Raw genomic sequence first — 55,761 nt, 5'->3', positions numbered from 1 at the left:
TGAAGTGCGCGCCCTTGAGCGCCGACTCGCTGAAGAGGATGCCGTTGTTGGCCACGATGCCGACCGGCATCCCCCAGATGCGGGCGAAGCCGCAGACCAGCGTCTCGGCGTAGAGCTTCTTGAACTCGTGGAAGCGGCTGCCGTCGACCACGCGCCGGATCACCTCGCGCACGTCGTACGGCGTGCGGGTGTCGGCGGGCACCACGTCGTAGAGCGTCGCGGGGTCCTCGTGCGGCTCCTCGACGTCGTGCACCGCCAACGACTGGGTGACCGGTCGCTCGAAGGTCTCGACGATGCCGCGGACGATGGCCAGCGCGTGCCGGTCGTCGTCGGCGAGGTGGTCGACGACCCCGGAGGTGCGGGCGTGGACGTCGCCGCCGCCGAGGTCCTCGGCGGAGACGACCTCACCGGTCGCGGCCTTCACCAGCGGCGGGCCGCCGAGGAAGATCGTGCCCTGGTTGCGCACGATCACGGTCTCGTCGGACATGGCCGGGACGTAGGCGCCGCCGGCGGTGCAGGAGCCCATGACGCTGGCGACCTGCGGGATGCCGCGCGCCGACAGGTTGGCCTGGTTGAAGAAGATCCGGCCGAAGTGCTCGCGGTCGGGGAACACGTCGTCCTGCATCGGCAGGAACGCGCCGCCGGAGTCGACGAGGTAGATGCACGGCAGGTGGTTGTCGGAGGCGACGGTCTGCGCGCGCAGGTGCTTCTTGACCGTGATCGGGTAGTAGGTGCCGCCCTTGACCGTCGCGTCGTTGGCCACCACGACGCACTCGCGGCCGCTCACCCGGCCGATGCCGGTGACGACGCCGGCGGAGGGCACGGCGTCGTCGTACATGCCGGTCGCGGCGAGCGGGCTGAGCTCGAGGAAGGGGCTGCCGGGGTCCAGCAGGGCGTCGACGCGGTCGCGGACGAGGAGCTTGCCCCGGTCGGTGTGCTTGGTCCGCGCCGCCTCGCTGCCGCCGAGGCGGGCGGTGGCCAGACGTTGGCGCAGGTCGGCGACGAGTTCCTTCATGTCCTGGGGCACGCCCCCAGGTTAGCGATCGTTAACCTGCGCGTCCATGCTCCGCTCCGCTTGTAACTCACCGTTACTGCATCTAGCTGGCCCGTATACGGGCACGACACAAGAAGTAACGGTGAGTTACATAAGCCCACCCGCGCGGAGCGTTAACGAGCGCTAACCTCCTTCCGTGGCCACCACCCGGGCAGAGGAGACGCCGACGCGCCGTGAGCAGATCCTGGCCACCGCGGCCGACCTCTTCGCCGCGCGCGGCTTCCACGGCGTCTCGGTCGCCGACCTCGGCGCTGCCTGCGGCATCTCCGGGCCGGCGCTCTACAAGCACTTCGCCTCCAAGGACGCCGTCCTGGCCGAGATGCTGGTGACGATCTCGGAGCGCCTGCTCGACGTCGGCCGCACCCGCGTCGCCCGGGCCGACGACGCCGACGCCGCGCTGCGCGGCCTCGTCGACTGGCACGTGGAGTTCGCGCTGCACCACCGCGCGCTGATCATCGTCCAGGACCGCGACTGGGAGTCGCTGCCCGCCGACGCCCGCGAGCGGGTGCGCTCGCTCCAGCGGGAGTACGTCGACCTGTGGGCCGCCCAGCTCCGACTGCTGCACGACGGGCTCGACCTGACCGCCGCCCGCGCCATGGCGCACGCGGCGTTCGGGCTGATCAACTCCACGCCGCGCACCGGCTCACTGCCCGACCCCTCCCTGCACGACCTGCTGATCGAGATGGCGCTGCGCGCGCTGCTGCCCCCTGCCTGAGACCTAGGCTGGAGGGATGCGCGTCGGACGGGGACTGTGGCTGCCGCTGGTGGCGGCGCTCCTCGGCGCCACCGCCGGCGTCACGACCGCCGTCGTCGTCGACGACGAGCCCGGGGGTCCCGCCACCACCCAGGACCCGCTCGACGTGAAGATCCCGTTCGAGAACCTGGACTGCACCGGACAGGCCGTCTACGTGCTCGGCTACGGCGACACGGCGGCGGCGATCCGCTACACCGTGATCAACCATCCCGACGAGGACGTGCGCTACCTGAGCACCGCGTCGTCGTGCGACACCCACTGGGCACGGAAGAACGCCGACGACCCGGCGTACGTCGCCTACAGCGGTCCCTACGACAGCCCGGCCGAGCCGTGCGCCAAGCGGATGACGGCCAAGCTCGACGACGTCGCGCTGCTGATCGAGGGAACCGACTCCTACGTGCAGTGCGTGTGCGAGCTCCCCAACAGCGACCTGCCGGTGCTCGAACCCAGTGACGAGACCACTCCGGAGCTGGCGATCTGGGTGCGGGCGCTGCAGAACGCGCTCATCGACCTCGACACCGCGTCCGGGCGAGAGGGCGGCTTCCGCGCAGGCGACGTCACCGGGATCTTCGACGAGAAGACCGAGCGGCGGGTCCGGGAGTTCCAGGAGGAGGTCGCGGACATCAACCCGAGTACGGGGATCGTGGACTCCAAGACGTGGGCGGCGATCACCGTGCGGCTCTGCGAGAAGCTGTAGGACGAGGTCAGGGGATCGGCCCGACGACCGGAGGCTCGGCGTCGATGAGTGAGGGCGGGCCGGTGGCGGCCCCCTCCTCGGGGTCGGGGGCCGACGCCCGGGCGTCGGCCAGCACGTCGGCAGGGACGTGCTGCTCGATGAAGCGTCGGGCCATCCGGGTCGAGGGGTGGATGCCGATGGTGGCGAGCACGATGATGCCCGCGATGACCAGCCAGCCGGCGGCACCCCAGTTCATCGCGAGGAACGTGTAGAGGGCCGGCGCCCACACGCGGCCGAGCGTGCTGCTGAGCTCGGCGGCCCCCTGGTAGGCGCCGCGTTGGCGCGGGTCCATCAGCTCGGCCTCGAAGGCCCAGCTGGCGGCGGAGAGGTAGAGCTCGGCGCCGGTCACGGTGACGTGGCCCAGCCAGACCAGCGCGATCGTGGTCCAGCCGACCGTGTCGTGGGTCGCGAGCGTGATCAGGCAGGAGACCACGAAGAAGGTGGACGACAGCCGGACCGCCTTGAGCGCGGTCGGGACGTCGTGGACGCCGCGGGACGCGGCCATGGGCAGGAAGATGCACATCACCGTGTTGGTGCCGAACAGGAAGGCCAGCAGCACCCGCGGGGCGTCGGTCTCCTCGATCAGCCACAGCGGGATCACGATGTTGAGCAGCACCTGGTTGGTCCAGAAGACGCCGCCGAAGAACTCCGTGAGCAGCCAGCCCGGGTTGCGCAGCGGGCCGGGCCCGGGGATCTTCACCTTGCGGTCCTCGGCGGTGCGCTCGTCGTGCGGCGCCCGCGGCAGCCGGGTGATCGCGGCGGCGTTGACCAGGAACACCGCCGCGGTGAACCACGGCAGGGCGTGCAGGACGGTGTTGGATTGGAACGCCAGCGCGATGCCGCCGAGCAGGGAGCCGAGCGTGAACCCGACGTTGAGGGCGGAGTACATGTAGGCCCGCGACCGCACCCGCTCGTCGGCGGCCAGCACGTCGATCGTGTAGGCACCGTGCGCGGCGCCGCCGAGGGCGCCGATGACCTCCATGGTCACTGCCATCAGGACGTAGCCCTGGAAGTCGTCGATGAACGGCCACACGGCGAACATCGCGGCCTGCCCGGTGGCGCTGACGGCCCACATCTTCTTCGGTCCGAAGCGGTCGACCAGCTTGCCCATCGGCAGGGCGGCCACGAAGGAGGCGGCGCCGGCGATGGTCAGCCCGAGACCGACCTGCGCGGCGGACAGGCCCACGATCTGGGTGAAGAACACCGCCGACCCGGTCATGAAGGTGCCCTCGCCGAGCGCGAAGAGGAGGGACTGGACCGCCAGCCGGCCCGCCAGGGGTGACGGCGGGCGCGCGTGGCGGAGGAGGGCGGCGATCATCACGGTGATCCTCCCTGGTTCCACCGACAGTGTCGTGCCATTTTCTCCTCAGAAAAGGTGGTCGATCGGGCGGTCCGGGTCGTCGACGAGCTCGAGGATGCGGGCCGCGCGTACGGCGGCGTCGAGCGCGGTGTCGACGTCGTCGGCGCGGGCCGGCGCCGGCTCGTCGGTGGACGACGTGCGGGCGTGGAGGTCGGCGAGCAGCCGCTCGCGCGGCATGCCGCGCAGGTGGAGCAGCACGAACGGGTCGGTCTCGACGAGCCAGGTGAGCTGGTAGAGCACGGCGAGGGCGTGCGGGCAGGGGTCGGCCCAGAAGCCGCACGTGCACGACGCCCCCAGCTCGGCGCCGTACGGCAGCAGCTCGACGCCGGTCTGCTCGGCGTGCTCGACCAGGGAGTGGGGCAGGTCGCCGGCGAGGAGGGCGGCGACCCGGCCGGACTCGGCGGCGACGGTCTCGACCAGGGCGGACAGGCCGGCGTCGTCGAGCACCGGGACCGTGCCCGAGGCGGTCACCAGCCTGCCGTCGTCCTCGACGCTGGCGGCGAAGCTCCCGGTGTCGACGGTGATGCCGCCGACCCGGCCGGCGCGGGCGAGGCCGCGCGCGGTGCGCAGGTCGGTCTCGGTGTAGGCGGACTCCTCGACCGCGCGCACCCAGGCCTTGCCCCACCAGTTGGTCGCGCGGGCGGCGCTGCGTCTGGGGGCCAGTCGGGCATGTACGACGGGCTGGCCCATCACGGCTTCCCGGTCATGGTCGTCTCAGCGTCACCAGGTCGCGCAGCTCGTCGTTGCCGAGCTCGGTCAGCGCGCCCTCGCCGCGGCCGAGCACGGAGTCGGCGAGCGAGCGCTTGCGGGCCAGCAGCTCGGCGATCTTCTCCTCGATCGTGCCCTGGGTGATCAGCCGGTGCACCTGGACCGGCTTGGTCTGCCCGATCCGGTAGGCCCGGTCGGTGGCCTGCTCCTCGACGGCGGGGTTCCACCAGCGGTCGACGTGGATCACGTGGTCGGCGCGGGTGAGGTTGAGCCCGGTGCCGCCCGCCTTGAGCGACAGCAGGAAGACCGGGACCTCGCCGGCCTGGAACCGCTTGACCATCGCCTCGCGCTCGCGGACCGGGGTGCCACCGTGGAGGAACTGGTGGGGCAGCCCGGCCTTGGACAGGTGGGTCTCGAGCAGCCGCGCCATCGCGACGTACTGGGTGAAGACCAGGGCGGCGCCGTCCTCGGCGAGGACGGTGCCGAGCAGCTCGTCGAGGAGGTCGAGCTTCTCGGAGCGGCCCGAGAGGCGACCGGTCGACTGCTTGAGGAAGTGGGCGGGGTGGTTGCAGATCTGCTTGAGGCCGGTGAGCAGGGCGAGCACGAGCCCGCGGCGGGTCTCCTCGTCGGCCCGCTCGATGCGCTCCATGCTGTCGCGCACGAACGCCTCGTAGAGCACGACCTGCTCCTGGGTCAGCCCCAGCGGGTGGTCGGTCTCGGTCTTGGCGGGCAGCTCGGGGGCGATGCCGGGGTCGGACTTGCGGCGGCGCAGCAGGAACGGCTCGATCAGGTCGGCGAACTGGCGGGCCTTGGTGGGCTCGAGCCCGGACTCGATCGGGCCGGCCCAGACCTTGCGGAAGGCGTTGCGGCTGCCGAGCAGGCCCGGCGTGGCCCAGTCGAGGATCGCCCAGAGCTCGGTCAGGTTGTTCTCCACCGGGGTGCCGGTGAGGGCCACCCGGGCTTCGCTGGGGATCGCGCGCAGCGCGCGGGCCGTCGAGGACTGGGGGTTCTTGACGTGCTGCGCCTCGTCGGCGACCACGAGGTCCCAGGCGACGCCTGCCAAGGTGGCGTGGTCGACGCGCATGGTGCCGTAGGTGGTGAGCAGGAAGCCCCCGTCATCGGAGAGGCCGTCGAGGGAGCGCTGCCCGCCGTGGAAGCGGCGTACGGCGACCCCGGGCGCGAAGCGCTGGATCTCGGCCTCCCAGTTGCCGAGGAGGCTGGCCGGGCAGACGACCAGGGTCGGGCCGGTGGCGCCGGCGTCGCGGCGGTGGAGGTGGAGCGCGATCAGGGTGACCGTCTTGCCCAGGCCCATGTCGTCGGCCAGGCAGGCGCCCAGCCCGAGCTCGGTGAGGTCGGCCAGCCAGGTCAGGCCGTGGCGCTGGTAGTCGCGCAGCGTCGCCCTGAGCGTGGGCGAGGGCTCGACGGGGTCGCGGGTCGCGGCGGTGAGTAGCTGCTCGCGCACCTTGAGCAGCGAGGCCCCCACGACCACCTGGGTGTCCTTGGCCTCGCCCCACTCGTCAGCCGCCTCGAGCTGGACGACGCCGGTCAGGGCGGTGGCGATCGCCTGGACCGGCTTGACGGTGCGGACCAGCCGCTTCTTGGCCTTCTTGGCCATCGCGGGGTCGACGACGGTCCAGCTGCCGCGCAGCTTGAGCACCGGGGCGGCGGCGTGGGCGAGCTGGTCCATCTCCGCGTCGCTGAGCGGCTCGCCGTGCAGCGCCAGCTGCCACTTGAAGGCGAACATCGCGTCGGTGGACAGGATCCCCTTCTGGAGCGGCTCCTCGCGCTTGCCCGTCGGCGCGCGGTCGAGCACGGCCGTCGCGGTCAGGTCGCGGCCCAGGCTGCGCGGCCAGAGCACGTCGACGCCGCGCTCCTTGAGCGCACCGACACCGACGTCGAGGAGGCTGACCAGCTCGTCGGTGTCGAGGGTGATCTCGTCGGGGACGCGGAGCTCGAGCAGCCGGTCGAGCGGCGGCCATGCGTCGGCGGCGGCGCGCAGGGCGATGCTGGCGTGGGTGCGGGCCCGCTCGCCGAACCCGTGGCTGGCGCGGAGGCCGGACTCGGTGAACAGCACGGCCGCGTCGCAGATGTGGAGGGGGTTCTGCTCGTCCTGGACCTGGAGCACGACGCGCACCGCGCCCGCCACCAGCTCCTCCTCGTCGGCCTCGACGCGCAGCGAGATCGTCACCAGCTGCGGGAGGTCGTGGTCGGGCGTGCTCAGGTGACGCGCGAGCCGGGCCTGCAGGCGTGCCTCGAACTCCTGGCCGCGCTCGGTGTCGGCCCCGGGACCGCGCGACGTGCCGGCCGCGCTCGGCATGCTCGCGCGCCGGGCGGTCGCCAGCGGCGCCGACCGGGGCATCGCGTCGCTGACGGCATCGAGCATCTGTCGCACGAGCGCCTCGGCCTCGCCGCCGGCCAGACCGTCGTACGACCTCGAGCGGGCGAGCATCTCGACCCGGTCGGCGTCGTCGGCGTCGAGGGGGCCGGCCCGCCAGCTGTGGCCGACCTGGGCCGGCTCGAACTTGCCGGCCGCGACCAGGCGCATGCCGAGCAGGGCGGCGCCGCTGAGCAGCCCGACGCTGGGGTGCACGTCGTCGCGCGCGTGGGCCTTGGTGAGCACCGGGAGCGCGGCGCGGATCGGCAGGGCCACCGTGCGGCGCTCGTCACTGAACTCGACCACGCCCTCGCGCGGCGGGTCGGCCGGGCGGAACGTCGCCGGTCCGGTGACGGGCACGAAGCTCAAGCACACCTCGGTGGCGGTCGGGGCGAGTGGTGACAGGGGAGGACTCTGACCGTAACGCCCGGCACCGACTGTGGGTTCCCGGCGTGCTCCTAGGAGGTGGTTCTAGGCTTCGGGCATGAGCATCCTCGACGCGCCCCTGGCCAAGCTCGACGGCACCCTGGGCACCCTCGCCGACCTGACCGGCGGTCGACCCGCCCTCCTCGTCAACGTCGCCAGCAAGTGCGGCCTGACGCCTCAGTACACCGGCCTGGAGGAGCTCCAGGAGACCTACGCCGGGCGCGGCTTCACCGTCGTGGGCGTGCCGTGCAACCAGTTCGGCGGCCAGGAGCCCGGCAGCGCCGAGGAGATCGCCGAGTTCTGCTCCGCGACGTACGGCGTGAGCTTCCCGATGTCGGAGAAGGTCGAGGTCAACGGCGACGGCCGGCACCCGATCTACCAGCAGCTGGTCGAGACCCCCAACGAGAAGGGGGAGGCCGGCGACGTCCAGTGGAACTTCGAGAAGTTCCTGCTCGCCGCCGACGGCTCGGTCGTCGCCCGCTTCAACCCCGGCGTCGAGCCCCACGACCCGATCCTGGTCTCCGCCATCGAGGCCCAGCTCTCCTGAAATTTCGCCGTCGTCGGGATAGTCCCTAACACCAGAGACCAGTAAGAGCCCTCTCATGGACCCTCAGGTTGGGGACTACCCCGCGAAGCGGCCGGTGATCGGGGGGAGGTCGGCGAGGGTCTTGATGCCGGGGGCGGCGGCGACCACGGCGGGTACGGCGTTGGTGACCGGCATGGCGGTGTAGATCATGCCGAGCCCCATGAAGCCCTCCTCGGTCCAGTCGGCCGGCGGCAGGCAGTGGATGACCGTGCGCATGTTGGGCAAGCCGAAGACCTGGATGACGTGGCCGTGCGCGAGCGGCTTGGGCGGGGTGACGTGCGAGCCCATGGTCCAGTTGAAGCCCACGCTCACGACGTTCTTGTCGCCGACCCAGCCGCGGTGGTAGCCCATGACGCCGCCGACGGTGCCGGCCGGGATGGTCATGAAGCCGAGGTCGGAGTCGCCGGTCGCGGCCGTGAACTCCACGTCGAAGGTCATCCGGTCGAGCGTCACGCCGAGCGCGTCGGCCATCATCGCCGCCGACTCCGCGAACACCTCGCTCTCGCGCCGTACCGACTCCGCCAGGCCCGGGGTGTCCGGTGCCTGCGAGAAGCCCATCGCCGTCTGCGTGCCGGCCGACTCGTACGTCGAGCAGTCGACCGACTCGGTGATCCGGATCTCGTCGACCCGCTCGCACGAGCCACTCAGCGCCATCCCGACCAGGTTGGTCATGCCCGGGTGCGCGCCGCTGCCGAAGATCGTCGACTGCCCCGCCTCACAGGCCGCCCGGATCCGCGCCAGGTCCTCCGGTGACTGCTTGCCCCCGGTGATCCAGGCCGCGCTCGAGCAGACGTTGACGCCGTTCTCCAGCAGCGCGACCAGCTCGTCGATGCTCGGCCACAACGGGTTGTAGCAGCAGGCGTCGGGCTTGAGGGCCAGCAGCGCGTCGACGTCGTCGGTCGCGAGTACGCCGGTCGGCTCGGGCCAGCCGCACAGCTCGGCCGCGTCCTTGCCCACCTTCTCCGCACCGTGGGCGAAGACGCCGACCAGCTCCAGGTCCGGCCGGCTGAGGATCGCGTGCAGCGAGCGCTGCCCGATGTTGCCGGTCGTCCACTGGATCACGCGCAAGGGTACGGTCATGCGCGCCAGACTAGAACGTGTTCTAGTGAGCGTCCAGGTTCAGCTCTGCAGCGCCAGCACCAGCGGGAGTACGTCGGTCGCGCCGGCCTGGCGCAGGGCGTAGGCGGCGCGGGTGAGCGTCCAGCCGGTGACGACGAGGTCATCGACCAGCAGCACCGGCCCGGCGGGGACGTCGCCCTGCAGGGAGTAGCGCCGGCCCACCGCGGAGACCCGCTGCGCGGAGTTCATCGCACCCTGGCCAGGCGCGACGTCGGGGTCGACGATCGCGTAGCGCGCCACCACCGGCACCTTGAGGAAGCGCGACAGCCCGTCGGCCAGGTTTTCGGTGAGCGTCGGGCGGGTCGCGGACTCGACGACCGCGATCGCCTCGACGTGGGGGCGCCAGTCGCCGAGCACCTCGAGCACCGCCTTGACCAACGGCACCGGCACCGGACCGTCAGGGGTGCCGGGCCGGAACAGCTCGCGCAGGGCCTGGCCGTAGCCCAGGTCGGTCAGCCGGGCGACCGCCCGGCCCTCGGACGCGCCGGCCGAGATCTTGCCCTTGAGGTCGATGCCCATGGACGCGAGCCCGGTGGGCCACATCTTGCGCGGCTCGACCACGACGCCCGGCCGCGACAGCCGCGCCTCGGCCTCCTCGACGGCCGCGCTGGAGACGTCGGACGACAGCGCCAGCCCGCCGCAGTTGTCGCAGCGGCCGCAGGGCTCGGCCTGGGGGTCGTCGAGCTGGTCGCGCAGGAACCACATCCGGCACTTGTCGGTGCGGAGGTAGTCGATCATCGCCTGCTGCTCGCGCTCGCGGGCCTCAGCGACCCGGCGGTAGCGCTCCTCGTCGTAGGCCCACGGCTGGCCGGTGGACTCCCAGCCGCCGCGGACCCGGCGTACGGCACCGTCGACGTCGAGCACCTTGAGCATCGTCTCGAGCCGGGTGCGGTTGAGCTCGACCTGCGTCTCGAGCGCCGCGGTGCTCAGCGGACGGCCCTCCTCGGCCAGCACCTCGAGCGTGCGGCGTACCAGCTCCTCGCGCGGGAAGGCGAGCGAGGCGAAGTAGGCCCAGATGTCGCGGTCCTCGATCGCGGGCAGGAGCACCACGGTCGCGCTGTCCTGGTCGCTGGCCAGGCCACGGCCGGCACGGCCGACCTGCTGGTAGTAGGCGACCGGCGACGAGGGAGCCCCGAGGTTGACCACGAAGCCGAGGGTCGCGTCGAAGCCCATGCCCAGCGCGCTGGTCGCGATCAGCGCCTTGACCTTGCCGGCGATCAGGTCGGCCTCGAGCGCGAGCCGCTCGGTCTGCTCGGTCTGGCCGGAGTAGGCGGCGACGTGGTGACCGCGCGAGCGGAGGTAGTCGGCGACCTCCTGGGTGGCGGCCACGGTCAGGCAGTAGACGATGCCGGAGCCGGGCTGCTCGGACAGGTGGTCGGCCAGCCAGGCGAGCCGCTGCTGGGCGGTCTTGAGGTGGACGACGCCGAGCCGCAGCGACTGCCGGTCGAGCGACCCGCGCAGCACGAGCACGCCGTCGCCGAGCTGCTCGCCGACGTCGGAGGTCACCCGCGCGTTGGCGGTCGCGGTCGTGGCGAGCACCGGGATGCCGGTCGGCAGGTCGTCGAGGAGGGTGCGGATGCGGCGGTAGTCGGGCCGGAAGTCGTGGCCCCAGTCGGAGATGCAGTGCGCCTCGTCGACGACCAGCAGCCCGCAGGTCGCGGCCAGCCGGGGCAGCACCTCGTCGCGGAAGCCCGGGTTGTTGAGCCGCTCGGGGCTCACCAGGAGCACGTCGACCTCACCGGCGCGGATCGCGTCGTGGGTGGACTCCCAGTCCTCGAGGTTGGTGGAGTTGATGGTGACCGCGCGGATGCCGGCCCGCTCGGCGGCGGCGATCTGGTTGCGCATCAGCGCGAGCAGCGGCGACACGATGACCGTCGGCCCGGACCCCTGCTCGCGCAGCAGCAGCGTGGCCACGAAGTAGACCGCCGACTTGCCCCAGCCGGTGCGCTGGACGACGAGCGCGCGGCGCTTGTCGACGGCCAGCGCCTCGATCGCGGTCCACTGGTCGTCGCGCAGCGACACGTCGTCGCGACCCACCAGGGCACGTAGGTGCGCCTCGGCCGCCTCGCGGACCGGGCTGCGTACGTCGGTGGGGCTCATGCCCGCATGTCTACCAGCGACTCCGGACAGTCCCGGATTCCCATTCCCGATCGAATCAGTATGGTTACACCAGTTATGTCACGATCTCTCGAGGAGACCTCCATGGCTACCCATCGGCGGGTTGGTCTTCGGTCACTTCGGTGACCGGATCGGCCGCAAGACGATGCTGATCTGGACCCTGGTCATCATGGGCGTCGGCACCGCGGCGATCGGACTGCTGCCGACGTACGACGAGATCGGCGTCTGGGCACCCATCCTGCTCGTCGTCCTGCGGGTGCTCCAGGGCATCGGCGTCGGCGGCGAGTACGGCGGCGCCGTGCTGCTCGCTGTGGAGTTCGCCCCCGCGCAGCGGAGGGGCCTCTTCGGCAGCTTCGCGCACATCGGCGTCCCCGGCGGGCTGTCCCTCGCCTCCGGTGCGTTCGCGATCGCCAGCCAGCTGCCCGACGAGGCCTTCCTGGCCTGGGGCTGGCGCGCCTGCTTCCTGGTCAGCATCGTGCTGCTCGCCATCGGCGCCTGGATCCGGCTGAGCATCATGGAGACCCCGGCGTTCCAGCAGGTGCAGGCTGAGCGACACCTTCGGGCGCAAGCGCGTCTACAACACCGGCGTGGTGGTCGCGATGCTGTTCGCGTTCCCGGCGGCCTGGCTGGTGCAGAGCGGGTCGACCCTCGGCGTCGTCGCCACCTTCGTCGGCGGCCTCGGCGTGATCTACGGGATCGTCTACGGCCCGCTCGCGGCGTTCCTGCCCGAGACCCGCGGGCGCGACCTGCACGAGGACGAGGCGCCCCGGATCCCGGTGGCTCCGGAGACCCGGAGCCGCAGCACGCCCTGCGCTGACGCTGGGGCGGCGCAGTCACTCGAGCCAGGCGTCGACCTTGTCGGGGTTGTCCTCGACCCACTTGGCGGCGGCGTCCTCAGGCTCCATCTTGTCCTCGGAGATGTACTTCGCGACGAGGTTCTGGTCGTCGTTGGTCCACTCGAAGGCCTTGACCAGGTCGTAGGCCGGGCTGCCGGACTCCGCGAAGTCCGTGGCCACGATCTTGTCCAGGACGTACTCCGGGTAGTCGCAGGCGACCTGTTCGGGCACGGCGTCGCAGCCCTCGGTGTACGGCGGCAGCGACACCTTCGCGAGCGGGACCTCGGACAGGAACCACTGCGGGTCGTAGAAGTAGCCGAGCAGCGGGGTGCGGTTCTCCTCCGCCTTGCGGAACTCGGTGATCAGCGCGGCCTCGCTGCCGGCGTAGACGACCTGGTAGTCGAGGTCGAGGTTGGCCACGAGCGCCTCGTCGTTGGTGACGAACGACGGGTCGCCGTCCAGGACCTGCCCCTTGCCGCCGGACTCGGAGGTCTCGAACAGGTCGGCGTAGCCGTTGAGGTTCTCCCAGTCCAGGATGTCGGGGTACTCCTCGACCATCCACGGCGGGACGTACCAGCCGATGATCCCGATGTTGCCGTTGGGACCGGCCTCCTGGGCGGTGCCCTCGCCCTCGATGTACTTGGCCTTCTCGGCCTCGTGACCCCAGTTCTCGATGATCACGTCGATCTCGCCGGTGCTCATCCCCTGCCAGGCGACGCCCTCCTTGACGTCCTTGTACTCGACGTCGCAGCCCAGCCGGCTCGCGGCGACGTAGCCGACGACGTGCGCCGAGGCCTCGTAGCCGACCCACGGGTTGACCGCCATGTCGAGCTTGCCGCAGTCGGCACCGTCGGGGGTGTCGGCGGTCTCGATGTCACCCTCGCCGCATCCCGAGAGAACGGCCAGGCCGATCCCGAGCACGGTGGCAGCGGCTACGGCAGTGGTACGCCGTCCGGTTCGTCGTGCCATGAAGTTCCTCTCGTGGGTCCGGCGCGGAGCCGGACTGGTGGGGTGGCGCGTCATTGTCGTCCATAACGAGCGGCAGCCCGTCGGGTGACCCTGTCGAGCATGATTCCCAGCGCCACGATCGCGATCGCCGCCGCGAGCCCCTTGCCGAACAGCTCCGGCTGCGAGAAGCCGGCGACCACCAGGAACCCGAGGCCGCCACCGCCGACCAGGCCGCCGATGACGACCATCGACAGCACGTAGAGCAGTCCCTGGTTGGCGGCCAGGACGAGACCCTCGCGCGCCATCGGCAGCTGGACCTGCGTGATCACCTGCCAGCGGCTGCTGCCCACCGAGGTCGCCGCCTCGACGGTGGTCGGGCTGACCCGTCGTACGCCGTCGGCCACCAGCTTGGTCGCGACCGGCACCGCGTAGAGCACCGCGGCGAGGATCGCCGTGAGGCGGGTGGCGCCGAACAGCGCCACCGCGGGGACCAGGTAGACGAACGGCGGGATGGTCTGGAAGGCGTCGAGGAGTGGGCGCAGCACGAGGTCGGTCTTCCGGCCGCGGCCCATCGCCACGCCGAGCACGACGGCGGCCGCCATCACCAGCACCGCCGCGACCAGCGTCAGGTTGAGCGTCACCATCGCCTCGTGCCAGAGCCCGGTGCCGAGAATCACCAACAGGCAGAAGGCGGTGGGCAGCGCCGCCCGGAGGCCGCCGAGCAGGAAGCCGACGGCCAGGAGGACGGCGGCCATGAGCCACCAGGGTGAGTCCGCCAGCAGGGACTGGAGGGGGTTGAGCAGCCCGTAGGTGACGGCGTCCTTCACCGCCCCCGTCGCCACGTCGATCCGCCCGACGGTCGACGCGGTGGCCCGGCTGACGTGGTCGGCCAGCCAGCGGCCGGCGTCGAGCCGCTCGGGGAACTCCGCGGCCCACAGGTAGGTGCGCGAGACCTGGACCGCGACCACGACCCCGACCAGACCGGCGGCCAGCACGACCCGGCGGCGGCGCACGGCGGCCGGCGTCTCCCGCGCCCGTACGACGGTCCGGTCACCGGCCGCGGTGGTGGTGCGGTCGAGCACGATCGCCATCAGCACGATCGCCAGCCCCGCCACGAAGGCGGCGCCGACGTCCAGCGACTCCAGGGCCTTCTCGACCGGCCCGCCGAGGCCGGGACCGTTGATCAGCGTCGCGATCGTGGCCATCGACAGCGCCGCCATCGTGCACTGGTTGATGCCCACCACGATCGTGCTGCGTGCCAGGGGCAGCTGCACCTGGCGCAACAGCTGCCGGCGCGAGACGCCCAGCGAGTGCGCCGCCTCGACCGCGGGCGCGGGCACGGTGCGCAGCGCGAGCTCGGTGATCCGGACCAGGGGCGGCAGCGCGTAGACCAGGGTCGTCACCACCGCCGCGGCGGGCCCGATCCCCCAGAACAGGGCCAGCGGGGTGAGGTAGGCGAACGCGGGCATCGTCTGCATGGCGTCGAGCACCGGCGTGACGGCCACCGAGACCGCGCGGCGCCGGGCCATGGCGATCCCCAGCGGGATGCCCACGAGCAGGCAGATCCCGACCGCCATCGCGGTCACGACCAGCAGGTCCATGCTGTCCTGCCACAGCCCCAGGACGCCGAAGCTGCTGGTGCACACGGCCACCAGCAGGGCCGGGCGCCACCCCGCCACGGCGTACGCGACCCAGGTGAACAGCACGAGCACGCCCAGCCAGCCCACCTCGGGCACCGGTCGCGAACCGGCGGGACTGCTGACCAGCTCGGCGAGGAACGTGAAGACCGCGTCGAGCACGTCGCGCGCCCCGCCGACCAGCGTGTCGAGGACGAAGCTGCCGTCACGGGCCGCCTCGATGTCGTCGCGCAGACCGGTGAGCCAGCGGCTGAGGCCGGTCTGCTCGGCGCCGCCGATGACGAGGGTGTCGCGGTCCTCGAGCAGCCGCCAGCCGACGACCCAGGCCACGAGCACGGCGAGCAGCCCGAGAGCGGTACGACGGCGCGGCGGCGCGGTCGCCGTACCCATCAGGGCGGGTCCTCCTCGGCGACGACGACCCGGAGGATGGCGTCGGTGTCGACGATGCCGACCAGGACTCCGTCGTCGACCACCTGCACCGGGTGCCGGGAGGCCAGCGCCGCCTGGGCGGCGCGGCGCACGATCGTGTCGGAGCCCATCACCGGGCCCTCGGTGGAGTCGGTCGCGCGCGGGGCGCGCATCACCCAGCGCAGCGTGAGCACGTGGGAGCGCGGCACCTCGGCGACGAAGTCGCGCACGTAGTCGTCGGCCGGCGCCCCCACGACCTCGTCGGGCGCGCCGACCTGCACCACCTCGCCGTCCCGCATGATCGCGATCCGGTCGCCGAGCCGCAGCGCCTCCTGGAGGTCGTGGGTGACGAAGAGCATCGTCTTCCCGAGCTCGCGGTGCAGCCGGATGACCTCGTCCTGCATGTCGCGGCGGATCAGCGGGTCGAGGGCCGAGAACGGCTCGTCGAGCAGCAGGATCCGCGGGTCACCGGCGAGCGCCCGGGCGAGACCCACGCGCTGCTGCATGCCGCCGGACAGCTGGTCGGGGTAGGAGAGCTCGTAGCCGGTGAGGCCCACCAGGTCGACGATCTCGCCGGCCTTCGCGCGCCGCTCTGCCTTACCCATGCCGCGGACCTCGAGGCCGTAGGCGACGTTGTCGATCACCGGCCGGTGCGGCAGCAGTCCGAAGTGCTGGAAGACCATCGAGACCCGGTGTCGGCGCAAGTCACGCAGCTGGGCGGGCGAGGCGTTCGTGACGTCGACGCCGTCGATCTCGACTGTGCCCGCCGTCGGCTCGACCAGCCGGGTCAGGCAGCGCACCAGCGTCGACTTGCCCGAGCCCGAGAGGCCCATGACCACGAAGACCTCGCCGGGCGCGACCTCGAACGACACGTCCCGGACCGCGGCCACGCAGCCGGTCGTCTGCTTGAGCTCGGCGCGCGACAGGTCCGCCTGGGGCGTGCCCATGATCTTGTCGGCCCGCGGTCCGAAGACCTTCCACAGGGAGCCTACGGTGAGCGCTGCCGTCATCCGCCGTACCTCTCGTCGAGGTCACGGTAGTGGGACAGCAGCCTCACCAGATCCGGACGCGCTGGGCGGGGTCCAGCCAGAGGCCGTCGCCCTCGGCGGTCTCGAACACCTCGTGGAACTCGTCGAGGTTGCGCACGATGTTGGCGCGGAACTCCGGCGGGCTGTGCGGGTCGATGGTGAGGTACTGGCGCTCCTGCTCGGTACGCCGCTTCGTGCGCCACACGTAGGCCCAGTTGAGGAACAGCGAGCGCCGGTCCTCGATGGTCGCCGAGCCGTCCTGCGAGATCACGTAGGCCTTGTGGCCGATCGTGAGCCCGCCGAGGTCGCCGATGTTCTCGCCGACGGTCAGCGAGCCGTTGACCTTCTCCTCCGGCAGCGCCCGCGGCGAGAACGCGTCGTACTGCTCGACGAGCGCCTTCGACTTCACCTCGAAGGCCGCCTTGTCGTCGGCGGTCCACCAGTCGTTGAGGTTGCCGGCGCCGTCGTACTGCGCCCCCTGGTCGTCGAAGCCGTGCCCGATCTCGTGACCGATCACGGCGCCGATGCCGCCGTAGTTCTCGGCCGGGTGGGCGTCGGGGTCGAAGAACGGCTTCTGGAGGATCCCGGCCGGGAAGCAGATCTCGTTGGTGCCGGGGTTGTAGTAGGCGTTGACGGTCTGCGGCAGCATGAACCACTCGTCGGGGTCGACCGGCGAGCCGATCTTGCCCAGGTGGCGGTCGGTCTCGAACGCCGAGGCCGCGGCCACGTTGCCGAGCAGGTCGTGCGGGTCGGCGTGCAGCGCGGAGTAGTCGCGGAACTTCTCGGGGTAGCCGATCTTGGGCCGGAACGTCTCGAGCTTCTCGTAGGCCCGCTGCTTGGTCTCCTCGGTCATCCAGTCCAGCTTGGAGATCGACTCGCGGTAGGCCGCGAGCAGGTTGGCGACCAGGTCGTCCATCAGCTCCTTGGAGCGCGGCGGGAAGTGCCGGGCGACGTACTCCTTGCCGACCGCCTCGCCGAGCGCGCCCTCGACCAGCGCGACCCCGCGCTTCCAGCGGGCGCGCAGCTCGGGGGTGCCGTTGAGGGTCCGGCCGTAGAAGTCGAAGTTGGTCTCGACGAAGTCGTCGGTGAGGTACGGCGCGGCCGAGCGCAGCACGTGCGCGAGCAGCCAGGCCTTCCAGTCGGCGAGCGGCACCGACTCGAGCACCGTCGAGAGGTGCGCGAGGTAGGACGGCTGGCGGACGCACACCTCGGCGATCGTCTGCTCGTTGCCGCCGAGGTTGGTGACGTAGGCGTCCCAGTCGAAGGCCGGGCACAGCTCCTTGAGCTCGGCGGCAGTGAGCAGGTTGTAGGTCTTCTGCACGTCGCGGGTCTCGGCCCGCTCCCAGTGACCGGCTGCCAGCTGGGTGTCGATGGCGAGGATCGTGGTCGCCGCCTCGGGAGCGTTCTCGTGGCGGTCGAGCCCGAGCAGCCGGGTGAGGTAGGCGACGTAGGCGTCGCGCTGCTCGGCGAACTTGTCGTCGCGGTAGTAGGACTCGTCGGGCAGCCCGAGCCCGCCCTGGGTGATGTGGAACAGGTAGCGGTCGGACTGCCGGTCGTCGGTGTCGACGTAGGAGCCGAAGAGGCCGTGGCCGCCGATCCGCTCGAACTCGCCGAGGAAGGCCGCCAGGTCGCGTACGTCGCGCAGCGCGGCGACGGCGTCGACCAGGGGCCGCAGCGGCCGGGTGCCGAGCTTGTCGATGCGCTCGGTGTCCATGAAGGAGGCGAAGAGCGCGCCGATCTTGCGGGCGTCCTCGTCGCGGGGCTCGCCGGCCGCGAGCTCCTCGATGATCACGCGCACGTGCTCCTCGGCCGCGTCGGCCAGCTCGACGAACGGTCCCCAGCTGGAGCGGTCGGAGGGGATCTCGACCTCCTCCAGCCAGCGGCCGTTGACGTGGCCGAACAGGTCGTCCTGCGGGCGGATGTCGGGGTTCATGCCGTCACGGGCGTCGTCCAGGATGCTCACCCTCCGACCCTAACCGGCGACCCCGTGGCCGCGGGTGGGTAGTCAGGCCGCGGGACCCTTGCGCCGTACGTCGTCCACCGACTGCATCGCCTCGCGCAGCTCCGCCAGCCAGTCCTCCTCGTGCTGCCCGACCAGGCGCACGCACCAGGCCAGGGCGTCCGAGCGCGAGCGAGCCACGCCGGCGTCGACGAGGGTGTCGAGGACCAGCCGCTGCGGCTGGCGCAGCCGGGTCATCATCGGCGCCGCAACGTGGGTCCACAGCTCGCCATGGCCCGTGCCCGGGCCGACGTGCACGCCCCACGACACCTTGGCGTCGTAGCGGTGCTGGGCCTCGCGGGCGATCTCCATGCGCCTGGCGCGGGTCTCCTCGCGGAACGCCTTGGCCCGCCCGGCCCGCGCCTCGGCGACGGTGACCTCGGAGGCGTCGTCGCCCAGCTCCACGTCGGGGATGGTCAGCAGGACCGTGATCTCCTCACGGTCGGTCGTGATCTGCGGCGGTGCGGCGGTGCGGCGGCAACTCCGGCTCGCAGGACCGGATCCGGCTCACCCTGGTCTGCGCCGACGCGGCCCAGCCATTGAGCTGAATGCCAGGACCGCGAGTCGGCTGCGGGTCTACGCTCGGCGCAGCCGACTGGGGGGAGACCAGCGTGGTTCGCAGCTTCGTGTCCTGCGTCGTGTCCTGCCTCGTGCTCGTGCTGCTCGCCGGTGGGCTCGCGGGCTGCTCGCTGCCCGAGGAGAAGCCGGACCGCCAGCACCGGATCGACGCCGGGCCGCTGTCGGCGCTGCCGCCCGGGGTGCGGTTCCACCGGGAGACCGGAGGCACCCGGCTGGTCACGTTCGGAGCAGTGACGCTGTGCTCGGCCGAGTCCGGAGCCGACATCCGGCTGGACGGCGTGCGCTACCAGGCGGAGCCGGCGCCGCTGGTCATCAGCCCGTGGCTGCGCGTCGTACCCGCCGCCGTTCACCGCGACGGCGGAGCACCCTTCGACTGGCGACCCCTGCTCGTCGCCACCGGCTACCCCGGACACCTGCGCGGCGGCACCTGGCTCGGCACCTACGAGAAGGACGTGGCCGACTTCCGGGTGGACCAGGTCTGCCTCGGGGCCAGCGACCTCGACTCGCGGAGGATCGAGCTGGTGACCGCCCTCAAGGTCGGCCGGCAGGGCACCGCGGTCAAGAAGATGTTCGTCGACTACCACGTGGGCGAGACGCGGTACACGCTGCTGATCCCCGGCCAGCAGGTCGTCTGCGGCAGCGTGGTCAAGTCCGCCTGCTGACCTCCCGGGCTGCTAGAACTTGCGCATGACTGATGGCCCCAGCAGTGAAGTGCTCCGCGTCGTAGCCACCATCCCGATCACCGCCGAGGGCGTCGCCGCGGCGGGCGCCGCGCTGGCCGCGCTCGCCGCCGCCTCAGAGCGCGACGAGGAGGGCTGCGTGGGCTACGAGGTGTTCGAGTCGACCTCGGCCCCCGGCACCTTCGTCACCATCGAGGCGTGGCGCAGCGTGGACGACATGAACGCGCACATGAGCACCCCTCACGTCGCGGAGGCGTTCGGCGTGCTCGGCCCGCTGCTCGCCGGTGAGCTCGGGCTGCACACCCTCAAGCCGCTGGCCTGAACGCCCCGTCCCCCGCGAGTCGGCGTCTTTCGGGCGTGCACAAGCGCCGACTCGGCCTTGGACCCGGTCAAGCCGCTGGCCTGAACGCCCCGTCCGGGCCCAGCAGCGGTACGACGTCGCTGACGTCGAGCTGGGCGGCGATCCGGACGTCGTCGGCGAAGCCGACCGCGGCGAGCTCCAGTCCTCCGGCGCAGCCGGCCAGCGCCGCGGCGAGTCCCGCCTCGACAGCGCGGAACGCGTCTCGGGCCAGCGCCGCCTCCGGGCTGAGGTCTCCCTGGGTCAGGGCGTCCAGCACCGCGCCCGCGCCCCACAGGTCCTCGGCGGCCGGGCGCAGCGACCCGTCGGGCCACCGCTCTCCCGCCGGTACGACGGCAACGGTCGCCCCCGCGGCGACCCGGGGCGCGAGCCAGGCGGCGACCGCGGCGCGGTTGCGCAGGCAGGCGCCGACCACCTGCGCTCCGGAGCCGGCCAGGGCGGCACAGATGGTGGAGCCGTTGGGCGAGGGCAGCACGATCCGGTCGACGCCCTCGACGCCCTCGACGCCGGCCATCGCGGCCGGCGACAGGCTGACCGCCGACCCACCCGCCTCCCGCTGCTCGAAGCGGCCGACGGCCAGGACCGCGCCGAGCGACGCGGCGTACTCGGCGGCCCGCTCGTCCTGCCAGCGGTAGGGGTGAACGGTGATGCCGCGTTCGACCGCGACGGTGAGCGTGGTGGTGAACGACAGGACGTCGACGACCACGGCCACGTCGGCGCCGGCCGCGACCGCGGCGCTGCCGGTGGGGCCCCACTCGAGCCGGACCCGGTGCCCGGCCTGGGCGTGCGCGGCGATGCGCGGGTCGGGCACTGCGTCAGCCATGGGCCACAGCCGCCGTGATCCGCTGGCGCACGAAGGCGGCGGTGCGGTCGAGGGTGCGGGTGGCCAGGTGGTGGGCGCGGGCCCGCTCGCCGAGCTCCTCCGCCTGGCTCGGGTGCTCGTGCACCCAGCGCAGGTGGGCCGCGGCGGCGTCCAGGTCCGGCTCGCCCCACTGGGCCTGCGGCGGGTAGGGCCGGTGTCCGGGCCCGATCGGCACGCGGCTCGCCGGCACCAGCAGGGCGGTGCTCTCGTCCATGAAGTCAAGGTTGCCGGAGTAGCCCGTCGCCACCACCGGCCGCCCCCGCACCATCGCCTCGGCCAGGGTCAGCCCGTAGCCCTCGGCGCGGTGCAGGGACGCGTAGGACTGGCAGCCGTCCATCAGCGCACCGAGCTCGGCGGCACCGACGTACTGCTCGAGCAGGTGGACGTCGCGGCGACGCGCGGCGGCGGCGCGCAGGAGGTCGCGCTCCTCGGGCTTGAGGTGGCCGTTGATCGCCTTGACCACGAGCGTCGGACCCTCCCCGTCGACGAAGGCCCGGCCGAACGCCTCGACGAGCCCGAGCGGGTTCTTGCGGTCGAAGACGCTGAGGTGGTCGAAGGCGGTGAGCATGTAGGGGCCCTCAGGCAGCCCGAGCGCGGCGAGGTCGAGCGGCGGCGCGGGCTCGGGCACGCGGGTGGGCAGCGGCACGGTGCGCACCGGCTTGTCGGTACGGCGGGCCACGGCCCGGCGGTTGTGCTGCGACAGGGTCCAGACCTCGTCGACCAGCGCGAACGCGTCGGCGTACGCCGGGAAGCGCTCGACCTCCCAGGCCCAGACGCCGATGACGTACCGGTCGCGGTGCAGGTCGGGGGCGTCCTCAACCCACTGCGGGAACTGGTCGGCGTTGACGACCGCGACCGTGACCTGGTGCGGGTCGCCGGTGGTCTCCTCGAACGCCACGTCCTGGCGGCTGCGGGTGCGCCGGTGCACGCGGGTGGTGAACGGGAGGCCGGACCTCTCGGTAGCCTCCACGAGCAGCCGGCCGAGCTCGCCCACCCCGAGCTCGCCGGTGAAGTAGCCGGCGAGGTTGACCCCGAGGGCGGCCCCCTCAACGGGATCGGCCGTGCGCCTGCGTCGCAGGCGTGGGCTCACTGGAGCCTCACGACGGACTTCCCGAGAGTGCGGCGCTCGTCCATGTCGACCAGGGCCTGGCCGAACTCCTCGAGCGGGTAGACCTTGCCGATCGGCGGCTTCACCACACCGCTGTCGATCATCGGCACGAGCGCCTGCCACTGCTCCTGCATGTAGCCGGGCCGCGTCATCGCGTAGGCGCCCCACCCGACCCCGCGCACGTCGACGTTGTTGAGCAGCAGCCGGTTGACCTTGACCTGGGGGATGCCCTGCCCGCCCGCGAAGCCGACCACCAGCAGCCGGCCCTGGGTGGCGAGCACCCGCAGCGAGTCGGTGAAGGCGTCGCCGCCGACCACGTCGAGCACGATGTCGACGCCCTGGCCGCCGGTCAGCTCCATCACGGCGCCCTTGAACCCGTCGAGCAGTACGGCGTCGTCGGCGCCGGCCGCGCGGGCCACCTCGGCCTTCTCCTCCGTGCTGACGACCGCGATCGTGCGGGCGCCGTAGCCCTTCGCGACCTGGAGGGTGGCGGTGCCGACCCCGCCGGCGGCGCCGTGGACGAGCACGGTCTCGCCCGCCTTCAGGTTGCCGCGCTCGGCGAGGGCGAACTGCGCGGTGAGGTAGTTCATCGGCAGCGCCGCGCCCTCGTCGTACGACATCGCGTCGGGCAGCGCGAACGTGAACATCGCCGGGACGATCGTGCGCTCCGCGGCGCCGCCGTAGGCGCCTACCGCGGCGACCCGCTGGCCCGGCTCGAAGCCCGGCCCGCTGATGACGGTGCCCGCGATGTCGACGCCGAGGGTGAACGGCGGCTCCGGCTTGAGCTGGTACTCACCGCGGCTCAGCAGCAGGTCGGGGAACGACGTCCCGACGCTGTGCACCTCGATCAGCACGTCGGCGGGACCCGGCGTCGGCTCGGGGACGTCGCGGATCTCGATGTCGGTGGGGCCGGTGGTGGTCACGACCTGGGCAGCACGCATGCCGGGAGGCTACCGAGGATTCAGCGCGGCTCGACGAGCCGGTTCATCTCGAAGTGCATGGGGTCGGTGTAGCCCCAGTCGCCGCCCCAGGCGAAGCCCCACTTCTTGAAGATGGCCACGACCCCGCGGTCGATCTCGCCGACGGTGCCGCGCAGGTTGCCGGGCACGTTCAGGTCGAGCGCGAGCCCGAAGGAGTGGTTGGACAGCGTCGTGGACCCGGCGATGAAGCGCGGGTAGTAGCAGCCGGCGTACTCGTTGGGGTGGATCTCGGCGCCGAGGCCCGAGGTGACGATCTCCTCCAACGCCGCACGCAGCTGCGGGAAGATGTAGACGTTGCAGGTGACGGTGCCGAGGATCGGCACCTCCTGGGTGTCGACGTGGCTCGCGACCCACGACGCCTCCGGCGCGATCCGGCCGCCGCCGAGCACGGTGTAGTTGAACGTCCCGACGACCTCGGAGACGGTGCCCACCACGACCGCGGTCTGCTGCACGGCCGGGTCGATGCCGTTCTGGCTGGCGACGTCGGTGAGCTGCACCGACGCGCCGGAGCCCAGCGCCTGCTGCACGTCCTTGCGCAGCGTCTTGGGGTCGGTGGGGAGGGTGGAGACGAGCAGCGCGTTGCCAAGCACCATCCCCTGGTCCTCGAGGGCCGCGCCCCACTTCTCGTTGACGACCGCGTCGACCAGCGGGATCTGCGGGGCGTAGGCGCCGACATGGACGAAGGGCGCGTCGTCCTTGACCCCGAGCTTGACGAAGCCGTTGGCGTCGAGCGGGAGCCGCTTCTCCAGCGACTTCACGACCGCCATCTCACCGTCGGCCACCCGGTCCCAGACGGCCTGCGTCTCAGCCGCGTCGTACGGCGTGAAGTTGCGGTAGGTCGCCGGGTCGACGGCCGCGATGTTCATCAGCCGGTTCTCGATCGGCACCTGCGCCTGGGAGAACTGCACGACGCGCCGGACACCCTCGATGCCGCTGACCGCGGCGACGTCCTCCTCCGTGAACGCGGCCGTGCCGATCACGATCATGTCCGAGGCCTCGATCGGGCCGACCCGGGGCCCGGGCGGGTCCATCGCGAACGCCGGGTCCAGCGCCGGCCCCGTGGACTCCGGCGGGGCGGAGGAGCTCGGCGCGGTGCTCGGCTCGCCCACCTTCGGCTCGTCGCTCGCGGATGGGGAGCACGCGGGCGTGACGGCAAGCGCGACCACCAGCCCGGCCGCACCCAGGGCGCGTGTCCCCCTCATGTGTCCTCCCTCACACCGAGGGTAGTTCGGTCCTGGGGATTGCGGATCGTGAACCACGAGAGCGCCCCTCCGACGACGAGCAGCAGCGCGCAGGCCAGCATCGCGCTGCCGTACGCCGCGTCGAAGGCGACCGGGTCGGCGTACTCCTCCCCGCCGAGCCCCACCGCGACCGGCAGCGCGGCCACTGCGAGCAGCGAGCCGGCCCGCGCCACCGCATTGTTGACGCCGCTGGCGATGCCGGCGTGCTCGTCGGGCGCCGCGGCCAGCACGGTCGAGGTCAGCGGCGCCACCATCAGCGCCAGGCCCAGCCCGAAGACGGTGATGCCGGGCAGCACGTCGGTCCAGTAGACGACGTCGGCGTCGACGCCCAAGAGCAGAAGGGTGCCCGCGGCCATCACCACCGGACCGAACGACATCGGGACCCGCGGCCCGATCCGGGCGCCGAGCTCGCCGCCCTTGGCGGCGAGGAACAGCATGCAGACCGTGACCGGCATCGTGGCGAGGCCGGCCGCGAGGGCGCCGTAGTCGCCGACGGTCTGGAGCTGCAGCGTCAGGAAGAACATGATCGCGCCGAGCGCCGCGTAGACCAGCAGGGTCATCGCGTTGGCGGCGCTGAACGTGCGGTCGCGGAAGATCTCGAGCCGCAGCATCGGCTCCCGGGTGCGTCGCTCGACCACGAGGAAGGCCACGCCAGCGAGCAGCGAGACGACCGCGGCGTACGGCGCGAGGCGGCCGCCCCACTCGATCAGCGCGTACGTCGTGCCGCCCAGCGCCGCGACCGCGAGCAGCGCGCCGGCGAGGTCGAAGTGCGTGGAGGCATGGGGGTCGCGGGTCTCGGGCACCCAGCGTTGGGCGATGACGACCGTGACCACCGCCAGCGGCAGGTTGACCAGGAAGATCCAGCGCCAGCTCGCGTAGTCGATCAGCACGCCGCCCACGAACGGGCCGATCGCGGCCGCGATCCCGCCGAGCCCGGACCAGGCGCCGATCGCCTTCGGGCGGTCGTCAGGCACGAACGCGCCCTGGATCATCGCGAGGCTGCCGGGGGTGAGCAGCGCGCCGCCGACGCCCTGGAGCACCCGGGCGGCGATCAGCACCTCGGGGTTGGGCGCGAGGCCGCACAGCAGCGAGGCGATCGCGAACCACCACGTGCCGAGCACGAAGACCCGGCGCCGCCCGAACCGGTCGCCGAGGGAGCCGCCGAGCAGGATCAGGCTGGCCAGCGAGAGCAGGTAGCCGTTGGTCACCCACTGGAGCTGGGCCAGGCTCGCGTCGAGGTCCTCACCGATGGTCTTGAGCGCGACGTTGACGACCGTCCCGTCGAGCAGAGCCATCCCGGAGCCGAGCGTGGCGGCCGCGATGACCGCCCGCCCGGTCGGCGTACCAAGCCGAACGCGCGACGCTTCCGAATCACTCACACGATGAACACTAGGATCCTTCCCGTGACCACGGCTGTGGCGACCGAGCGTCGGCTCGTCGAGCATGTCGACCGGCTGGCGCTCGAGCACCCGCCGATCGACCTCGACAGCGTGGACTTCACCGTGCGCCGGCCGGCCCTGCTGGCCTCGCGCTACGGCCACGTCCTGGACTACATGGCGCGCGTCGAGCTCGAGGTCGACCGCAACGTGCTCGAGCTGACGACGATGCTGCCGGACCCGCCCGAGGTCGACCGCTACTTCTACGCCGACGTCTGGCAGCCGCAGGAGATCCGGCACGGCTTGATCCTCGACCGGCTCCAGGTCGAGCTCGGCCGGCCGGCGACGGTCGCCGACGTCGACACCGTCAGCGCCAAGCTCAAGGTGCTGGGGGCGCTGGCCCACCTCGGCGCGTTCCAGGACGTCGTCCGGATGCTCTACTACCTCACCGGCATGGCCACCGAGCGCTCGGCCGTGCTGGCCTACAACCTGCTCCACGACGGGGTGCTCGAGCTGGGTGAGGACGCCGTCGCCCGCACGGTGATCGCGCCGATCCGTCGTCAGGAGCCCGGCCACTACGCCTTCTACCAGCTGTCGTCGCGTGGCCTCTGGTCCGAGCTCGCGGTCTGGCAGAAGTGGCTCGTGCGCCAGCTGCGGCGGCGCAGCTTCGGCCCGGTCGGCACCAACAACGCCGAGCAGCGCGCGGACTTCGGCGACGTGATGCAGACCCTCGGCATCGCCGACGACTCCGACCGATTCGCGACCCAGATCGCTCGGGTCGAGCAGGAGCTGCTCTGGGCACGCTCCGGCGGGCTCCCGGTGCCGCCGTACATCCTCGCTGCCTTCCGCGACGCTGTTCTCCTCGCCCGTTCACGTTGACCCGCCCGAAACTTTCGGGCGGGTCAACGTGTGGTGCGGTCAGTTTCGGGCGGGTCAACGCAGGACGCGGGCGGCGATCCAGGAGATGTCGTCGGCGGTGTCGGCCGGGGAGGCGCTGGGCTGCATGACGTGGCTGAGCACGACCCGGACGACCATGTCGATGACGGCGTCCAGGCGCTCGGGCGAGAGCGGTACGTCGTAGGGCGCGAGGCGTTCGGCGATCACCGCCTTGGCGACGGTGAGCAGCGACTGGGCGTGGGTGGTGAGCAGCGGCAGCAGCTCGGTGTCGGCGCCGTGGGTGGCGGAGACCACCGCGTGGAGCAGCCGGTTGTCCTGGGCGTGCTCGAGCACCGCGCGGGCGGCGGCACGGACAGCCCCGACGAGGTCGTCGTCGTGGGCGTCGAACGCGACGGTCACGACCGCGAGGAAGCGGTCGAGCTCGCGCAGGATCATCGCCTCGGCCAGGCCCGCCTTGGTGCCCATCTCGTTGTAGACGGTCTGCCGACTGACCCCTACCTCGTCGGCCAGCCTGGCCATCGTCACCTGCGACCAGCCGACCTCGGACGTGAGCCGGACCGCCGCGTCGAGCACGCGCTCACGCGTGGTGGCGTGGGGGGTCTCGAGACGGGGCTGGCTCACGTCCAGCAGCGTAGTCATCAGCCCGTGAGCGTCAGCGCCAGCACCGGGCACGCCTGCACGGCGGCGTGGACCTGCCCGCGGTGCCTCTCGTCCGGCGTCTCGTCCAGGACGTGCATCACCTCGTCGTCGTCCACCTCGAAGAACTCGTGCGCCATCGCCTCGCACATGCCGAGACCCTCACAGCGGTCCCGGTCGACCTCGATCCTCACACCGACTCCGCCGAGGTGAGCGGCACGAAGTCGAGCTTGTCGCGCACCCCGCAGTCGGGGCAGCACCAGTCGTCGGGGATGTCGGCCCACGCCGTACCGGCGGCGAACCCCTCGAGCTCGTTGCCGACCTCGACCTCGTAGGTGTGGCCGCAGCCGGGACACCTCGCGGCGAGGACCTCCTCGACCGGTAGCGCCCGCTCGGCCGCCTCCGCGGCCTCGGCGGCGACCCGCTCCGCCTCGACCACCGTGGCCGGCCGCGGCCACTTCGCGAGCAGCTTGGCCTCCTTGCCCGGCTGGAGGTTGGCGCGGGTGATGTCGCCACCGAAGTGCGCGGCGACGCGCGGGTCCATGACCCGGCGCCAGATCGGCGGGAACGCCGCCAGCACGATCATCCCGGCGTAGCCGGTCGGCAGCACCGGGGACTCCTCGAAGTCGCGCAGCGTCTGGTAGCGCCGGGTCGGGTTGGCGTGGTGGTCGCTGTGGCGCTGCAGGTGGTAGAGCAGCACGTTGGTCGCGATGTTGTTGGAGTTCCAGGAGTGCGAGGGGTCGACCCGCTCGTAGCGCTGGCGGTCGCCGGCGCCGACCTTCTGGCGCAGCATCCCGTAGTGCTCCATGTAGTTGACGACCTCGAGCAGCGAGAAGCCCACGACCGCCTGGATGACGAGGTACGGCGTGATGCCGACGCCGAGCCACGCGATCACGCCGCCGAAGAGCACGGCCGACATCAGCCAGGCGTTGAGCACGTCGTTGCCGATCCGCCACGGGTGCTGCTGGCGGCGCGCGTAGCGGCGCTTCTCCACCCGCCAGGCGCTCGTGAGCGACCCGACGACCGTGCGCGGCCAGAACGCGTAGAACGTCTCGCCCATCCGCGAGGACGCGGGGTCCTCGGGGGTGGCGACGCGCACGTGATGGCCGCGGTTGTGCTCGATGTAGAAGTGACCGTAGAAGCTCTGCGCGAGCGCGATCTTGGACAGCCAGCGCTCGTTGGCCTCGCGCTTGTGGCCGAGCTCGTGGGCGGTGTTGATCCCGATGCCGCCGATGCAGCCGATCGATACCGCCAGGCCCACCTTGTCGAAGAGGTTCAGGTCGCCGCCGATGCCGAGCGGGTCGCCGCGCGCGATGAGGTACATCGCGCCGACGAACCCGGCGTACTGCACCGGCAGGAAGAGGTAGGTGATCCAGCGGTAGTACTTGTCCTTCTCCAGCGCCTCGATCGCGTCGTCGGGCGGGTTGGAGCGGTCGAGGCCGGAGATCAGGTCGATCGCGGGGACGATCACGAGGATCACCACGGGTCCGATCCAGAACCACGCGCCGACGCCGGTGGCGAGCCAGGCGCCGTAGCCGAGGAAGGCCAGCGTGGGCACCACCAGGCCGATCAGCCAGAGGTAGCGCTTGTTGTCCTTCCAGGCCTCGGTCGAGCCGGGGGCAACGGTGCTGTTCGCGATCGTGTCCAAGGGTCAGCCTCTCAACGGGTTTACGGGACCGTAGCCTTTGTAAACCCGCTTGACAAGACCCTAGGGTTTGTAAAGTGCTACCGGCCCTGCGACGGAGTGGCCCTCTCGGCCGCCTCGACCAGCTCGGCCAGCTCGCCGGCTCCCTCGACCCCGGCCGCGTCCAGGGCGACGGCCCGCTCACGCAACGACGCGAGGTCGACCGGCCGGTCGGCGTACGGCGCCGCGCCCTTGAGGACCTGGGCGAAGTCGGCCGCCAGCGCGGCGATCTCGATCGAGGTCGCCGCTGCGGCGGCGGGGTCGGCCGCGACCAGCTCGGCCGCGGCCTCGTGGGTGCGGCCGTCGGCCGGGGAGGTCCAGCGCAGGCCGGCGGTGCCGATCACCTCGCCGAGGTCGGCGAGCTGCTCCATCAGGTGGTCGTTGTAGTTCGTAGTCGTCCGAACACGCCGCGAGCGTGAGCGCGAGCGAGCCCGCGAGCGCCGCGACCGCGAGCCGGGTGGGGTTCAGGACGGTGTGCAGGGTGCGGGTGCGAGGTCCGAGCGCCATGCGTCCTGGGACGGCCACGAAGGGAGAGCGGTTCCGCGTACGGGCCGGGCCGGGTGCTTCGCGGGCGAGTCGGTCACTTAGTGGGTGTTGCAACCCCCGCTAAGTGACGGGTTCCCCGGTCAGCCGGGGATCCCGCCACCCTCAGGCGTCGTCGCGACGGAAGACCGCGGTGCCCCACCAGAGTGCGACGGCGAAGAGGACGGCCGCCCAGGTGGTGCCCCAGAGGACGCCGCTGGTGCCGAGGTCGCCGGTGAATGCGTCGCGGACCCCGTCGACGATCCAGCGGAACGGCATGAAGTCGCTGGTGGTCTGCAGCCAGGCGGGGCCGAGGGTCATCGGCAGCAGGATCCCGCTGAGCAGCAGCACCGGCATCATGATCATGTTGATCAGCGGTGCCATCACGTCCTCGGACTTGGTCGTGAGCGCGAGCGCGTTGGACGCCGCCGCGCAGGCGCCGCCGATCAGGAGAGTCAGCACGATGCCGACCGCGATGCCGCCGGCCGAGCCGCGCATGCCCATGACGTAGCCGAGCGCGACCAGGATCAGGGCCTGCACCAGCAGTTGGGCGAGGTCGCGCAGCAGCCGCCCGCAGAGCAGCGCGGTACGGCTGGCGGGGGTGACCCGCTCGGCCTCGACCACGCCCTCGCGCCACTCGGCGATCAGGCCGAAGCCGGCGAAGAACGCGCCGAACAGGCCGAGCTGCACCAGCAGCCCGGGCACCAGGAACGTGAACTCGTTGCCGTCGAAGCCCGGGAAGGTGCGTACGACGGGCTTGAGCAGCGGGCCGAACAGCAACAGGTAGAGCACCGGCTGCATGACGCCGATCAGCACCCAGGCCGGGTTGCGCAGGTTCATCCGGAGCTGGCGGCGGAAGACGATCAGGGAGTCGCGCACGAAGCTGTTCACTGGGTGGCTCCTTCGAGCTCGGGTTCGTCGCTGACACCGCTGGCACCGCCCGCGTCGCCGGAGTCGGCGGCCGCCTCGGCGTCACGCAGGGACCGACCGGTGAGGGTGAGGAAGACGTCGTCCAGGGTCGGTCGGGCGACCTCGATCGACTCGAGGGCGACGGCGGCGGACTCCAGGTCGCGCAGCAGCGCGGGGATCATCCGCCCCGCCCGCTGGACCCGGCCGCGCACGTGGTGGCCCTCGACCTCCACGTGGGTGGCGATGCTCGCGAGCTTGTCGCGGGCCACGGCCACCTGCTCGTCAGCAGCCACCTCCAGGTCGACCAGGTCACCGGACACCTGCGCCTTGAGGTTGTCGGCGGTGTCGCTGGCCACGATCCGGCCCTGGTCGATGATCACGATCCGGTCGCTGAGGGTGTCGGCCTCGTCGAGGTAGTGGGTGGTCAGGAAGACCGTCGCGCCGCGCTCCGAGCGAAGCTTGGCGATGTGCTCCCACAGGTTGGCCCGCGCCTGCGGGTCCAGCCCCGTGGTCGGCTCGTCGAGGAAAACCAGGGTCGGGTCGTGGATCAGCCCGGCGACGATGTCGAGGCGGCGCTTCTGCCCACCCGACATGTTCTTGGGCATCCGCTCCCAGAGCCCGTCGAGCTGGAGTTGCTCGAAGAGCTCCCGGCCGCGCTTCTCCACGTGGGAGCGCGAGAGGCCGTAGAGAGCATCCCGTGGTCCATCACCTCCTCGCCGGCGCGGGCGCTGCTGAACACGCCGCCGGTCTGGGAGACGTAGCCGATGCTGCGGCGCACCTGCGTCGCCTCGCGTACGACGTCGTACCCCGCGACCCGGGCGGTGCCCGCGGTCGGGCGCAGCAGCGTCACCAGCATCCGCAGGGTCGTCGTCTTGCCGGCGCCGTTGGGGCCGAGGAAGCCGACCACCTCGCCCTCGGCGACGTCGAGGTCGACCCCCGCGACGGCGTGCACCGGACGCTTCTTCTTCCCCTGACCGGTGTGGAAGGTCTGCACGAGTCCCCGTGCCTCGATCATGTGGGCTCCCTTCTGTTCAATCTCGACCAGCAAGTCGTTCAAGATTGAACAGTCACTCGTCAAGCCCGGCCTCCGGGCACAGCGACAGACCCGCCGACCGCGGCATTCTCATCGGTGCCGGGCCGGCGGGCTGCGCCCCCTGCGGAGCGAGGTTCAGACGCGCCGGTGGTGGCGCTTGAGGTCAGCGACCAGCTCGGCGACCTCGGTCGCGAGCGCGGGTGCGCCCAGGCAGCGGATGCGTACGACGTGCCGCGGCGTGCGGAGCCCGACCACCTTGGAGACGCGACCGCCCCCGATCTCGACCTCGGTGATGTCACGAAGGTTGAGGTTGAGCATCGCCATGCCGCGCCCCGCGCGGTTGGGGATGTAGTTGAGGTGGAGCTTGGTGAGGGTCAGCCGACCCGGGACCGAGGCCCCGCCCCACAGCAGCTGGAACCGGTCCAGTGCCGCGTCGGTGTCACTGTCGCCGCCCGCGCCCGTGGTCTCCACCATGAGGTGGCCGGTCTTCGAGACCAGGACTCCATACGACATGTCTTCCATTGTGCGTCGACAAATGCGCATATATCACCGCGGAAGGTGTACGGACTTGGGCGCGCCGACAGATTTTACTTTGGTCAGCGGCCCAGCAAGGCGCGGTACTTCGTGCGGTCGAGCTCCATCTGCCACCCGGGGTCGTCGGGTGGCGGCTCCCAGCCCCAGTCCTCCTGGCGCTCGAACTTCAGGGTCCCGTCCTCGATGTCGCGCAGCGTGCGCTCGAGCCACGCGAGCTCGGCGACCGCCGTGTCGCGCCACAGCTGCGCCGCCCGCAGCGCGTGCGGCGGACCCCACTCGCCCTTCGCGTGCTCTGCCTCGGGGAACCGCGCGATCGTCGCCTCGAGCCCCGCCCGCCGGACGCCGAGGGACGCCAGCACCTCGTCGCGAGCCAGCAACGGCAGCATGCTGAACGCCGCGTGGAAGGCCACCGTGTCGTAGGGGTCGACGGTCTCGAGCGACGCGCGGAGCAGGGTCGCCAGCTCGTCGCGGCCCTGGTCGGTGAGCTCGTAGACCGCCACGTCGCGGGTGCCGTCACGCAGCTCGTGGCGCACCAGATGTCCCTGCTCAGTGAGCCGGGACAGGCCGTGGTAGATCGAGCCCGGGTTGACGTGGGCCCACTTGTCGACCTCCCACGAGACCAGCTCGCGGCGGATCTGGTAGCCGTTGATCGGCTCGAACAGCGCGACCGCGCCCAGCAGCAGCAGCCGGGTCTCGTGGGCGCTCATGACCGTGAGTGTAGGAGCGAACCCTCGCGCCCAGACCCGGCTCCCGCCACAATGGCGCGGGTGCAGTACCGCGCGGCACGGACGGGGGAACGAGATGGCCGAGAGGACCCGGTGGCACACGGGGCGTACGACGCTGGTCGTGCTCGTCCTGCTCGCCGGACTCGTGGCCGCCGGCGCCGTCGGTGCCAGCCTGCTCTTCGCGGAGATCCCGGCCAAGGGCCCGGACCCGGTGTCGGTGAGCTGCTGGGACGGCGAGCAGCGGACAGACCCGGACGCCTGCGGCCAGCCGACCGGCGTACGCGGCCTGCGCTGGGTGTTCCCGTCCTTCCGCCCCAGCGACGAGGGCTGCCGCAACGTGCTGGACGAGCACCCGGAGTTCCAGGGACCGACGATGTGGGCCTGCGACGTCGAGATCGCCGGCTCGCCGGTGCTGATCACCTACAGCGAGCTCACGGAGATCGAGGAGAGTCTCACCTACCTCGAGCGGAGCTACGCCGGCGTCAAGCGCACGACCGTGAAGTCGGACGACGGGAACCCGCTGCGCTACGAGTGGCGCCGGCCCTTCGAGGACGGCTACGTGCTCATCTCGGTCTACGCCGAGCACCCGTACGCCGTGGAGGTGCGCGCCGAGGACGAGGTGCTGCGCGAGGACGCGCTGGCGACCATCGTGAAGTTCCGCGCCCCGTCGGCGCTCAGCTACCGCTGATCGCCGCGGCCACCGCCCGGGGCACGTCGGGATGGAAGACGCTCGGGATGATGAAGCTGGAGTTGAGCTCGTCGTCGCCGACCGCGTGCGCGATCGCGGCCGCCGCGCGCAGCAGCATGTCGACGGTGATCTCGGTCGCGCGGGCGTCGAGCAGCCCCCGGAACACGCCGGGGAACGCCAGCACGTTGTTGATCTGGTTGGGGTAGTCCGAGCGGCCGCTGGCCACGACGGCGGCGTACTTGTCGGCCTCCGCCGGGTCGACCTCGGGCACCGGGTTGGCCAGCGCGAACACCACGGCGTCGGCGGCCATGTCGGTGATCCACTCGGCCTGCATGAGCCCCGGGCCACTGACGCCGATGAACACGTCGGCGCCGACGAGACCCGCGTGCAGGTCGCCGTGGACATCGCGGGGGTTGGTCAGCGCGGCGAGCTCCAGCTTGGGGCCCGCCAGGCCCTCGCGGTCGGAGGTCAGGCAGCCCAGCCGGTCCCAGACGATGACATCGGCGCACCCGGCGGCCAGCAGCAGGGTGACGATCGCGGTGCCGGCGGCGCCCGACCCGGCCACCACGATGCGGGTGTCGGCGAGGTCCTTGCGGACCACGCGCAGCGCGTTGGTGAGCGCGGCGAGCACGACGATCGCCGTACCGTGCTGGTCGTCGTGGAAGACCGGGATGTCCAGGCTCTCGCGCAGCCGCCGCTCGATCTCGAAGCAGCGCGGCGCGGCGATGTCCTCGAGGTTGATGCCCCCGAAGCCCGGCGCGATCATCTCGACCGCGCGCACGATCTCGTCGGTGTCCTGCGTCGCCAGGCAGATCGGCCAGGCGTCGATGTCGGCGAACCGCTTGAACAGCACCGCCTTCCCCTCCATCACGGGTAGCGCCGCGCCCGGGCCGATGTTGCCCAGGCCGAGGACCGCGGAGCCGTCGGTCACCACGGCGACGGTGTTGCCCTTGGAGGTCAGCCGCCAGACGTCCTCGGGGTGCTCGGCGATGGCGGTGCTCACCCGGCCCACGCCCGGTGTGTAGGCCATCGACAGGTCGTCGCGGTTCTTGAGCGGCACCTTGCTGTGCACCTCGATCTTCCCGCCGAGGTGCAGCAGGAAGGTGCGGTCGCTGACCTTGTGGATCTCGACGCCTTCGAGCGCCTCGACCTTCGCGGCCAGCTCCTCGGCGTGCTCGGCGTCGCCCGCCGAGCAGGTGACGTCGACGACCAGCCGGTCGCTGGAGGAGTCGGCGACGTCGATGGCCGTGACGATGCCGCCCGCCTGCGCAATGGAGGTCGCGACGGCGCCGACGACCCCGTGGTCGGGCGCGGTGTAGAGGCGCATAGTGATCGAGTACGACGAGGAGGTGGCTGCGTGGCGGGACACCTCGCCACCCTGAACCCGCACGTCGCTCGCAGGCAAGTCCCCTCGCCGCCGGCTCTCGGGCACTCCCCGAGAGCAGCGTGACGGGCGACACATTTATGCACTTTGCTGAGATAAGTGCAAGAATGCACTCCATGACCGAAAGTGCAACGACCCGTGAGCGGCGCCGGCAGGAGACCGAGCACCGGATCACCGTCTGCGCGCAGCGGCTCACCGACGAGCGCGGTCTCGACGGCTTCACCATGGACGAGCTCGCCGAGGCCGCTGACGTCTCCCGGCGGACGCTGTTCAACTACTTCCCGAGCAAGGTCGACGCCGTGCTCGGGAACCCGCCCGACCTGCCCCCGTCCGTGCTCGCCACGTTCCACGCCGGAGGGCCGCACGGCCACCTGGTCGACGACCTCGGCGAGCTGGCCGCGGTACTGCTGAGCTCCAAGACGCTCACGCACGAGGAGATGGCGCTCGGCCACCGGGTGGTCACCACGACCCCCCGGCTGATCATGGCCGCGCACCAGCGGTTCCAGGAGCTCACCAGCGAGTTCGTCGACGTGATCCTCGCTCGCGAGGGCGCGGAGTTCGGCGAGGCCCGCGCCCGGCTGCTGATCCGTCTCCTCGTCGCGATCTTCGACGGCTGCATCCCCGTGAACGGCGAGGAGCCCGACCGGCCCCTGGCCGACATCTTCACCGACAGCCTGCGCACCGCGCGCGAGCTGCTCGCCTGACTCCTGCTCCTCCCCGCTCCCTCCCACGCGATTCCCCACCCGACCTGGAGACCCTCATGGCCACCCTGCTCTACCGCCTCGGCAAGACCGCCTTCCGGCGCTGGCCGCTGTTCATCGCCGCGTGGATCCTCGCGATGGTCGCCGTCGGCGCCCTCGCCGCCACGATGAGCAAGCCGATGACCGACTCGTTCTCGATCCCCGGCATCCCGTCCGAGAAGGCCGCCGACCTCCAGGCCGAGCTCTTCCCCGACGCCGTCGACGCCTTCGACCAGGCCTCGGTCAAGGTCGTCGTGGCCGCGCCTGAGGGCAGCCGACTCGACGACCCGGCGTACGCCGGGCAGGTCGACGCGCTGATCGAGGAGCTCTCCGCCCTGCCCCAGATGCCGGAGACGCCGCTGGCCGACCCGGTCACCGCCGCCGCGGAGCAGCGTGACGCGCTGGTGCAGGCCTCCACCGACGCCGGTACGCCGCGCGCCGACGCGCTGGCCAACGCGGCTGCACTGTCGCCGCTCAGCGAGGACGGCCGGGTCGGCACCATCACGTGGGACTTCGACGTCGAGACCGTCGCCGACGTCGAGCCCGCCACCATCGAGTCCCTCGGCGAGGTCATGGCCGACGCCCGCGGCGACGGCCTCGAGGTCGAGGCCAACGGCTCCGGCTCGGTCGGGATGTCGGAGCTCAACGGCACCTCCGAGCTGATCGGCATCGCAGTCGCGCTGCTCGTCCTCGTGCTCACCTTCGGCTCGCTGGTCGCCGCCGGTCTGCCGATCATCAGCGCGATGCTCGGCGTCGCCCTCGGCATCACGGGGGTCACCGCGATGACCGCCTTCACCGACATCGGCTCCACGACCCCGATGCTGGCCACGATGATCGGGCTCGCCGTCGGCATCGACTACGCGCTGTTCATCCTGGCGCGCTACCGCAGCGAGCTCGAGCACACCGACGACCGCGAGGAGGCCACCGGCATCGCCGTCGGCACTGCCGGCTCGGCGGTCGTCTTCGCCGGCCTGACCGTGCTGATCGCCCTGTCGGCGCTGCTGGTCGTGCGGATCCCGTTCCTCGGCACCATGGGTCTGGCCGCCGCCGCCACCGTCTTCATCGCGGTCCTGGTGGCGCTGACCCTGCTGCCCGCCATCCTCGGCATGACCAAGTCGAAGGCGTTCGGCGCGCAGGTCCGCAAGTACCGCCCGACCCGCGAGGCCGACAACCGGATCCTCAACAACGGCGTCCGCTGGGCCCGGCTGATCGCCCGCGCCCCGCTGGCCGTCGTACTGCTGGCCGTGATCGCCCTCGGCGCCATCGCCGTACCTCTCGGCAGCCTGCACCTCGCGTTCCCGACCGACAGCACCGCGTCGCCGGACACCACCCAGCGCAAGGCCTCCGACCTGATCGCCGAGTCGTTCGGCCCCGGCCGCGACGCCCCGATGCTGCTGGTGGTCGACGGTCGCAACCTCGCCGAGGACGAGCGCGGCGCGGCGTACGACCAGGTGACCGCGTGGGCCGAGGGCCAGGACGGCGTCGCCAACGCCCAGGTCATCGTCCGCAACGAGGAGGGCACCGGCGCGCAGATCATGGTCACCCCCACGACCGGCGCCGACGAGACCGCCACCGAGGACCTGCTCAACGCCTTCCGGGACGGCCAGGACGCGATCGAGGAGGAGACCGGTACGACGCTCGGCGTCACCGGCCTGACCGCGATCACCACCGACGTGTCCAAGCGGCTCAGCGACGCACTGCCGATCTACCTCGCGATCGTGGTGGGGCTGGCGTTCATCCTGCTGATGGTCGTCTTCCGCTCGATCCTCGTGCCGCTCACCGCGACGCTGGGCTTCCTGCTCTCGGTGCTCGCCACGCTCGGGGCCACCGTCGCGGTGTTCCAGGAGGGCGCGTTCGGGCTGGTCGAGGGCCAGCCGATCGTGAGCTTCATGCCGATCTTCCTGATCGGCCTGGTGTTCGGGCTGGCGATGGACTACCAGGTGTTCCTGGTGACCCGGATGCGCGAGGCGCACGTGCACGGCATGTCGACCCGTCACGCCGTGGTCGACGGCTTCCGCAACAGCGCCCGCGTCGTCGCCGCGGCCGCGGTCATCATGATCTCGGTGTTCGCCGCGTTCATGCTGATCGACGAGCCGATCATCAAGTCGATGGGCTTCGCGCTCGCCGTCGCCGTCTTCCTCGACGCGTTCGTCGTCCGGATGACGCTGATCCCGGCGCTGATGTACCTGCTCGGCGAGAAGGCCTGGTGGCTCCCCGCCTGGCTCGACCGGATCCTGCCCAACGTCGACGTCGAGGGCGAGCAGCTGGACCGCCCGCACCTCCAGCCCCGGCCCCTCGAGGACGAGCTCGAGGAGCTCGCGAAGGAGAGCAGCGTCCACGCCTGAGCGGGCCCGGTCACGCCGGCCGCGCGTATGGTCGAGCGCGTGCCCTTCTTCGACTTTCTCGCGGACAACCCTCGCTACACCGGCCGCCAGCCCATGATCAACCGGCTCAACCAGCGCCACGGGTTCCTCATCGACGCCTACGCCCAGGAGCTGTCGGGCGCGAGGGTGCTCGACCTCGCCGCGCACGACGGCCGCTGGTCCTACGCGCTCGCCTCAGCCGGCGCCCGGGAGGTGGTCGGGGTCGAGGTGCGGCCGGAGCTGACCGCGGAGTTCGCCGCCGGCTACCCCGAGACCGAGGCGAAGTCGCGCGTGCGCTTCGTCCAGGGCGACGTCTACGAGGAGCTGCCCAAGCTGGCCGCGGCCGGCGAGACCTTCGACGTGGTCGCCATCTTCGGCCTCTACTACCACGTCATGAACCACTACGGCCTGCTCACGATGATCCACCAGCTCAAGCCCGGGCTGGTCATCATCGACAGCGAGTTCGCGGTCGCGCCCGAGCCGGTCATCCGGCTGGCGGAGGAGCCGGTCTCCAGCCACCTCAACACCATCGGCTACACCGAGGAGCAGGAGATGGCGCCGATCGGCGTACCCAGCTTCTCGGCCATGGAGCTGATGGCCGGCTCGCTGGGCTACACCACCGAGTGGGCCGACTGGGAGTCGCTCCCCGAGGCCCAGCGGGTCGGTCTCAAGTCCTACTACCGGCGGCCGCCGCGCTGGAAGCGTCGCGCCACCTGCGCCCTGCGGCCTCAGCCCTTGGCGAGGTAGTCGAGCAGGTTCTTGGAGAAGCGGTCGCCCATGGTGGCCATCACGCCCTTCATGGTGGAGCGGACGGCCGGGCCCGCGGCGCGGGGCAGGGGCAGGCTGACGCAGATCTCGAGACTGGTCTCGAGCCGGGTGCCGCCCTGCGCCTCGGAGAGGTCGTACCAGCCGTTGACGCCGGCTCGCTCCTTCTCGTTCTCGGGCGGCTCGTGGTGGAACTCCAGGCGCTCCTGGTCCTCGAGCACCATCCGCTCGGTGAACGACGGCGCGAAGCCGACGCCGAGCACCTCGAGGCCGGTCATCGACCAGCGCCAGTAGTCGCCGCTCGCGTCGATCCGCTTCACGAACGGCGTCATCTGCGCGACCAGGGTGGGGTCGACCAGGACGTCCCAGATGCGCGACCGCTCATGGGGTACGACGGCCTCCGCGGTGGTCTTCGCCGAGAAGACGCCCATCAGGCGGCCAGCGCCTTCTCGATGTCGGAGCTGATCTTCTCCGGCTTCGTGGTCGGCGAGTAGCGGCCGATCACCTGGCCGTCCTTGCCGACGAGGTACTTGGTGAAGTTCCACTTGATCTTGCTGCCGAGCAGGCCGCCCTTCTCGGAGCGCAGCCACGCGAAGACCGGGTGCGCGTCGTCGCCGTTGACGTCGACCTTGCTGAACAGCGGGAACGTCACCCCGAAGTTGCGCTCGCAGAACCCCGCGATCTCGGCGTCCTCACCGGGCTCCTGGTGGCCGAACTGGTCGCACGGGAAGCCCAGCACGGCGAACCCCTCCTCGCCGTACTTGTCGTGCAGCGCCTGGAGGCCCTGGTACTGCGGGGTGAACCCGCACTGGGACGCGGTGTTGACGACGAGCACGACCTGGCCGGCGTAGGCGGCGAGGTCGACCTCGGAGCCGTCGATGCCGGTCGCGCTGAAGTCTTGGAGGGAGGACATGACCCCCAGTGTCCCAAAGGGCCCCTAGACATTCTCGGCCGACCAGTTCCTGGGCGACCGTCCTCAGCCGACGAGGCGCCCGGTCACCTGGGCCGGCTGCTGGTAGCCCACCTGGTTGTCGTGGCCGTCGAGGTGGACGCGGACCCGCCGGTCCCCGAGGTCGAGCACGATCTCGCCCTCCTCGATGGCGCACACCTCGCCGGCCACCCGGTGCCGTCCGTCCTCGAGCTCCTCCAGGACCGCCCCCGTCCGGCAGCGCCGCACGTCCTCACCGGCGACGAGCACCAGGTCCGGGCGGCCACGTCTGATGCCGGCGAAGCGCCACACCAGCAGCGCCGCGACGAGCAGCAGGAGGTCGACGAAGACGGTGACGACGAGCCCGAGGCTGCTGGTCACCTCGCCCTCGACCCGGTAGGCGGCGGGCTGGTCGGAAATCACCCGCACGTCCACCTGCTCGGTCGCCACCGCGTCGTCGTACGTCGCCTGGTCGACCTGGGCCGTCCAGAGCTGCTGGTCGGGATCGACCTCGGCGGGCATCCGGAACTCCACCAGGTAGGCCTCGTCGGTCACCGTGCCGGTGTCGGTCACGGCCGCGACGACGTCGACCCCGGAGCGGTCCACGCGCCAGGCGGTCCACGAGCTGTGCACCAGCGGCAGGTTGACCATCACCGCGACGATGGCGATCAGCAACAGGGCCTTGAGGCGGCGGCTCATGCGGTCGTCCAGGGGTCGCCCCAAACGTCGCCCCACACGAAGTCGGCCAGGGGCCGGCGGTGCCGCTCGCGCTGCTCGCGCTCGCGGTCGCGCTCGGGCACGTCGTCTGGTTTGCCGCGCCGGCCGACCGCGATCCCGGTCATCACGCGGTACCAGGCGGGTACACCGAGCGCGTCGTGCACGGCCTCGTGGTCGAAGCCGGCGAACTGGTGGGCGTGCAGGTCCATCGCCCGCGCCTGGAGGGTGAGGTGTGCGGCGGCCTGGCCGAGGTCGTGCAGCGCGTAGTCCGCGCCCCGCCAGCGCTCGCCGTCCGGGCCGGGCCCGACCTGCGCCGCGGTGACGAGCACGACCGAGGCGCGCGGCACCCAGCCGGAGTTGCCCCGGGTGAGGTGGCGGACGAGCACCTGGTGGGCGGCCGACCCGCGCTCGGCGACCACGAAGGCCCACGGCTGGCTGTTGCCCCAACTCGGCGCCCACTGCGCCGCGTGGAGCAGGGTCTCGACCTGCTCGCGGGTCAGCCGGTGCTCGTCGTCGAAGATGCTCGGGCTCCACCGCGACCGCAGCGGCTCCGCGAGTGCCTCGGCCCCGGGCATCGGTGCGTGCGGCTTCTCCATGCCCGTCAGTATCCCGGCCAGTGACTCGTCAGGGTCACCAGGCGGTGGTGCCGGTCGCCCCGGAGACGTAGGAGAGGAAGCGGCTCACCCGGGCCGGGTCCTCGTCGCGCTGCCAGCCGTACGTCGTCGGCCGCAGCGCCCGGTCGTGCCAGAAGTGCCGGCTGCCGGCCGAGTCGGGGCGCGTGGCCACCAGCCAGACGGCGGTGTCGGCGCCGCTGCGCGGGTCGCGCAGGAGAGGCCCCATCACCTTGTCGAAGCGGGGCAGGCTCTCGCTCACGCCCGGGGTCGCCACCCAGCCGGGGTGCATGCTCTCGACCCGGACCTCGCCGCCGCGCAGGCGGTCGGACCACGCCGCGGCCAGCACCACCTGCATCCGCTTGGTGCGCGCGTAGGCCTGGACGCCGTCGTACTCCCCGTCGCGGAACTCGATCTCGTCGGGCTCCACGCGCAGCCCGGCGCCGTACATGCCGCCGGAGGACATGAAGACCACCGACGAGCCCTGCGCCGCGCCGAGCACCGGCAGCAGCAGCTCGGTCATCAGGTGCGGGCCGAGCACGTGCGCGGCCAGCGCGAGCTCGTGGCCCTGCGCGGTCTCGGCGCGCTCCTTGGGCATCGCGCCGGCGTTGTGGACGATCCCGTGCAGCGCGTCGACGCGGCCGGTCAGGTCGGCACACCAGGCGCGTACGGCGTCGAGGTCGCCGACGTCGCACACCTCCTCGACCACGTCGGCCGTCGGGACCGCCCGCCGCAACCCCTCGGCGTACGACGCCACCTTGGCGCGGTTGCGACCGAGCAGGTGCACGGTGGCGCCCAGCTCCGCGAACGACTGCGCCATCGCCTCGCCGATGCCCGACGTGGCGCCGGTGACGACGACCCGCTTGCCGTGCAGGGAGCCGGTGGCGGGGTCGGCGGGCCACCAGCGCCGGCGCAGCGCGGGGCCGATCTTGGTGTAGCCGAGCACCAGGGAGCGGTCGAGCGCCGCGTCGACGAGGTGGGTGGGTCTCATGCTCCCGACCCTAGGCGGGCCCCGAAGCGGAGCGCCCGGTCAGCGCCTGCAGTCAGGTTGTCGGCAGGTCCGCGGCTCGACACTGGCAGGGAGCCCACGACTCCCACAACTGCATAGAGAGGTTCGTCATGTTCGACCTGATCAACGGCATCCCAGTGCACCCGCTCGTGGTGCACGCCATCGTCGTGCTCCTGCCCCTGGCCACCCTCGGGACCATCGCCATCGCCGTCCGGCCCAGGTGGCGGCGCCCCTACGGGCCGCTGGTCGTGGCGTCGGCCCTCGTCGCGACGGTGCTCTGCCCGGTCGCGACCTCGAGCGGCGAGGCCCTCGAGGGGCGCGTCGGTGAGCCCGGCGGAGACCACGCCGAGCTCGGGGAGTCGCTGGTCTGGTTCGCCCTGGCCCTGCTCCTGGCGTCCGCCGTCCTGGTCTACCTCCAGCGGCAGCACGACCGCCGGTTGGAGGCGGACGGAGCCGCCGCCACGAGCACCACAGCCCTGACCGTGGTCGCCGTGGTCGCGGTCGTCGTCGGCCTGGCCGCCGGCTTCCAGGTCTACCGGGTCGGTGACAGCGGGGCGAAGTCCGCCTGGGGTGACGCAGCAGGCGCGGTCGCGGGAGACTGATCCCGTGCTGGTCGGGGTCTGCGAGGACGATGCCGGGATCCGGCGACTCCTCCGCGAGGCCCTGAGGTTCGCCGGCCACGAGGTGCTGGCCGCGCACGACGGCGGCGAGGCACTGCGCCAGTTCGGGGCCGCCGCGCCCGTCGACCTGATCGTGATGGACATCGGGCTGCCCGACTCCGACGGTCGCGACGTCACCCAGGCGCTCCGGTCCGCCGGGCAGACCGCTCCGGTGCTGTTCCTCACCGCGCTTGGCTCCGTGTCGGACCGCGTGTCCGGCTTCCACGCCGGCGGCGACGACTACCTCTCCAAGCCGTTCGACGTGCAGGAGCTGCTGCTGCGCGTGGAGGCGCTGGGACGCCGTGGCCGCCCGGCCGCCGCCCACGTCGCCGGGCTCGAGCTGGACCCGACGGCGCACGCCGTACGGACCGCGACCGGCGAGGTCCTGCTCACCCCCACGGAGTACCGGATGCTCGCCGCCATCACCTCGCGCCCCGGCGAGGTCGTGCGCCGCCGTACCGTGGTGGCGGCGGCCTGGCCCGACGGTGCCGTCGTCACCGAGAACACCGTCGACTCCTTCATCAGGCGGGTCCGCGCCAAGCTCGACGCGGTCGGCTCACCGGTGGCCATCGAGACCGTGCGGGGAGTGGGGTTCCGAGTCAGGTGAGGCCAGCACGCACGCTCGGAACGTTTCGGGGCCAGATCGTTGTCCTCACCGCGTGCGTGACGGCGACGGCGATGCTGCTGCTCACCATCGTGCTCCAGGTCCTGCTCGCCGACCTCACCCAACGCGACATCGACCGGCTGCTCGAGCAGCGCGGCGACGCGGTCATCAGCTCGACCAACAGCGCCACCTCAGGCTCCGAGCTGGTCGTGCCCGACTACGACCTCGACGTCGGGATCGTCGTCTACGACGAGGCCGGCGCCCCGGTCGCCGGCACCGCCTCCGCGTCGGTCGAGGACCGGTACGCCGACCTGGCGCGGAGCACCAGTGAGCGGTGGGTGGCCGTGGGCGAGTCCTACCGGCTGCTCGCCACCCCCTTCACCACGCGCAGCGGCGCGTCCGGCGTCGTGGTCGTCGGGGAGCGGCTCGCGCCGTACGAGGACGCCGAGCACTACTCCCTCCTGGCCAGCTTCATCACCGGCCTGCTCGCGACCGCCGTCGTCGTCCTGGTCGCGTGGTGGGTGGCCGGCCGGGCGCTGCGGACCGTGGCGGTGCTCGAGGAGACCGCCGCGGACTGGAGCGAGGACGATCTCGGACAGCGCTTCGGGCTCGGTGCGCCCACCAACGAGCTCACCGAGCTCGCCTCCGTCCTGGACGGTCTCCTGGACAAGGTCACCTCGGCCATCCGCTCGGAGCAGCGGCTGACCTCCGAGCTCGCCCACGAGCTGCGCACGCCGCTCACGGCCGTACAGGGTGCCGCCGACCTGGCCCTGCTCCGGGAGGGCCTGCCCGACCCGGTGCGCGAGGACCTGCGCCAGATCGCCCTCGAGGCGCGCCGGATGGCGAGCACCATCACTGCTCTGTTGGAGCTGGCGCGCACCGAGGCCTCGGTCCTGCCGCTCTCGTCGATCGCGCTCGCCGACGTGGTCGCGGACGTGGTCGCCGAGAGCGCGAGCCGTCCCGGTGTCGTCGTCCACGTCGAGGTCGCGGACCAGCGCGTCGCCGTGCCCCGCGAGGTCGCCCGGCGGGCGCTCGCACCCGTCCTCGCGAACGCGCTGCGCCATGCCGCCTCGCGGGTCACCGTCACCGCGCCCCTCGTCGACACCGGTCTGGTCGCGGTCGTCATCGAGGACGACGGCGCGGGCGTCGGGGGTGACGTGACCGCGGTCTTCGAACCGGGTACGACGTCCGGCGAGGGCTCCGGTGCGGGCCTCGGGCTGGCGCTCGCGCGCCGGATGGCCCGCAGCGTGGGTGGTGACGTCCTGCTGACCAGCGCCGGTCAGCCCACCCGCTTCGAGGTGCGCCTGCCGAGGGCCTGATCTGGACCGAGTGCCACGCGGAAGGTTCCGACATCGATGTCGACGGTTCCCCCTCCCGCGCGCCGGCCGGCTGAGATGCTGCGCCCATGTCCCCCCGCATTCTCGGACGCCTGGGACACCTCATGCGCGATCGGGGGCTCCAGGCGGGTTTCGCCGTGCTCGCCCTGTTCGTGGGCGCCGACCTGCGCCGCGAGCTGCTGCTCACCGCGACCTACTCCGCCAGCGCGATCGTCGCCTCGATGCTCACCAACGCCCGCCGTACGGCGGCAGTGGCACTCGCCAGCGTGGTGGTGGCGATCGTGGTCGGCTACGTCGACGACGAGACAGCCGGCACCGAGTGGCTGCTACGGGCCTGGCTCGGCGCCGCGCTCGGGATCCTCGCGGTCGTCTCGGCGGTGGTCCGGGACCGGCGCGAGGAACGGCTGCGGCGGATGACCGTGATCGCCGCGACCGCGCAGCAGGCGCTGCTCAGCTCCCTGCCGTCGCGGATGCTCGATGTCGACCTCGCCTCGCGCTACGTCTCGGCGACGGCCGCCGCCCAGGTGGGTGGCGACCTCTACGAGGTCGCGCAGACGCCGTACGGCGTGCGCCTCATCGTCGGCGACGTGAAGGGCAAGGGCATCGAGGCCGCGCAGGTCGCCGCTTCCGTGCTGAGCGCGTTCCGGCACGCCGCCGCCGCTGAGCCCGACGTGGGCGCGGTGGCGCGGGCGCTCGACGCCACCGTCGCCCAGCTGGCCTCCGACGAGGACTTCGTCACCGCGGTGATCGTCGAGCTCGGCGCCGACCAGCTCACCGTGGCGAGTGCCGGACACCCGGCCCCGCTGCTGCTCGTGGGCCGCTCCGTGACCGAGCTCGACCCGCCCGAGCACGCCCTGCCTCTCGGCCTGGGCGCCGACCCGGTGCTGCTCACGCACGACTGGCCGCCCGGCGCCCGGCTGCTCCTCTACACCGACGGCCTGGTCGAGGCCCGCGACCGCCGAGGCCGCTTCTTCCCGCTCGACGACCACGTCGACGGGCTCCGCGACCCCTCGCTCGACCTGTCGCTGGACCACCTCGTCGACCAGCTGGTGCTCCACGTGGGCGCCCACGTCGACGACGACCTGGCGCTGGTCCTGGCCGAGCACCGCCCCTGATGGCCTACGGGGCCGGCACGCCCAGACGACCCGCGGCGCCCGCGATGGGCGGGGTCGTGTGCCCGAGGGTGCGCCCGGGCGCACGCTGCGGCACACGACCCGGAGAACACAAAGGCCCCGAGGGGACCCGGGGCCTTTGATACACGTGCGCGAGGGGGGATTTGAACCCCCACGCCCTTTCGGACACTGGCACCTGAAGCCAGCGCGTCTGCCGTTCCGCCACTCGCGCGTGTAGCCGGGCAAGGCTATCCCAGCCCCTCATTGACCCCCAAACCGGGCCGATGGGGTGCATCACGGCCGGGGGCCACCCCGTTACGATCGACGGAGCCCGGCTCCAGGCCGGGTCGGTCGTGACGTCTGAATTCGTGGGGAAGGAGGCGACGTGGGAGGACTACAGCGGTTCGAGCAACGCCTCGAGCAGGCGATCTCCGGCGCGTTCGCCCGTGCGTTCCGCTCCGCGGTGCAGCCGGTCGAGATCGCCGCGGCGCTCCAGCGGGAGTGTGACAACAACGCCCAGATCCTCTCGCGGGACCGGCGCCTGGTGCCCAACTCGTTCCACGTCGAGCTGTCCCAGACCGACCTCGACCGCCTCGCGCCCTACGACACCGCGATGGCCAAGGAGCTCGTCGACCAGCTCCAGAGGCACGCCGACGCGCAGAGCTACGTCTTCCCGGGCCCCGTGGCGCTCGCCTTCGAGGCCGCCGACGACCTCACCACCGGCCGCTTCCGGATCCGCAGCGAGGCGCAGGCCAAGGTCACCGGCAACAGCAGCTACACGCAGGTACGACGGGCCCGCGCGGTGCTCGAGGTCAACGGCACCCAGCACCCCCTCCAGGCACCCGGTCTCGTGATCGGGCGCGGGACCGAGGCCGACGTACGCATCAACGACCCCGGCGTGAGCCGGCGCCACGTCGAGTTCGTGGTGACCGGCTATGACGACGACCTGATGGTGGAGGCCAAGGACCTCGGCTCCACCAACGGCATGCTGGTCGACGACCGCAAGGTCCCGCGCGCCACCCTGCGCGACGGTTCCCGGGTGAAGGTGGGCAACACGACGATGACCATGCGCGTGGTCGAGGACGGTGCCGATGTCTGAGCTGACGTTGTTCCTCATCAGGATCGCCTATCTCGCGATCCTCTGGATCTTCGTCCTGTCCGCGATCTCGGTGATCCGCTCCGACATGTTCGGCGCCCGGGTGCCCGAGACCGCCCGCTCCGGCGGCGGTGGCGGCCGACAGCCGAAGCAGAAGCCGCCGGCCAAGCGCCGCGGCTCCCCCACCCAGGTCGTGGTCACCTCCGGCACCAACTCCGGCGCGACCGCCTCCCTCGACAAGGCGCCGATCCTGATCGGGCGCGGCAGCGACGCCGCGATCCGCCTCGAGGACGACTACGTCTCCACGCGCCACGCCCGGATCGCCGCGTCGGGTGACCAGTGGTTCGTCGAGGACCTCGGCTCCACCAACGGCACCTACATCGGCACGGTCCGCATCACCCAGCCGACCACCATCACCCTCGGCACCCAGGTCCGGATCGGCAAGACGATCCTGGAGCTGCAAAAGTGACCTTCCGCCTCCACTACTCGGCGATCTCCGACGTCGGCCGGGTCCGCAAGGACAACCAGGACTCCGGCTACGCCGGGCCCTGGCTGCTCACCGTCTGCGACGGCGTGGGCGGCGCGGCCCGGGGCGACGTCGCCTCCAGCACCGCCATCCAGCAGCTGCGCGAGCTCGACGACCCACCGGCCGACGAGTCCGGCTCCGGACTCCTCGACCGGGTCTCCTCCGCGCTGCACCAGGCCCACGTCAACATCGGCCGGCTCGTCGACGCCGACCCCGCGCTCGACGGCACCAGCACCACCGCCACCGTCGCGCTCTTCGACGGCTCCCGCGTCGGCATCGGCCACGTGGGTGACAGCCGGGCCTACCTCTTCCGCGACCGCGAGCTGTCCCAGCTCACCAAGGACCACACGTTCGTGCAGTCGCTGATCGACGAGGGCCGGATCAGCGAGGAGGAGTCACGGGTCCACCCCCACCGCAACCTGATCCTCAAGGCGCTCGACGGCATGCAGGAGGCCGACCCCGACCTGTTCATGATCGAGCTGACCGACGGTGACCGGCTGCTCCTGTGCAGCGACGGCGCCTCCGGGGTCCTCGACGACGGCCGCCTCGCCGACATCCTCTCGATGGGCACCCCCGACTTCGCCGCGGTCGAGCTCGTGCGCGCCAGCCTCGAGGCCGGCAGCTCCGACAACGTCACGTGCATCGTCGCCGACGTCGTCACCGAGGACGCGGCCGCGGCCGACCCGGCGTACGCCGAGCTGGAGCCGCTGCTGGTCGGCGCCGCCGCCGAGCTGCGCCGCCGTTCCCCGCGCGGCAAGGGCAGCCTGTTCCGCGGCCACCGCGCCGGCGACACCGGCGAGCTCGAGCCGATCGACGCCGAGATCCACGACGACCGCCCGGCCGCGCGTCCCATCCGCTCCGACCCGCTCGACCCGGAGGAGGCGCGCTACGCGCCGATCGCGCCGGCCAGGTTCGTGTGGCTGAGCCGCCTGTTGGTGCTGGCCGTGGTCGTCGGCGTGCTGTGGGTCGCCGCCGCCGCTGCCTGGTCGTGGACCCAGGACCAGTACTTCGTCGGCGAGCACGACGGCAACGTCGTCATCTACCGCGGCATCAACACCGACCTGCCGGGCATCTCCCTCAACGAGCTCTACCAGACCAGCGACGTCGAGCTGGACCGGCTGAGCCCCTACGACGCCGGTCGGGTCAGCGACGGCATCGAGGTCAGCGACCTCGACGCCGCCAAGGAGACCGTGCAGAACCTCGCCACCGAGATGACCGCTCCCACCGACGAGCCGGGCTGAGCCGATGTCCCAGCCTTCCGCCCTCATGGGTTTCGTGCACCGGCGCCGTCGCGGCGCCGAGCTGTTCCTGCTGACGCTCGCGCTCGCGGTCGGCATCGGCGCCTACGCCGCGGTCGGCATCGGCGTCGAGGGCCACGTGCCGGTCGACATCCTCGGCTACGGCGGCTGGCTGGCGGCGCTGCTCGTCGGCGCCCACGTCGCCGTACGCCTGGTGGCGCCGTACGCCGACCCGGTGCTGCTGCCGGTCGTGGCCGCGCTCAACGGCCTCGGGCTGGCCGTGATCCACCGCCTCGACCTCGCTGAGGACACCACCTTCGCGCGCCAGCAGCTCACCTGGATGACCCTCGGTGTGGTGCTGTTCGTCGGCGCGCTGGTCATCGTGCGCGACCACCGGGTGCTCGCCCGGTTCACCTACACCTTCGGCCTGTCCGCGATCCTGCTGCTCCTGCTGCCGATGGTCCCCGGCGTCGGCAAGACGATCAACGGCGCCAAGATCTGGATCGGGGTCGGCCCGTTCAGCTTCCAGCCCGGCGAGGTCGCCAAGGTGCTGCTCGTGGTCGCGTTCGCCGGCTACCTCGTGCTCCACCGCGACGCGCTGGCCCTGGCCGGCCGTCGGGTCCTGTTCGTCGACCTTCCCCGCGGTCGCGACCTCGGCCCGATCCTCGCGATGTGGCTGGTCAGCCTCGGCATCCTGGTCTTCCAGCGCGACCTCGGCTCCAGCCTGCTCTTCTTCGGCCTCTTCCTGGTGATGCTCTACGTCGCCACCGAGCGGCCGGGCTGGCTGCTGGTCGGCGGCGGGCTGTTCCTGAGCGGCGCCTTCGTGGCCTGGCGACTCTTCGGTCACGTCCAGGACCGCGTCGACATCTGGCTGCACCCGTTCGACTACTACAACAACCCGACCCCGCCCTACAGCGACCAGATCGTCGAGACCATGTTCGGCATGGGCTGGGGCGGCCTGATCGGGCGCGGGTTCGGCGAAGGCGACCCCACCCGGATCACCTACGCCGAGGCCGACTTCATCATGGGCGCCATCGGCGAGGAGCTCGGCCTGACCGGGGTCATCGCCGTCCTCCTGCTCTACGGGCTGATCGTCGAGCGCGCGCTGCGCGCCGCGCTGATCTCCCGTGACGGCTTCGGCAAGCTGGTCGCCGTCGGCCTCGCCGGTGTCGTGACCCTCCAGGTGTTCGTGGTCGTCGGTGGCGTCACCCGGCTGATCCCGCTCACCGGCCTCACCACGCCGTTCCTGTCGTACGGCGGGTCGTCGCTGGTCGCCAACTGGGTGATCATCGCGCTGCTGCTGCGGATCTCCGACCAGGCCAGGCGCCCGATCCCGGACCTGTCCGACCAGCACGGCGAGGCCCCCGACGAGATGTCCACCCAGGTGATCAAGCTGTGAGCCCCTCATGAACAAGCCGATCCGGACCATCTCGATGTTCTGCCTGCTGCTCTTCGTGGCCCTGATGCTCAACGCCACCTACCTGCAGTTCTGGAAGGCCGACTCCCTCGACGACGACCCCCGCAACCGGCGGGTGATCGAGGCCGCCTACTCCCGCGAGCGCGGCGCGATCCTGGTCGGCCGCGACCCGATCGCCGAGAGCGTGCCGAGCGACGACCGCTTCGAGTTCCAGCGCGCCTACCCCGTGCCGTTCCGCTACGCGCCGATCACCGGCTACTTCTCCTACTTCAGCCAGACCGGCCTCGAGCAGTCCCAGAACGAGGTGCTCTCCGGCGAGGACCCGCGGCTGTTCGTCACCAAGCTGGTCGACCTGCTCAGCAACAACCCCAACAAGGGCGGCAGCGTCCAGCTCACGATCGACGCCGACGCGCAGGAGGCGGCGTACGAAGGCCTCGACGCGCTGCCCGGTGCCGTGGAGGGCTCGGTCGTGGCGCTCGACCCGTCCAGCGGCAAGATCCTGGCGATGGTGTCGCTGCCCACCTACGACCCCAACAAGCTGGCCTCCCACGACCTCGACGAGGTGTCCGACACCTACGACCGGCTGCTCGCCGACGAGTCGGAGCCGCTGCTCAACCGGGCCATCCAGACGACCCTGCCGCCGGGCTCGACCTTCAAGCTGGTCACCGCCGCGGCCGCGATCGAGAGCGGCGCCTACACCGCCGACGACCTGGTGCCCGGTGGGGCTACCTACCAGCTGCCGCTCACGTCCGGTGAGTCCGGGCTCATCGACAACGAGGGCCGCGACTGTGGCACCGACCGCATCCCGTTCAAGCAGGCGATGGCCCAGTCGTGCAACACCACGTTCGCCGCGCTCGCCAACGAGGTGGGCGCCGACGCGATGATCGAGCAGGCCGAGGCGTTCGGGTTCAACAGCGACTACCTCGAGGACCTCCGCCCGCAGGCGAGGTCCGTCTTCCCCTCCGAGATGGACGCAGCGCAGACGGGCCAGTCCGGCATCGGCCAGTTCGAGGTGCGGGCGACTCCCCTGCAGATGGCGATGGTGGCGGCCGCGATCGCCAACAACGGCGTCGTCAAGCGTCCCTACATCGTCGACGAGGTGCAGTCGGCCGAGTACGACGTGCTGGAGAAGACCGACGACAGCGACCTGTCGCAGGCGATCTCGGCCGCCACCGCGAGCGACCTGACCGCGCTGCTCGTCGAGACCGTCGAGAACGGCACGGCCAGCCCGGCCGCCATCGACGGCATCACCGTCGCCGGCAAGACCGGCACGGCCCAGAGCGGCCAGGACGACGTGGCGCCCTACGCGTGGTTCGTCTCGTTCGCTCCCGCCGAGGACCCCCAGGTCGCGGTGGCCGTGATGATCGAGTCGGCCGACATCCCCCGCGGCGAGATCGCCGGCGGCCAGCTCGGCGGCCCGATCGCCAAGGCCGTGATGGAGGCGATCATCAATGACTGAGCAGTCCGGTCCCCCGCAGCAGCCCGAGCGCTTCGCCGACGACGAGCACCGCTACCGCCTCGACTCCCGCATCGCCACCGGCGGCATGGGCGAGGTCTGGCGCGCCACCGACACCACGCTGGGCCGCGAGGTCGCGGTCAAGCTGCTCAAGCACGAGTACGCCGACGACGCGACGTCGCGCTCCCGGTTCGAGACCGAGGCGCAGCACGCCGCCTCGCTGCACCACCCCGGCGTCGCCGGCGTCTACGACTTCGGCCAGGCCGTCGCCGCCGACGGGTCCGGGCACCCGCGCCCCTTCCTCGTGATGGAGCTCGTCGACGGCAAGCCGCTCTCCGACCTGCTGCGCGGCGGCCGGCCCCTCGACCCGGAGGTGACCCGCGACCTGCTCGCCCAGGCCGCCGACGCCGTCGCCGTGGCCCACCGCGCGGGCATCGTCCACCGCGACATCAAGCCCGCCAACCTGCTGGTGACGCCCGACCGCCGGATCAAGATCACCGACTTCGGCATCGCCCGCGCCGCCGAGGGCGTCGGCATCACCCAGACCGGTCAGGTCATGGGCACGCCTCAATACCTCTCACCCGAGCAGGCGCGCGGCAACCCCGCCACCCCCGCCTCCGACGTCTACTCGCTGGGGGTGGTGGCCTTCGAGTGCCTCGCCGGGCACCGTCCCTTCGAGGCCGAGTCCCCGATCGCCACTGCGCTGGCCCACCTACAGCAGCCCGTTCCCGACCTGCCCGGCGACGTGCCGGCCGATCTCGCTGCCGTCGTACGACGGGCGCTGGCGAAGGACCCCGCCGAGCGCTTCCCCGACGCCGCAGCCTTCGCCGCCGCCATGCGCGACCCCGCCACCGCGGTCATCGGTGCCCCCGTGTCGACCAGCACCCAGGTGCTCACCGGCGTCGCCGCAGCACCCGAACCGACCGTCTCGACGCCGGTGTCCTCGTTGCCCGCCCAGACCGCGGGCCAGCGCTCCCGCGGCCCCTGGGGCATCGTCCTGCTCGTGCTGCTGCTGGTCGCCGCGGCCGCCGTGGTCCTGCTGCTGGTGACCGGCGGCGACGACAGCGACGACGAGCCCCCGACCGACCCGTCGTCCGGGCCGTCCTCGCCGCGTCAGAGCCAGGAGCCCAGCCCGAGCGACACCCCGTCAGAGACCCCGAGCGAGACCCCCTCCGAGACGCCCAGCGAGACCCCCTCCGAGACCCCGACCGAGACGCCCAGCGAGACCCCCTCCGAGACGCCCAGCGAGACCCCGACCGAGACGCCGTCGGAGACCGCGGCCCCGACCGACGTCACCACCACCGCTCCGCCCGCGCAGGAGACCCCCGTCGAGGGCGTCACCACCAGTCCTGGCGTCTCCGGCGACCAGTCCACCGAGGGAGACCCCACCCGATGAGCAACTCACAGCCGGTCGTCGGCGGCCGGTACGAGCTCGGCGAGCTCCTCGGCCGCGGCGGCATGGCTGAGGTCCGCAAGGGCACCGACACCCGGCTCGGCCGGGTCGTGGCGGTCAAGCGGCTGCGCACCGACCTCGCCAGCGACGCGACCTTCCAGGCCCGGTTCCGCCGCGAGGCGCAGTCGTCGGCCTCGCTCAACCACCCGTCGATCGTCGCGGTCTACGACACCGGCGAGGAGCCGGCCAGTGACGGGTCGGGCGTCGCCCAGCCCTACATCGTGATGGAGTTCGTCGCCGGCCGGACGCTGCGCGACATCCTGCGTGAGGGCCGCAAGATCCTGCCCGAGCGCGCGCTCGAGATCACCAGCGGCGTGCTCTCCGCCCTCGACTACAGCCACCGCGCCGGCATCATCCACCGCGACATCAAGCCCGGCAACGTGATGCTCACCCCGAGCGGCGACGTCAAGGTGATGGACTTCGGCATCGCCCGCGCCATCAGCGACGCCTCGTCGACGATGACGCAGACGGCGGCCGTGGTCGGCACCGCCCAGTACCTCTCCCCCGAGCAGGCCCGCGGCGAGACCGTCGACTCCCGCTCCGACGTCTACTCCACCGGCTGCCTGCTCTACGAGCTCCTCACCGGCCGGCCGCCGTTCGTCGGCGACAGCCCGGTCGCGGTCGCCTACCAGCACGTGCGCGAGCCGGCCGCCCCGCCGTCCGACCACGACACCGAGCTCCCCGCCGAGATCGACACCATCGTGATGAAGGCGCTGGCCAAGCGCCTCGAGGACCGCTACCAGTCCGCGGCCGCGATGCGCAGCGACATCGAGCGCTACCTCGACGGCCGCCCCGTGCAGGCGACCGTGCCGCCCCCGCCCGACCACACCATGGTCGTCCCCGTCACCCCGGCCACCACCGCCACCACGGTGACCGCGCCGCGCCCGCCGCTGCCGGTCGCCATGGACGACGACCCCCGCAGCCGGGCCGGTGTCTGGTGGGTGGTCGGCTTGGTGATGCTCCTGCTGATCGCCGCCGGTGCCTACTTCATGCCCCGGCTCTTCGAGAGCCCCCCGCCGCAGACCCAGGTGCCACAGGTGGCCGGGCTCACCCTCGACGAGGCGCTGCTCAGGATCAGCAACGCCGGCCTCGAGCGTGGCGAGGTCTCCTACGAGCCCAACGACTCGGTCCGCGAGAACCACGTCATCTCGCAGGACCCCAACGCCGACCAGTACGTCGACCCCGGCTCCGAGATCGACCTCGTGGTGTCCAACGGCAAGCCGTTGGTCGCGATCCCCGCGGGCCTCGTCGGTCAGCTGCGTGGCGACGCCGCCGAACAGCTGCGCGCCGTCGGGCTCAAACCGATGCTCGAGGAGCGCGAGTCCGACGAGGACAAGTTCCAGGTCCTCGAGACCGTGCCCGCTCCCGGCCAGGAGGTCCCGGTAGGCTCCACCGTGACCGTCTTCTACTCCGACGGCCAGGAGAAGGTCCCGGACGTCGTCGGCGACCCGCAGGCCGTGGCCGAGGAGAAGATCCGCGCCGCCGGCTTCAACCCGGTGGTCCGCGAGGAGGTCACCTCCACCGAGCCCGCCGGCACCGTGGTCGACCAGATCCCCGGCAAGGGTGGCTTCGCCGACGAGGGCTCCGACGTGGTCATCTTCGTGTCGGTCTACGTCGAGCCGACCCCGACCCCGACGCCGACGCCCACGCCGACCGAGCCGACGGAGCCGCCGCCGACGTTCCCGACCGACTTCCCGAGCCGCGAGGCGTCACCCTCGGGCGCGCGTCAGCCCAGCGGCTCGGCGTAGCTGAGGCCCAGCAGACCGTCGTACGCCGGCGCCTCGAGCTCGTCCTCGGTCTCGAGGTCCCAGCCCACGGAGATGTCGGGCAACTCGGCGCGCGCGAGGTAGTACTGCACGTCGAGGTCGCCGCGCACGGCGTCCTCGAGGTCGGGCGGGTTCCCGATCGCCTGGATCACGTAGGGCTGCGCGTAGGGGATGCCCTGGAGCAGCACGGCGTTGCCGTGGCACTTGATGCCGGTGGTGCTGATGACGCGCTGGCCCTGGATCATCACCGCGGTGGCGCCGCCGCGCCACATCGCGTTGACGACGGCCTGGATGTCCTGCTGGTGGACGACGAGCAGGTTGAGGTCGCGGCCCGTCGAGTTGATGACGTCCTCGGAGGCGTCGGACAGCGTGACGGTGATGCCTGAGCCGCTGCGCGGGACCAGCCCCGCGGGGTCCTGGAGGGTCTCGACCTCGCGGCGCAGACGGCGTACGGCGCGGTCGTCGACGTTGGCGGTCAGCGCGTTGACCTCGGTGGTGAGGTCGTCGAGCCGGGCCTCGAGGGCGTCGTACTCGTCGGCCTCGGTCTCGACGAGCGCGGCGAGGTCGGTGTAGCGGCCGGGACGTAGGTCGGTGCCGTCGCTGTTGTAGGCGCTGATCGCGAAGAGCGCGCCGCTGAGGAGCACCACGACCGGCGTACCGATCCGCCACAGCCCGCGGGACCGGTGCCCACGGGGCTCACGGCACGGGGAGCGCGTGGGGCTCGCGTGAGAACCGGAGGTCATGACGACTAAGGTAGCCCGCGACCCGCGGCGCGACGCCGCGGCGGCGCCACCGCTACGAGGAGCAACCCGTGTCCAAGCTCAAGGTCAACGATCCGTTCGCCGACCCGAAGGGGGCGCTGCTGACCCCGCGCTTCGTGGTCGCCGTGCTCCTGATGGTGCTCGGCATCGCCTGGATCGTCTACTACTACGCCGCGGTGCGCGTCGACCCGAATCTCATCATTGGGGTCGCCTCCGCGCCGGAGGCCGGCAGCCCGAAGTTCATGGCCGACCTCGAGGGCTGGAACTACCTGATCGGCTTCGGCGCCTTCTTCCTCGGCCTGGCCGTCTCGGCCCACCCCTCCACCCCGCTCGGCCGCGGCCGCGGCGTCGTGGTCGGCATGCTCGCCTGCTTCATCCTGGGCCTGCTCTGGATCTGCACGTTCTACGTGATCAGCGACGACCCCTCGAGCTTCTGGGTCTTCAACGACCTCGGCCAGAAGAACCTCTTCGTGGGCATCGCCTTCATGGCCGTCGGCTTCACCTTCGCCACCCGCTGGGAGTAACCCTCCAGCTCGTCCTTCACGCTGACCCGTCGCAAACTTTGGCTCCCCTGACTCATGTGTGGGTTAGGAGGGTCGGCCGGGCAGGGCGGGTCGGTGGGGTCCGAGGGCGAGCATGGCCAAGGCGATGAGGGCCTCGGGGTTTTTGTAGCCGAACGCGATCCGGGTCAGGAGTCGGATCTTGGTGTTGACCGACTCGACGGGGCCGTTGGACATGTCATGTTCGATCGCGGCCAGGATCCGGGTGCGGTGTCTGGTGATGCGTTCGGCGAGTTCTGCCATGGGTGCGATGTCGCTGTGGCTGGCCTGGTCGATCCACTCGTCGAGGTAATCGGCTGCATCCTCGGGTCGCATCTTGAAGACCAGCCGGAGCCGCTCCTTGAACAGGTAGGCGG

55 protein-coding genes, 1 tRNA gene and 1 pseudogene (1 of these 57 only partly in view) are annotated in these 55,761 nt (G+C 71.8%); 23 read left to right on the top strand and 34 right to left on the bottom strand.

All coding sequences use genetic code 11. From position 1 onward, the window contains the following. Positions 1-1,015, bottom strand: partial view of a carboxyl transferase domain-containing protein gene (locus BLR90_RS18935; protein WP_091026799.1) — the 5' portion only. Its footprint begins 497 nt before the window's first position; only the first 1,015 of its 1,512 coding nucleotides appear in the window; its start codon is at positions 1,013-1,015; the stop codon falls past the left edge of the window. 175 nt (positions 1,016-1,190) lie between these two features. On the opposite strand from BLR90_RS18935, the gene BLR90_RS18930 reads away from it, so the two are divergent. After that, positions 1,191-1,769: an SACE_7040 family transcriptional regulator gene (locus BLR90_RS18930; RefSeq protein WP_091026798.1), complete on the top strand. Its 579-nt coding sequence runs from the start codon at positions 1,191-1,193 to the stop codon at positions 1,767-1,769. Between the two features lie 16 nt (positions 1,770-1,785). Continuing rightward, a complete protein-coding gene (locus BLR90_RS18925; RefSeq protein WP_091026797.1) occupies positions 1,786-2,505 on the top strand; it encodes a peptidoglycan-binding domain-containing protein in 720 nt (239 codons plus the stop codon). A 7-nt stretch (positions 2,506-2,512) separates the two neighbouring features. Here BLR90_RS18925 and BLR90_RS18920 read toward each other — a convergent pair whose 3' ends face one another. Genes BLR90_RS18920 through BLR90_RS18910 form a run of 3 tightly spaced genes read right to left on the bottom strand, consistent with a single transcriptional unit; the run spans position 2,513 to position 7,346 of the window. Continuing rightward, entirely contained in the window at positions 2,513-3,862 is a 1,350-nt protein-coding gene (locus BLR90_RS18920) for an MFS transporter (protein ID WP_245715404.1), read from the bottom strand. A gap of 48 nt (positions 3,863-3,910) precedes the next feature. Then, positions 3,911-4,594: an SWIM zinc finger family protein gene (locus BLR90_RS18915; RefSeq protein WP_091026795.1), complete on the bottom strand. Its 684-nt coding sequence runs from the start codon at positions 4,592-4,594 to the stop codon at positions 3,911-3,913. A 13-nt stretch (positions 4,595-4,607) separates the two neighbouring features. Then, positions 4,608-7,346, bottom strand: coding sequence for a DEAD/DEAH box helicase (locus BLR90_RS18910; RefSeq protein ID WP_425433650.1), 2,739 nt, complete (start codon positions 7,344-7,346; stop codon positions 4,608-4,610). 124 nt (positions 7,347-7,470) lie between these two features. On the opposite strand from BLR90_RS18910, the gene BLR90_RS18905 reads away from it, so the two are divergent. Next, complete coding sequence (locus BLR90_RS18905; RefSeq protein WP_091026793.1) at positions 7,471-7,959, top strand: glutathione peroxidase; 489 nt, start codon at positions 7,471-7,473, stop codon at positions 7,957-7,959. Positions 7,960-8,034: 75 nt separating this feature from the next. On the opposite strand, the gene BLR90_RS18900 is transcribed toward BLR90_RS18905, so the two are convergent. Next, positions 8,035-9,078, bottom strand: coding sequence for an NAD(P)H-dependent amine dehydrogenase family protein (locus BLR90_RS18900; RefSeq protein WP_091026792.1), 1,044 nt, complete (start codon positions 9,076-9,078; stop codon positions 8,035-8,037). Between the two features lie 39 nt (positions 9,079-9,117). After that, positions 9,118-11,217: a RecQ family ATP-dependent DNA helicase gene (locus tag BLR90_RS18895; RefSeq protein ID WP_091026791.1), complete on the bottom strand. Its 2,100-nt coding sequence runs from the start codon at positions 11,215-11,217 to the stop codon at positions 9,118-9,120. A gap of 121 nt (positions 11,218-11,338) precedes the next feature. Here BLR90_RS18895 and BLR90_RS18890 point away from each other — a divergent pair, with 121 nt between their 5' ends. Beyond that, positions 11,339-12,052 carry an MFS transporter gene (locus BLR90_RS18890; RefSeq protein WP_218029461.1) on the top strand — a complete coding sequence of 238 codons (714 nt, stop codon included), beginning with the start codon at positions 11,339-11,341 and terminating at the stop codon, positions 12,050-12,052. Between the two features lie 16 nt (positions 12,053-12,068). Here the strand turns inward: BLR90_RS18890 and BLR90_RS18885 are convergent, their stop codons facing one another. From BLR90_RS18885 to BLR90_RS18865, 5 genes are read right to left on the bottom strand one after another with little or no spacing between them, the layout of a single operon-like run. Next, positions 12,069-13,040: an ABC transporter substrate-binding protein gene (locus BLR90_RS18885; protein ID WP_091026790.1), complete on the bottom strand. Its 972-nt coding sequence runs from the start codon at positions 13,038-13,040 to the stop codon at positions 12,069-12,071. 50 nt (positions 13,041-13,090) lie between these two features. Next, positions 13,091-15,046 carry an ABC transporter permease subunit gene (locus tag BLR90_RS18880; protein WP_091026789.1) on the bottom strand — a complete coding sequence of 652 codons (1,956 nt, stop codon included), beginning with the start codon at positions 15,044-15,046 and terminating at the stop codon, positions 13,091-13,093. After that, entirely contained in the window at positions 15,046-16,074 is a 1,029-nt protein-coding gene (locus BLR90_RS18875) for a quaternary amine ABC transporter ATP-binding protein (RefSeq protein ID WP_091026788.1), read from the bottom strand. The genes BLR90_RS18880 and BLR90_RS18875 overlap by 1 nt, the downstream gene beginning before the upstream one ends. A 43-nt stretch (positions 16,075-16,117) precedes the next feature. Beyond that, a complete protein-coding gene (locus tag BLR90_RS18870) occupies positions 16,118-18,055 on the bottom strand; it encodes a M13 family metallopeptidase (RefSeq protein ID WP_091026787.1) in 1,938 nt (645 codons plus the stop codon). Positions 18,056-18,097: 42 nt separating this feature from the next. Continuing rightward, complete coding sequence (locus BLR90_RS18865) at positions 18,098-18,496, bottom strand: hypothetical protein (RefSeq protein ID WP_281245430.1); 399 nt, start codon at positions 18,494-18,496, stop codon at positions 18,098-18,100. 206 nt (positions 18,497-18,702) lie between these two features. Between BLR90_RS18865 and BLR90_RS18860 the strand changes: the two genes are divergently transcribed. Beyond that, positions 18,703-19,332, top strand: coding sequence for a hypothetical protein (locus BLR90_RS18860; protein WP_091026785.1), 630 nt, complete (start codon positions 18,703-18,705; stop codon positions 19,330-19,332). Between the two features lie 25 nt (positions 19,333-19,357). Beyond that, positions 19,358-19,672, top strand: coding sequence for a putative quinol monooxygenase (locus tag BLR90_RS18855; RefSeq protein WP_091026784.1), 315 nt, complete (start codon positions 19,358-19,360; stop codon positions 19,670-19,672). A gap of 67 nt (positions 19,673-19,739) precedes the next feature. Here the strand turns inward: BLR90_RS18855 and BLR90_RS18850 are convergent, their stop codons facing one another. From BLR90_RS18850 to BLR90_RS18830, 5 genes are read right to left on the bottom strand one after another with little or no spacing between them, the layout of a single operon-like run. Then, positions 19,740-20,531 carry a 2-phosphosulfolactate phosphatase gene (locus BLR90_RS18850; protein WP_091026783.1) on the bottom strand — a complete coding sequence of 264 codons (792 nt, stop codon included), beginning with the start codon at positions 20,529-20,531 and terminating at the stop codon, positions 19,740-19,742. Further along, positions 20,524-21,660, bottom strand: a complete 1,137-nt coding sequence (locus BLR90_RS18845) for a glycosyltransferase (RefSeq protein ID WP_091026782.1) — start codon at positions 21,658-21,660, stop codon at positions 20,524-20,526. Before BLR90_RS18845 ends, BLR90_RS18850 begins: the two co-directional genes overlap by 8 nt. Beyond that, positions 21,657-22,619, bottom strand: coding sequence for an NADPH:quinone oxidoreductase family protein (locus BLR90_RS18840; protein WP_091026781.1), 963 nt, complete (start codon positions 22,617-22,619; stop codon positions 21,657-21,659). The genes BLR90_RS18845 and BLR90_RS18840 overlap by 4 nt, the downstream gene beginning before the upstream one ends. Positions 22,620-22,639: 20 nt before the next feature. After that, on the bottom strand, positions 22,640-23,860 hold the full coding sequence (locus BLR90_RS18835; protein WP_091026780.1) for a M15 family metallopeptidase: 1,221 nt from the start codon (positions 23,858-23,860) through the stop codon (positions 22,640-22,642). Further along, on the bottom strand, positions 23,857-25,278 hold the full coding sequence (locus BLR90_RS18830) for an MFS transporter (protein ID WP_245715403.1): 1,422 nt from the start codon (positions 25,276-25,278) through the stop codon (positions 23,857-23,859). Before BLR90_RS18830 ends, BLR90_RS18835 begins: the two co-directional genes overlap by 4 nt. A gap of 24 nt (positions 25,279-25,302) precedes the next feature. On the opposite strand from BLR90_RS18830, the gene BLR90_RS18825 reads away from it, so the two are divergent. Then, the gene (locus tag BLR90_RS18825; protein ID WP_245715402.1) at positions 25,303-26,154 is read left to right on the top strand and encodes a GTP-binding protein LepA; all 852 of its coding nucleotides are present in this window, start codon (positions 25,303-25,305) and stop codon (positions 26,152-26,154) included. Positions 26,155-26,208: 54 nt separating this feature from the next. Here the strand turns inward: BLR90_RS18825 and BLR90_RS18820 are convergent, their stop codons facing one another. The 9 genes and pseudogenes from BLR90_RS18820 to BLR90_RS18785 all read right to left on the bottom strand — a co-directional run bounded on the left by BLR90_RS18820 (position 26,209) and on the right by BLR90_RS18785 (position 32,197). Continuing rightward, complete coding sequence (locus BLR90_RS18820) at positions 26,209-26,793, bottom strand: TetR/AcrR family transcriptional regulator (protein ID WP_245715401.1); 585 nt, start codon at positions 26,791-26,793, stop codon at positions 26,209-26,211. 17 nt (positions 26,794-26,810) lie between these two features. Beyond that, positions 26,811-27,002, bottom strand: coding sequence for a ferredoxin (locus tag BLR90_RS18815; protein ID WP_091026777.1), 192 nt, complete (start codon positions 27,000-27,002; stop codon positions 26,811-26,813). Beyond that, positions 26,999-28,456 (bottom strand): fatty acid desaturase, encoded by a 1,458-nt coding sequence (locus BLR90_RS21725; protein WP_218029462.1) that lies wholly within the window; start codon positions 28,454-28,456, stop codon positions 26,999-27,001. The genes BLR90_RS18815 and BLR90_RS21725 overlap by 4 nt, the downstream gene beginning before the upstream one ends. A 77-nt stretch (positions 28,457-28,533) precedes the next feature. Beyond that, positions 28,534-28,863, bottom strand: a complete 330-nt coding sequence (locus BLR90_RS18805; protein WP_091026776.1) for a hypothetical protein — start codon at positions 28,861-28,863, stop codon at positions 28,534-28,536. 277 nt (positions 28,864-29,140) lie between these two features. Continuing rightward, complete coding sequence (locus BLR90_RS18800) at positions 29,141-29,905, bottom strand: ABC transporter permease (RefSeq protein ID WP_091026775.1); 765 nt, start codon at positions 29,903-29,905, stop codon at positions 29,141-29,143. Then, positions 29,902-30,516: an AAA family ATPase gene (locus BLR90_RS21570; RefSeq protein WP_245715411.1), complete on the bottom strand. Its 615-nt coding sequence runs from the start codon at positions 30,514-30,516 to the stop codon at positions 29,902-29,904. The genes BLR90_RS18800 and BLR90_RS21570 overlap by 4 nt, the downstream gene beginning before the upstream one ends. After that, positions 30,490-30,938: pseudogene (locus BLR90_RS21565) on the bottom strand (ATP-binding cassette domain-containing protein); the annotation flags it as partial. The pseudogene BLR90_RS21565 and the gene BLR90_RS21570, both read right to left, overlap by 27 nt. Positions 30,939-31,091: 153 nt before the next feature. Beyond that, positions 31,092-31,469, bottom strand: coding sequence for a hypothetical protein (locus BLR90_RS18790; protein WP_091026774.1), 378 nt, complete (start codon positions 31,467-31,469; stop codon positions 31,092-31,094). A gap of 83 nt (positions 31,470-31,552) precedes the next feature. Beyond that, positions 31,553-32,197, bottom strand: a complete 645-nt coding sequence (locus BLR90_RS18785; protein ID WP_170254381.1) for a PadR family transcriptional regulator — start codon at positions 32,195-32,197, stop codon at positions 31,553-31,555. A 94-nt stretch (positions 32,198-32,291) separates the two neighbouring features. Between BLR90_RS18785 and BLR90_RS18780 the strand changes: the two genes are divergently transcribed. Further along, positions 32,292-32,903: a hypothetical protein gene (locus BLR90_RS18780; protein WP_091026773.1), complete on the top strand. Its 612-nt coding sequence runs from the start codon at positions 32,292-32,294 to the stop codon at positions 32,901-32,903. Here the strand turns inward: BLR90_RS18780 and BLR90_RS18775 are convergent. After that, positions 32,890-34,230 (bottom strand): NAD-dependent malic enzyme, encoded by a 1,341-nt coding sequence (locus BLR90_RS18775; protein WP_091026772.1) that lies wholly within the window; start codon positions 34,228-34,230, stop codon positions 32,890-32,892. The two genes, BLR90_RS18780 and BLR90_RS18775, sit on opposite strands and share 14 nt — an antisense overlap. Positions 34,231-34,403: 173 nt before the next feature. Between BLR90_RS18775 and BLR90_RS18770 the strand changes: the two genes are divergently transcribed. The 3 genes from BLR90_RS18770 to BLR90_RS18760 are packed head-to-tail and all read left to right on the top strand — an operon-like array spanning position 34,404 to position 38,137. Beyond that, positions 34,404-34,991 carry a TetR/AcrR family transcriptional regulator gene (locus tag BLR90_RS18770; protein ID WP_218029463.1) on the top strand — a complete coding sequence of 196 codons (588 nt, stop codon included), beginning with the start codon at positions 34,404-34,406 and terminating at the stop codon, positions 34,989-34,991. A 56-nt stretch (positions 34,992-35,047) separates the two neighbouring features. Further along, positions 35,048-37,372: an MMPL family transporter gene (locus BLR90_RS18765; protein ID WP_091026770.1), complete on the top strand. Its 2,325-nt coding sequence runs from the start codon at positions 35,048-35,050 to the stop codon at positions 37,370-37,372. Positions 37,373-37,411: 39 nt separating this feature from the next. Beyond that, positions 37,412-38,137, top strand: a complete 726-nt coding sequence (locus BLR90_RS18760) for a class I SAM-dependent methyltransferase (protein ID WP_170254382.1) — start codon at positions 37,412-37,414, stop codon at positions 38,135-38,137. Here BLR90_RS18760 and BLR90_RS18755 read toward each other — a convergent pair. The 5 genes from BLR90_RS18755 to BLR90_RS18735 all read right to left on the bottom strand — a co-directional run bounded on the left by BLR90_RS18755 (position 38,119) and on the right by BLR90_RS18735 (position 41,402). Beyond that, entirely contained in the window at positions 38,119-38,586 is a 468-nt protein-coding gene (locus BLR90_RS18755; protein ID WP_091026768.1) for a DUF1997 domain-containing protein, read from the bottom strand. The genes BLR90_RS18760 and BLR90_RS18755 overlap by 19 nt on opposite strands. Further along, positions 38,586-39,068, bottom strand: a complete 483-nt coding sequence (locus BLR90_RS18750) for a glutathione peroxidase (protein ID WP_091026767.1) — start codon at positions 39,066-39,068, stop codon at positions 38,586-38,588. The genes BLR90_RS18755 and BLR90_RS18750 overlap by 1 nt, the downstream gene beginning before the upstream one ends. 63 nt (positions 39,069-39,131) lie before the next feature. Next, positions 39,132-39,782: a hypothetical protein gene (locus BLR90_RS18745; RefSeq protein ID WP_091026766.1), complete on the bottom strand. Its 651-nt coding sequence runs from the start codon at positions 39,780-39,782 to the stop codon at positions 39,132-39,134. Next, entirely contained in the window at positions 39,779-40,396 is a 618-nt protein-coding gene (locus BLR90_RS18740; RefSeq protein ID WP_091026765.1) for a nitroreductase family protein, read from the bottom strand. The genes BLR90_RS18745 and BLR90_RS18740 overlap by 4 nt, the downstream gene beginning before the upstream one ends. A gap of 34 nt (positions 40,397-40,430) precedes the next feature. Further along, positions 40,431-41,402 (bottom strand): SDR family NAD(P)-dependent oxidoreductase, encoded by a 972-nt coding sequence (locus tag BLR90_RS18735; protein WP_091026764.1) that lies wholly within the window; start codon positions 41,400-41,402, stop codon positions 40,431-40,433. A gap of 128 nt (positions 41,403-41,530) precedes the next feature. On the opposite strand from BLR90_RS18735, the gene BLR90_RS18730 reads away from it, so the two are divergent. From BLR90_RS18730 to BLR90_RS18715, 4 genes are all read left to right on the top strand, one after another. Next, the gene (locus BLR90_RS18730) at positions 41,531-42,022 is read left to right on the top strand and encodes a DUF2231 domain-containing protein (RefSeq protein ID WP_091026763.1); all 492 of its coding nucleotides are present in this window, start codon (positions 41,531-41,533) and stop codon (positions 42,020-42,022) included. Between the two features lie 4 nt (positions 42,023-42,026). Then, on the top strand, positions 42,027-42,686 hold the full coding sequence (locus BLR90_RS18725; RefSeq protein WP_091026762.1) for a response regulator transcription factor: 660 nt from the start codon (positions 42,027-42,029) through the stop codon (positions 42,684-42,686). A gap of 56 nt (positions 42,687-42,742) precedes the next feature. Then, positions 42,743-44,002, top strand: a complete 1,260-nt coding sequence (locus BLR90_RS18720) for a sensor histidine kinase (RefSeq protein ID WP_091026761.1) — start codon at positions 42,743-42,745, stop codon at positions 44,000-44,002. An 86-nt stretch (positions 44,003-44,088) separates the two neighbouring features. Next, positions 44,089-45,135, top strand: coding sequence for a PP2C family protein-serine/threonine phosphatase (locus tag BLR90_RS18715; protein ID WP_091026760.1), 1,047 nt, complete (start codon positions 44,089-44,091; stop codon positions 45,133-45,135). Between the two features lie 146 nt (positions 45,136-45,281). Here the strand turns inward: BLR90_RS18715 and BLR90_RS18710 are convergent. Further along, positions 45,282-45,364, bottom strand: a tRNA-Leu gene (locus BLR90_RS18710). Between the two features lie 153 nt (positions 45,365-45,517). Here BLR90_RS18710 and BLR90_RS18705 point away from each other — a divergent pair. Genes BLR90_RS18705 through pknB form a run of 7 tightly spaced genes read left to right on the top strand, consistent with a single transcriptional unit; the run spans position 45,518 to position 54,066 of the window. Next, on the top strand, positions 45,518-46,231 hold the full coding sequence (locus BLR90_RS18705; RefSeq protein WP_091026759.1) for an FHA domain-containing protein: 714 nt from the start codon (positions 45,518-45,520) through the stop codon (positions 46,229-46,231). Then, positions 46,224-46,697 carry an FHA domain-containing protein FhaB/FipA gene (locus BLR90_RS18700; protein WP_091026758.1) on the top strand — a complete coding sequence of 158 codons (474 nt, stop codon included), beginning with the start codon at positions 46,224-46,226 and terminating at the stop codon, positions 46,695-46,697. Before BLR90_RS18705 ends, BLR90_RS18700 begins: the two co-directional genes overlap by 8 nt. Beyond that, a complete protein-coding gene (locus BLR90_RS18695) occupies positions 46,694-47,995 on the top strand; it encodes a PP2C family protein-serine/threonine phosphatase (protein ID WP_091026757.1) in 1,302 nt (433 codons plus the stop codon). Before BLR90_RS18700 ends, BLR90_RS18695 begins: the two co-directional genes overlap by 4 nt. 4 nt (positions 47,996-47,999) lie before the next feature. Further along, entirely contained in the window at positions 48,000-49,391 is a 1,392-nt protein-coding gene (locus tag BLR90_RS18690; protein WP_091026756.1) for an FtsW/RodA/SpoVE family cell cycle protein, read from the top strand. Positions 49,392-49,398: 7 nt separating this feature from the next. Continuing rightward, positions 49,399-50,868: a peptidoglycan D,D-transpeptidase FtsI family protein gene (locus BLR90_RS18685; protein ID WP_091026755.1), complete on the top strand. Its 1,470-nt coding sequence runs from the start codon at positions 49,399-49,401 to the stop codon at positions 50,866-50,868. Then, entirely contained in the window at positions 50,861-52,261 is a 1,401-nt protein-coding gene (locus tag BLR90_RS18680) for a serine/threonine-protein kinase (RefSeq protein ID WP_091026754.1), read from the top strand. The genes BLR90_RS18685 and BLR90_RS18680 overlap by 8 nt, the downstream gene beginning before the upstream one ends. Then, positions 52,258-54,066: a Stk1 family PASTA domain-containing Ser/Thr kinase gene (pknB, locus tag BLR90_RS18675; RefSeq protein WP_091026753.1), complete on the top strand. Its 1,809-nt coding sequence runs from the start codon at positions 52,258-52,260 to the stop codon at positions 54,064-54,066. Before BLR90_RS18680 ends, pknB begins: the two co-directional genes overlap by 4 nt. On the opposite strand, the gene BLR90_RS18670 is transcribed toward pknB, so the two are convergent. Then, positions 54,045-54,827: a DUF881 domain-containing protein gene (locus BLR90_RS18670; RefSeq protein WP_091026752.1), complete on the bottom strand. Its 783-nt coding sequence runs from the start codon at positions 54,825-54,827 to the stop codon at positions 54,045-54,047. The two genes, pknB and BLR90_RS18670, sit on opposite strands and share 22 nt — an antisense overlap. A 68-nt stretch (positions 54,828-54,895) precedes the next feature. Here BLR90_RS18670 and BLR90_RS18665 point away from each other — a divergent pair, with 68 nt between their 5' ends. Next, positions 54,896-55,369, top strand: a complete 474-nt coding sequence (locus BLR90_RS18665; protein ID WP_091026751.1) for a cell division protein CrgA — start codon at positions 54,896-54,898, stop codon at positions 55,367-55,369. Positions 55,370-55,432: 63 nt separating this feature from the next. On the opposite strand, the gene BLR90_RS18660 is transcribed toward BLR90_RS18665, so the two are convergent. After that, positions 55,433-55,761 (bottom strand): transposase (locus BLR90_RS18660; RefSeq protein WP_143016268.1); only part of this gene is annotated, 329 nt, incomplete at its 5' end.

Origin of the sequence: Nocardioides szechwanensis, assembly GCF_900103935.1 — a bacterium.
In the GTDB taxonomy this organism is placed as follows: domain Bacteria; phylum Actinomycetota; class Actinomycetes; order Propionibacteriales; family Nocardioidaceae; genus Nocardioides; species Nocardioides szechwanensis.
Note: the sequence above shows the minus strand (reverse complement) of the source record. Positions and strands in the feature narration are given on the sequence as shown.

Bases quoted from the DNA above. Each gene is read 5' to 3' on its own strand.
- BLR90_RS18925 (WP_091026797.1), top strand. From the start codon at position 1,786: ATGCGCGTCGGACGGGGACTGTGGCTGCCGCTGGTGGCGGCGCTCCTC.
- BLR90_RS18920 (WP_245715404.1), bottom strand. From the start codon at position 3,862: ATGATCGCCGCCCTCCTCCGCCACGCGCGCCCGCCGTCACCCCTGGCG.
- BLR90_RS18915 (WP_091026795.1), bottom strand. From the start codon at position 4,594: ATGGGCCAGCCCGTCGTACATGCCCGACTGGCCCCCAGACGCAGCGCC.
- BLR90_RS18905 (WP_091026793.1), top strand. From the start codon at position 7,471: ATGAGCATCCTCGACGCGCCCCTGGCCAAGCTCGACGGCACCCTGGGC.
- BLR90_RS18900 (WP_091026792.1), bottom strand. From the start codon at position 9,078: ATGACCGTACCCTTGCGCGTGATCCAGTGGACGACCGGCAACATCGGG.
- BLR90_RS18895 (WP_091026791.1), bottom strand. From the start codon at position 11,217: ATGAGCCCCACCGACGTACGCAGCCCGGTCCGCGAGGCGGCCGAGGCG.
- BLR90_RS18885 (WP_091026790.1), bottom strand. From the start codon at position 13,040: ATGGCACGACGAACCGGACGGCGTACCACTGCCGTAGCCGCTGCCACC.
- BLR90_RS18880 (WP_091026789.1), bottom strand. From the start codon at position 15,046: ATGGGTACGGCGACCGCGCCGCCGCGCCGTCGTACCGCTCTCGGGCTG.
- BLR90_RS18875 (WP_091026788.1), bottom strand. From the start codon at position 16,074: ATGACGGCAGCGCTCACCGTAGGCTCCCTGTGGAAGGTCTTCGGACCG.
- BLR90_RS18855 (WP_091026784.1), top strand. From the start codon at position 19,358: ATGACTGATGGCCCCAGCAGTGAAGTGCTCCGCGTCGTAGCCACCATC.
- BLR90_RS18850 (WP_091026783.1), bottom strand. From the start codon at position 20,531: ATGGCTGACGCAGTGCCCGACCCGCGCATCGCCGCGCACGCCCAGGCC.
- BLR90_RS18840 (WP_091026781.1), bottom strand. From the start codon at position 22,619: ATGCGTGCTGCCCAGGTCGTGACCACCACCGGCCCCACCGACATCGAG.
- BLR90_RS18835 (WP_091026780.1), bottom strand. From the start codon at position 23,860: ATGAGGGGGACACGCGCCCTGGGTGCGGCCGGGCTGGTGGTCGCGCTT.
- BLR90_RS18805 (WP_091026776.1), bottom strand. From the start codon at position 28,863: ATGGAGCAGCTCGCCGACCTCGGCGAGGTGATCGGCACCGCCGGCCTG.
- BLR90_RS21570 (WP_245715411.1), bottom strand. From the start codon at position 30,516: ATGTCGGGTGGGCAGAAGCGCCGCCTCGACATCGTCGCCGGGCTGATC.
- BLR90_RS18790 (WP_091026774.1), bottom strand. From the start codon at position 31,469: ATGTCGTATGGAGTCCTGGTCTCGAAGACCGGCCACCTCATGGTGGAG.
- BLR90_RS18785 (WP_170254381.1), bottom strand. From the start codon at position 32,197: ATGAGCGCCCACGAGACCCGGCTGCTGCTGCTGGGCGCGGTCGCGCTG.
- BLR90_RS18780 (WP_091026773.1), top strand. From the start codon at position 32,292: ATGGCCGAGAGGACCCGGTGGCACACGGGGCGTACGACGCTGGTCGTG.
- BLR90_RS18775 (WP_091026772.1), bottom strand. From the start codon at position 34,230: ATGCGCCTCTACACCGCGCCCGACCACGGGGTCGTCGGCGCCGTCGCG.
- BLR90_RS18770 (WP_218029463.1), top strand. From the start codon at position 34,404: ATGACCGAAAGTGCAACGACCCGTGAGCGGCGCCGGCAGGAGACCGAG.
- BLR90_RS18765 (WP_091026770.1), top strand. From the start codon at position 35,048: ATGGCCACCCTGCTCTACCGCCTCGGCAAGACCGCCTTCCGGCGCTGG.
- BLR90_RS18755 (WP_091026768.1), bottom strand. From the start codon at position 38,586: ATGGGCGTCTTCTCGGCGAAGACCACCGCGGAGGCCGTCGTACCCCAT.
- BLR90_RS18750 (WP_091026767.1), bottom strand. From the start codon at position 39,068: ATGTCCTCCCTCCAAGACTTCAGCGCGACCGGCATCGACGGCTCCGAG.
- BLR90_RS18745 (WP_091026766.1), bottom strand. From the start codon at position 39,782: ATGAGCCGCCGCCTCAAGGCCCTGTTGCTGATCGCCATCGTCGCGGTG.
- BLR90_RS18740 (WP_091026765.1), bottom strand. From the start codon at position 40,396: ATGGAGAAGCCGCACGCACCGATGCCCGGGGCCGAGGCACTCGCGGAG.
- BLR90_RS18735 (WP_091026764.1), bottom strand. From the start codon at position 41,402: ATGAGACCCACCCACCTCGTCGACGCGGCGCTCGACCGCTCCCTGGTG.
- BLR90_RS18730 (WP_091026763.1), top strand. From the start codon at position 41,531: ATGTTCGACCTGATCAACGGCATCCCAGTGCACCCGCTCGTGGTGCAC.
- BLR90_RS18715 (WP_091026760.1), top strand. From the start codon at position 44,089: ATGTCCCCCCGCATTCTCGGACGCCTGGGACACCTCATGCGCGATCGG.
- BLR90_RS18700 (WP_091026758.1), top strand. From the start codon at position 46,224: ATGTCTGAGCTGACGTTGTTCCTCATCAGGATCGCCTATCTCGCGATC.
- BLR90_RS18690 (WP_091026756.1), top strand. From the start codon at position 48,000: ATGTCCCAGCCTTCCGCCCTCATGGGTTTCGTGCACCGGCGCCGTCGC.
- BLR90_RS18685 (WP_091026755.1), top strand. From the start codon at position 49,399: ATGAACAAGCCGATCCGGACCATCTCGATGTTCTGCCTGCTGCTCTTC.
- BLR90_RS18680 (WP_091026754.1), top strand. From the start codon at position 50,861: ATGACTGAGCAGTCCGGTCCCCCGCAGCAGCCCGAGCGCTTCGCCGAC.
- pknB (WP_091026753.1), top strand. From the start codon at position 52,258: ATGAGCAACTCACAGCCGGTCGTCGGCGGCCGGTACGAGCTCGGCGAG.
- BLR90_RS18670 (WP_091026752.1), bottom strand. From the start codon at position 54,827: ATGACCTCCGGTTCTCACGCGAGCCCCACGCGCTCCCCGTGCCGTGAG.